Genomic DNA, 40,577 nt, shown 5'->3' on the forward strand with positions numbered 1-40,577 from the left:
GTGGTACAGAAAGTGGCGGATGGTGTGAATAACTTCACCTATACCGCGCAACTGGTCGATACCAACGGTAACCCGATCCGTCAGGCGGATCTGGTGGTGAAATGGACACAGGATAAGGGCAATGATGTCGTGTTGTCTGCTGAGACCAGTAAAACCAATGCGGACGGTAAAGCAACCATCACGCTGACCTCGACCACCAAAGCCGTTGATACCATCACCGTGAGTGCGCAGTATGAAAGCACCGCGAAAGTGGCGGCGGATAAGACGGTCAGCTTTATCTATAACCTGACATCCGCACACGTCAGTACTGTGACGCTGAAAGATGATGTAACAGAGAAAATTGCCGATGGTGTGAATACCTTTACCTACACTGCACAACTGGTGGATGGCAATGGTAACCCTGTCCGTCAGGCAAATCTGGATGTGAAATGGACGCAGGACAAAGGCAGTGATGTCACGCTGTCAGCGGCAACCACTAAAACGGATGTCAACGGTCAGGCGACGGTCACCCTGAAATCAACCACCAAAGCGGTGGATACCATCACGGTGAAAGCGCAGTACAAGGAAACCACCGAAGTTGCGGCGAATAAGACTGTCAGCTTTATCTATAACATGGCGTCAGCCAAAGTCGGTACGGTGAAACTGACCGGTGATGTGGTGCAGAAAATTGCTGATGGGGCAAATAACTATACCTTCACGGCGCAGTTAGTTGATAACAATGGTAACCCGATCCGTCAGGCTGATCTGGTGGTGAAATGGACGCAGGATAAGGGCAATGATGTTGCGCTGTCGGCCACAACCAGTAAAACGGATGCGGACGGTAAGGCTGTTATCACCCTGACCTCCACCAAAAAAGCCGTTGATACCATCACCGTGAGTGCGCAGTACGAAAGCACGCCGGTTGTGGCAGCCGATAAGACGGTCAGCTTTATCTATGACCTGGCGTCAGCGCATGTCAGTACGGTCGCGCTGGGCGGTACAGTGACAGAAAAAGTCGCGGATGGCGTGAGTTACTTCACTTACACCGCACAACTGGTGGATGTGAATAACAACCCGATCCGTAAAGCAGACCTGGATGTGAAATGGACGCAGGATAAAGGCACGGATGTGACGCTGTCGGATGTAACCAGCAAAACGGATGCCACCGGTAAAGCGACGATTACCCTGACTTCCACCACAAAAGCGGTCGATACCATTACCGTGAGTGCGCAGTATGAAAGCACCGCGAAAGTGGCAGCGAATAAAACCGTCAGCTTTATCTATAACCTGACATCCGCACACGTCAGTACTGTGACGCTGAAAGATGGTGTGATTGAGAAAATTGCCGATGGCGTGAATACCTTTACCTACACTGCACAACTGGTGGATGGCAATGGTAACCCTGTCCGTCAGGCAAATCTGGATGTGAAATGGACGCAGGACAAAGGCAGTGATGTCACACTGTCAGCGGCAACCACTAAAACGGATGCTGACGGTCAGGCGACTGTCACCCTGAAGTCAACCAAAAAAGCGGTGGATACTATCACCGTGAAAGCTCAGTATCTGGATACCACCGAAGTTGCGGCAGACAAGACGGTCAGCTTTATCTATGACCTGGCGTCAGCCAAAATCGGTACCGTGAAACTGACTGGTGATGTGGTACAGAAGGTGGCCGATGGTGCGAACAACTTCACCTACACCGCTCAGGTGGTGGATGCTAACAACAACCCGGTACGCAAAGCGGATCTGGTGGTGAAATGGACGCAGGACAAAGGTAACGATGTCGCGTTGTCAGCAGCGACCAGTAAAACGGATGCTGATGGCCGGGCAACCATCACCCTGGTTTCCACCACAACAGCGGTCGATACCATTACGGTGAGTGCACAGTATGAAAGTACGCCGGTTGTGGCAGCCGATAAGACGGTCAGCTTTATCCATGACCTGACGTCAGCACATGTCAGCACAGTGATCCTGGATGGTGATCTGGTTGAGAAAGTGGCAAACGGTACGAACAACTTTACCTATACCGCGCAGTTAACGGACAGTCACGGCAACCCGATACGCCAGGCGAATCTGGATGTGAAATGGACGCAGGATAAAGGTACGGATGTTGTGCTGTCAGCGACAACCAGTAAAACGGATGCTGAGGGCCGGGCAGTTATTACGCTGAAATCGACGACCAAAGTGGTTAAAGATATCACTGTGAAGGCTCAGTATGCTTCGACTGCTGAAGTGGCAGCCAATAAGACGGTCAGCTTTACTTATGACCTGGCATCAGCGCACATCGGTAAGGTAACGCTGGATGGTGATCTGATTGAGAAAGTGGCAAACGGCACCAACATCTTTACCTATACCGCACAGCTGGTGGATGCCAATAACAACCCGGTCACACAGGCGGATCTGGATGTGAAATGGACACAGGATAAAGGCAGTAATGTCATCCTGTCAGCGGCAACCAGTAAAACGGATGCGACCGGTAAAGCGGTTATCACGCTGAAATCGACCACCAAAGCGGCTTATGATATCAGTGTCAGTGCTCAGTACCTTGAGACCGCACAGACTGCGGCTGACAAAACCGTCAGCTTCACAGCGGATCTCGCAACGGCGCACATTGCATCGGTCAATCTGAAAGGGGAAGTCACCCGTAAAGTGGCCAACGGGACAAATACCTTTATATTTGTTGCCACGGTACTTGACGGGAACGATAACCCGGTAAGGGATGTCGCGCTCACCTGGGAGGGCAGTGCACCAACAACCACAACACTGACCGCGGCTGCGCCGAAGACGGGTGTTGACGGAACGGTGGAAGCCACACTGACGAGTTCGATGACACCAACGTATGACATTGTTGTTTCGGCCAAAATGGACGGACAGAACAAGGTTAATGCAAATCTGACCGTGTCTTTTGAAGAGTTGTTCAAGAGTACAATCACCGTTGTGGATGCCGGTAAAACAGGTACCGTGGTTATTCGGGGAGCGAGAATTGAAATCTATTCCGAGAATAAAGGTGAAAAACTGGTTGATGAGCTGACACCGTCCAGCGGTAAGATTCAGGTTGAACTGGTGGCAGGACGGTATGCGATTGTTATTACGAAAGATGGCTTCAGAACCTATGATGATTTCATTGAGATTCGCTCAGGTCTCGATCTTAATTACCAGTACGGTCTGATCCAGATGGGTAATAATGATGCCAAGATTATTGTCCAGTGGCTGGAAAATAATCCGAAGGATCCGGATGCCTATATTAAAGTGCCTGACGGAACGGTGGTCTTCCGTGGTAAGAAAGATTATGACGGGGTACATCTCGACAGGGATAACACATCCGCTCCGGGTCTTGAAACGATTACCATCGAGAAGTTTAAGCCGGGCACCTATACCTATGCTCTGGAATGCTACAATTGTACCTGGTCAAACTTTAATAATACCGATACAAAAGTATCAGTACATATTAATGACCGTGTAACGCTGGCATCGGGAACCGCACCTGATACTTATGTTGAATCTCCGCGGAATGCCTCAGGTACGAGCACCAAATTCTGGCGTGTACTTGAAGTTAATGTGGACAGCAATAACGTGGTCAGTGTGAGACTGTTGCAGACATACTCCTCTGCCATGTAACGCAGAAGATTGGTAATGATAAAATAAGCCGTTCAGACCACAGGATAATACGTGATCTGTATCTCATAATCTGATACGACGGTAATATAAGGAAAAGCTCCGGTATGACAGCCGGAGCTTTTTATTTTGTGTGAACAGAGGAATAACATTGGTATCAGCGAAGCAGGTGTGAGCAATCCCGGTGAGCATATAGTATTTCAGATATTCAGATAGTTTTTCCCGGCAGATATACATTTATTCAGAGCAGCAGATTTATATCAGATGATAATACTGGGTGACGGGATTTAATAAGTGAAATACGCGTTTTTATACTACTAATCCGGAATGGAATACCACGGATAATGATAGTTACCAACGCAATAATTTGTTAATAATTAGTGTGTTACAATGGTGTTTTTGTGAAAAAACATAATGAATGTGTAACAGAGTGCTTCAAACGTAATCGCGAGAGGAGTGGGGGGGATATTTAGGATAAATCGTATTTATTGTGTAAAAACAGTCACTTCAATTTAACTTACTGATGTAATTAGTAAATTTGACTTATTATGCTATTTTTTGGGTATGAATAAATTTTTATTGATAGGTTTAATCTATTGTTCGATTTGAATGGAGAGGTGAATAAAAATTTGCACACACCGCCATAAGTCATTTACTCTTTACATGAAAATAAAATAACTTATATAAAGAAGGTTATTAACGATAACAGGTAAATGGCGACAAAATGATCTTCGCGATCGTCTTGTAATACCAATTTTCCCGGCGATAAGAAAAAGAAATACAGCTGACATATCAGTGACGATAATGTTTATCCGTACACAGGATAGCAGAGAGCATTAATCTCTGCCGCTCTGATATTGTTATCAATAAAATAGTTAACTACTTAACAAAATGAATGCTGAAAATAGCATTTTTACTCTCACGTGGAGTGAAAATGTATTATCATGCTTATCTTTTTTAACTGAAGAAGGAGGTGTCTTAAACAGGCATGCAGTATATTAGTTTATCTTTTCAGTGATTATCATTATTTCACATGGCATATAAAACAGAATGCATATTGTTTTATTTATAATAAATAGTAGTCAGAGTGTAATGTAGTCGTCAGGAGGATTTGTGATTAAAAATATTCATCCTATTTCCAGCGTAATAGGCCAGGCTCTTAAAAATAAACGCCGACAGCTCGGGTTATCCGGTATTGAACTTTCAAAAATCTTAAGTATCAGTCAGCAACAGATCTCCCGTTATGAAAGAGGCGTGAATTGTTTTAACCTGGATATGCTTATGCGCTATTTTGCTGCTCTTCAAATGACACCAAACGATGTTAATAATTTATTCTCGGTATTAGGAAGCTATTACCATCATAAGGTCGGAGAGCATGAAGGAAGAATAGAACAATCGTACTATAATGATTACGGAAAATGATTTAAACAATAATAAAGTATATTTATACAGAAATAATGCATAAAACCATTATGATGGGGATATCGTCGGTACTTATTGATAAATTATTTTATCATCATTAACTCTGAAAATCCGGGACCGGGACATATTTATGTTTATGTCATATAAAAAATTTAATATGAAAAAAATAAGATTATATCTGCTGTTTTCCTTACCGTTTATTTTTCCGGTTTCAGTTGCAGTATCCTCTGCATCAAAACCGGTGGTCAGACAATCTGAGCCGGTAATATCGGAAACAATAGAGGGTATAGGGGCAGTTGTCGCCGTGTCTCCGGATGATCTCAGAAACCGCTTTTTATCCGGCAGACGGGGCATGCCGTTTCCGATGGATCTGACCACACTGCCGGAGCCTGCCGGAAAAGTGCCGCCCGGCAGCCGGATCCCGCACAGTGATGTGTTCAGTACATTACCGGCGGTTCCGGTGCAGCGCGATGAATCCGGTGATCAGTTTTACTCGGATGAGATCGCCGGTGCCTGGCAGGCATTCTTCGATAACAACGGGTACGATGTACAAACCGGATTCGGCGGTGACCTGGAAAAAGATCTGAAAAATAATCAAAAAAATAACTTATTAAATACCAGCAGTTATATGGTTATCTATGATGAGAAACCATAGGTTTATCTTATGCAGTTCTGTTCAGATGTATTTGTTGTCACTTTAAACCTGAACATCAGGAGGAACTATGATTTTTGATGATATGAAAACTGATTTGGCAAATATAATGAAAAAATTTGTTAAACAGGATTGTGATATTAAATATCACTATGACGGTGATAACGTCGTGTTTTATATCGATGAAGAGAATGGTGTGCATATCCAGATCAATATAAATTGTATCAGTGATGTGCCGGTATACCAGTAAGCATAAAGACGCTGAACGAATGAAAATACATTTGTATTTATACAGTCTCTGGTTTCTCTGGGGAGGAGTACTGATAGCGATTATCTCTTCCGGGAGAAAATTGTATTTTCATATGAGCATCTATTTTTTGCTTCTCTTTGTATTATTTTTCATCACAACAGGAAGGCGTTTTTTTATGGCATTATTCAGACAAGACGATAAAAAAGATAAAGCAGAACCCGTAAAAGCGGAACCGGTAAAAGCAGAACCGGTAAAAAATGAACCAGCCGGTAAAAGTATTACCATTGTGGGAACCGGCTGTGAAATAACCGGCGATATGACTCCCGGGGGGAATATTGAAATATACGGGAAAGTGAAAGGGAATATCAATGCCGGTGCTTTTAAAGTTTCTGTTATGGAAAAAGGCGTTATTGAAGGTGATGTGACTTCGGAGCATGTTTCAATCAATGGTCTTATGATGGGCACCTGCTGTGCTAAAAATACGGAAATTTTACAAAAGGGCGAACTTAATGGCGTGTGCCGCGCTGAAGCATTTTCCATTATTACCGGCGGGCGTTTTACCGGCCAGTCCGAACCTTATAAGAGTAATAAAGTAAACCCTGATATCGTTGTTGCCGGTAAAGAAAAGACAATAAATCAAAAATAATCTTTACCCCGGCACACTGTTAACGGATAAAGGAAAAATGAAAATATATTCCCGGATTTTGATAGCGCTGCTTTTTATCCCGTTACTTTGTTCTGCGGGGACGCCGCCGCAAAATGTTGAGCTGCTGAGTATAAAAGCAGGGCAGGGAGAGACAAATGCTCAGTTTTTACTGGGAACGTTGTATCTCACCGGACGTTACGGTGTGAACAAAGATATTGAAAAGGGAAAGTATTATTTGCTTATTGCGGCCGGAAAAGGCGATTCAGATGCAAAACGTTTTTTGGCGCTTCAGTATTATAATGAAAAAAACTATTTTGCATTTCTTAATCTGTTTTCTGAGTATTGCCTGGATATTATTGAACAGAACCCTGACTGATAATAAACAGAGACTAAAAAGGCTTGTATTAACTGCAAGCCTTTTTTATTTATGAACCGGCATTCAGACTGGATTTTTTCTTGATTGAGCGGAATGCGCTCAGTTTGATATCACTGCATACCTTCCCGAGTTTTATCGTCAGGCTGTTTTTCATATAAATTTTAATATCATTGTCCATGATGCTTTCATTTTCCCGCAGGAAATTAAACTCATTCATCACTTCACTGTATTTTCCGGATAATACACGGTAATCATTGGCATTCGTTTTACGCAGCAGATACATATCATCAATACAGCTGTCGCTGGTGGAATTCTGTGCCGGAGCAGGGAGCAGTTTTACCGGCACGGCCGCAGGTTGCGCGGGCTGAGAGGCCATTTGCCGTGATGGGGTGGTACAGCCGGACAATGTGGTCAGTAATCCCGAAATCAGAATTAATGTTTTAAAACGCATGATAACTCCTCTGGCGGGTATATATTGTATCTGATTTTAAAAACAGAGAGGGCTATACATTAAAGTATGTCTGCGGTGTTTGTATATGAATAGAGTGTGACGAAATAAACATAATATTATCGTGTTTTTATTGGGTATTTGGCAATAAATATACCAATGGTTATGTTTTTTATTATTAAATTTGTCGTAACGCAATATAAGCAATTCCTGGTGCAGAGGATATGATTACATACACGTTATAAGAGTGATAATAAGCATCATAGTATATATATAACCGGTATTTCCCTGCAGAGTAAATAAAAATATGTTCCCGCTGTGCTCTGTTATGTCGTGACAGGAAACAGTCTTTTCCAAAACGGAAAACGTCCTTTTACCAATCATCAGTAGGGTAAGGAAAAACAGATAGTTACAATCCCGCAGATGACTTTCTGACGGGGATAGTGTGATGCTTAAATATGTGATTTTCAGCTTCTGGATTGTGCTGATGTACCCGCTAGGGGTGGATTTGCATCTGACCGGTATTCCGCAGATTGCCGTGGATCTGAATGCCCCGGAAAGCTCGCTGCATACAGCATTCTCCATATATCTTGCCGGAATGGCGGCCATGATGCTGATTGCCGGATGGTGTGCTGACCATATCGGGCGCAGACCTGTGGCACTGGCTGGTGCCGTTATTTTTTGTCTGGCTTCGGTAGCTGCCGGGTCCGCTGTCACCACCGGGTTTTTCCTCGGCGCCCGTTTTGCCCAGGGCGCCGGTGCCGGGTTCTGCTATGTGGTGACGTTTGCCCTGCTGCGTGATGTCCTTCCCGGCCCGGCACGGACAAAAGTCCTCTCTATGATGAACGGAATTACCTGTATTGCGCCGGTGCTGGCGCCGGTAATTGGTTTTCTTATCCTGCTGTATTTTCACTGGTCTGTGATGTTTTACTTTTCTGCGGGCTATGCATTGGTGAGCATTATTTTCTGTCTGTTCTTTATTAAAGAGACCCGGCCGGATAAACACACGGCGGAAACAGCGGCAGCAGCCGGAGACGAACAGCCGGAAGGTTTTCTGAATGCTTTTTTCCTGACACGACTGGTGATTTCCTGCCTGGGAATGGGCGTGATCCTGACTTATGTGAATGTATCGCCGATTATTCTGATGGGACAAATGCAATTTACATCCGGTCAGTTTTCAGCGGCGATGGCGTTGCTTGCCATGGTCAGCATGAGTGTCTCTTTTTCCATGCCGAAAATTATCGCTGCCTTCAGCAGTGATGCCATTTTATATACCGCGCTGGGCTTGTTCCTGCTCAATGCCGCGCTGCTGGGAATATTTTTGTCCGGTGCGGAATACACGCTGATACTGATTATTGTGTTTGGCTTGTGCGGTGCCGGCTTTTCACTGATGTTCGGGATTATCATGAGTCAGGCGCTGTCGCCGTTTGCAAAACGTGCCGGTGTGGCCAGTTCTGTGCTGGCCATTGCCCAACTGAGTTTTGCCTCACTCTATATCCGGCTGATGGCCGCCGCGGAAACCGGCGCGGTGGCAATGCTGCTGATTATTCTGCTGACAACCGCGTTGGCGGGTGCGATATTACTGAGACGATATCCTGTCAGCAGCGGAAACCGCCGGGCGCTTTATGAATAAATCACTGCACCGCCTCGATTTAAATCTGCTTATCATCCTCCAGTATCTGCTGGAAGAGCGGAGCGTGAGCCTGGTTGCGGCCCGGCTGGCAGTGACCCCTTCGGCGGTCAGTAAAGCGCTGACCAAACTGCGTACCTGGTTTGATGATCCGCTGTTTATCCGCAGTCCGCAGGGGTTAATACCGACACCGCTGATGCTGCGTCTCGAAGGCGTGCTGCCGGAATTTCTGCATACTGCCAAATCAGTGGCGGAGATCCGCGACAGCGATAACCCGAAAGGGGTTCAGTTCCGTCTGCTGATGGAAGAACCGCTGAACCTGATCATGCTGCATGATCTGGCGGTCACGATCCTGAATCACTATCCGGAGTCGGCGGTCAGTATCCGTGACTGGGATTATAACTCACTCAGTGAGGTGATTGCGGGAGAGGCGGATATCGGGCTGCTCGGGCGTGAAAGCTACCCGAAGTCGCGGGAGAGCATCAGCGCGATCCCGGATATTGTCAATTTTGATCTGCTGTTCACAGACAGGCCGCTGGCGTTTATCCGGCGCGGACATCCGCTGCTCAGTGAGGCGTGGACAATCAGTAATCTGATCAAATACCCGCATATCAGTACGGAATATGCTAACCGGATCCCGTGGGCGCTGGATGATTTGCTGCATGATCTCGGTTATTCGCGGCAGATCCGGCTCTCTTATTCTTCTTTTGAACAATCATTGCAGATGGCCGCGCATCCGGGACATGAACTGATCACCTGTGCACCGGGCTACTGCCGCCACTATGTGACGAAATTTCAGCTGGATCTGGAGTGCCGCCCGCTGCCGTTTGATGAGTCGTTTTACCGGCAGCTGGATATTCCGTTTCTGATGCTCTGGCATAAACGCAACGCGCATAATCAGAAAACCCGCTGGCTGCGGGAACAAATCCGGCAGAGTGTAACGGCGTTTACCGGGGAATAAAAAAAGGCATCCGCCCCCGGATGCCTTTGGGTACAACAACTGAACAGCGGACTATTCAGCGGTTCTGGTACTGGTGCGGATCAGGTAATCAAAGGCACTGAGTGATGCTTTGGCCCCTTCGCCTGCCGCGATAATAATTTGTTTGTACGGCACGGTGGTACAGTCACCGGCACCGAACACCCCTTTAATGCTGGTTTCGTTACGGGCATCGACCACAATCTCACCCATCGGGTTCAGATCCAGTGTTCCTTTCAACCACTGCGTATTCGGCAGCAGGCCAATCTGAACGAAAATCCCGGCCAGTGTCAGTGTGTGAAGCTCACCGGATACGCGATCTTTGTACTGTAAGCCGGTCACTTTGCTGCCGTCGCCGAGCACTTCGGTGGTTTGTGCATTCACAATGATATCCACGTTTGCCAGGCTGCGTAATTTCTGCTGTAACACCGCATCGGCTTTCAGTTCCGGGGCAAATTCCAGCAGGGTGACGTGTTCCACCACACCGGCCAGGTCGATAGCCGCTTCCGCGCCGGAGTTACCGCCGCCGATCACTGCCACAGATTTCCCTTTGAACAGCGGGCCGTCACAGTGCGGGCAGTAAGTTACCCCTTTGGTGCGGTATTCCTGCTCGCCCGGAACGCCCATGTTACGCCAGCGGGCACCGGTACTGATAATGACGCTGCGCGCTTTCAGTGTCGCACCGGACGCAGTCTGTAACTGATGCAGGCCGCCTTGTTCTGTGGCCGGGATCAGTGCGGTGATGCTCTGGTTATCAATCACATCTGCAGTGTAATCTTCCACATGCACTTTCAGTGCCGCCGCCAGTTTTGCGCCTTCGGTTTTCGGCACGGAGATATAGTTTTCAATATCCACGGTATCCAGCACCTGGCCGCCGAAACGCTCACCGATAAGTCCGGTACGGATCCCTTTACGGGCGGCATACACGGCAGCGGATGCCCCGGCAGGGCCGCTGCCGACAATCAGCACTTCATACGGCGCCTGCTGATTCAGCGCATCGGCTGCGCGTTTACCGGCGTTGCTGTCCACTTTATTGACGATTTCCGCCAGTGTCATACGGCCCTGACCGAACTCGTTGCCATTCAGGAAAACCGCCGGCACGCCCATGATATTGCGTTCGGTGATCTCATTCTGAAACAGACCGCCGTCAATGGCCGTGTGTGTGATATCCGGATTAAGCACCGCCATCAGGTTCAGTGCCTGCACCACATCCGGGCAGTTATGGCATGAAAGTGAATAATAGGTCTCAAAATGGAATTCACCTTCCAGATTACGCACCTGATCCAGTAATTCCTGTGCTTCTTTCGACGGATGACCGCCGACTTGTAACAGTGCTAACACCAGTGAGGTGAATTCATGACCCAGCGGGGAACCGGCAAAACGGATACCCTGAGTCTGTCCCGGATTTACAATCAGGAATGAAGGCTTGCGTGCAGACGCGCTGTTATCTTCGCGAACAGTAATCTTCGGCGATAACTCAGCGATTTCCTGTAATAATGTCCTGATTTCACCGGACTTAGCACTGTCGTCAAGGGTTGATACCAGCTCAACCGGACGGGTTAATTTTTCGAGATACGCTTTAAGCTGCGCTTTCATTGTGTTATCGAGCATGATTATTCCCTTAAAAAATCGGGTGCAATGCACCCGATAACAGTAAATAAGAAAGAAGACGGAGAGGGGGTCTTAAATTTTACCGACCAGGTCCAGTGACGGAGACAGAGTCGCTTCACCTTCTTTCCATTTTGCAGGACAGACTTCACCCGGATGGCTGGCAACATACTGAGCCGCTTTTACTTTACGCAGCAGGTCAGATGCGTCACGGCCGATACCTTCAGCGGTGATTTCAATCGCCTGGATGATACCCTGCGGGTCAACAACGAACGTACCGCGGTCAGCCAGACCTTCCAGTTCACGCATATTTTCGAAGTTACGGGTCAGTGCGCCGGTCGGGTCACCGATCATGGCATATTTGATTTTGCCGATGGTTTCTGAGCTGCTGTGCCATGCTTTGTGGGTGAAATGGGTGTCAGTGGAGACAGAGTAGATGTCCACGCCCATTTTCTGGAATTCGTCGTAATGGTCAGCCAGGTCGCCTAACTCAGTCGGGCAGACAAAGGTGAAGTCAGCAGGATAAAAGAAGAAAATGCTCCATTTGCCTTCGGTGTCTTTTTCGGTGACTTCGATGAATTCACCGTTTTTGAATGCCATGTTTTTGAAAGGTTTGATTGGGGTATTAATTAAAGACATAGATGATTCCTCCTGTTTCGTTGAAAATAACAATACGGGAAGCTACGCGGGGAAGCCAATGGCTTGCTGCTATCGATGTGATAGGTTTTATCTAACGATGGGTTTATTTTAATAGTTTACAGCGCCAAAACGGCAGATATTGCGCACGGACAATAAGATCGCATTCCTGTTTGAAAATGCATTCAATCAGGGGGATGATTGTTAAGATATGTATGAATAAAGATGAACAAAAAATTAGTGGCGTGATGACGTTTCAGCTTTCATTTTAAGGTCGCTGTGTTTATTATGCCCTCTTCTTTTTTTGACGGCGTAACTGGTTTTGGGCATTGGCCATAAGTAGACCAATCTGCTTTAACAGTCTTTTTTCAGTTACGGTTCTATCTGCATGACCTCCGGGATAGAGTGAATAGCATAAATGACTGAGACAACCTCTCTGACACCACTTGTCACCCTGAAAGGGCTGAGCAAAAGCTTTGATGACAAGAACATAATTAAGCATTTCGACCTCACAATTAATCATGGTGAGTTCGTCACCATTCTGGGTCCGTCCGGGTGTGGTAAAACCACGGTTTTACGGTTAATCGCCGGGCTTGAGGATGCGGATGAAGGCACTATTATGCTCGGCGACCAGGATATTACCCATATCCCCGCTGAACAGCGCCATATCAACACTGTTTTCCAGAGTTATGCCCTGTTTCCGCACATGACGGTCTTTGAAAACGTCGCGTTCGGGCTGCGCATGCAGAAAACCCCGGAAAATGAAATCACACAGCGCGTGGAAGAAGCCCTGAAAATGGTGCAGCTGGAAGATTTCGCCGGGCGCAAACCGGGTCACCTTTCCGGCGGACAACAGCAGCGTGTTGCCATTGCCCGTGCGGTGGTGAATAAACCGGAAGTGCTGCTGCTGGATGAATCCCTCTCCGCGCTGGATTACAAACTGCGCAAACAGATGCAGAGTGAACTGAAAGCCCTTCAGCGTCAGCTGGGGATCACGTTTGTGTTTGTCACCCATGACCAGGAAGAGGCGCTGACCATGTCTGACCGTATCATTGTGATGCGTGACGGCAGGATCGAGCAGGACGGCACACCGCGTGAAATCTACGAAGAGCCGAAAAACCTGTTTGTGGCGCAGTTTATCGGCGAGATAAATATCTTTGATGCGGATGTTCTGCACCGGATCGATGAACAGCGGATCCGCGCAAATGTCGAGGGGCACGAGTGTGATATTTACACCACCCTGGATGTCACACCGGGGCAGCGGGTGCATGTGCTGCTGCGTCCGGAGGATCTGCGCGTTGAAGAGATCCATGATAATGAGCCGATTGCCGGGCTTATCGGCTATGTCCGCGAGCGCAACTATAAAGGAATGACGCTGGACTCCGAAGTGGAGATGGAAAACGGCAAACGGGTGATGGTCAGTGAGTTCTTTAATGAGGATGATCCGGATGTGGATCACTCACTGAATCAGAAGATTGCGGTGACGTGGGTCGAAAGCTGGGAGGTGGTGCTGGGCGATGAAAATGACGCGTAAACCATTCCAGACTATCGTGATCACGGGGATTGTCGCCTGGTTACTGCTGTTTGTTTTCCTGCCCAATCTGATGATCATCGGCACCAGTTTCCTGACACGCAATGACGCGAATCTGGTCGATATGGTCTTTACCCTCGACAATTACCGCCGCTTGTTTGACCCGATGTACGCACAGGTAATGCTGCACTCGTTCAATATGGCGGTGATTGCCACGGTCTGCTGCCTGCTGATCGGCTATCCTTTTGCGGCGTTTATTGCAAGGATGCCGCAGAAGTACCGGCCACTGATGTTATTCTTGCTGATAGTTCCGTTCTGGACAAACTCGCTTATCCGCATTTACGGGCTGAAAATATTCCTCAGCACGCGCGGCTATATGAATGAGTTTTTATTATGGACCGGACTTATCGATAAACCCTTTAAGCTGATGTATACCTCTGAAGCGGTGGTGCTCGGGCTTATCTATATTCTGCTGCCGTTTATGGTGATGCCGCTTTACTCCAGTATTGAAAAGCTCGACAAATCTTATCTGGAGGCGGCGCGGGATCTGGGGGCAAATAAATGTCAGACCTTCTTCCGCATTATTCTGCCGCTGACCATGCCGGGTATTATCGCCGGTTGTCTGCTGGTACTGTTACCGGCGATGGGGCTGTTCTATGTGGCGGACCTGATGGGCGGGGCGAAAAACCTGCTGATTGGTAACGTGATAAAAAGTCAGTTCCTGAACATCCGTGACTGGCCGTTTGGTGCGGCAACCAGTATTTTCCTGACCGCAGCGATGGGGCTGCTGCTGTATGTCTATTACCGTGCGGCAAAAATGTTAAATAAGAAGGGTGAACTGGAATGATAGGACGCCTGTTACGCGGTGGTTTTATGACCATCATCTATGCTTATTTATACATCCCGATTGTCATTCTGATTGTGAACTCCTTTAACTCATCCCGTTTCGGGATCAACTGGCAGGGGTTCACGACTGACTGGTACAGTACACTGGTCAATAATGACAGCCTGTTGCAGGCGGCGGGTCATTCACTGACGATGGCGATTCTGTCTGCCACATTTGCCACGGTTATCGGTTCACTGACAGCGGTGGCACTGTACCGCTACCGGTTCAAAGGAAAACCGTTTGTCGGCGGCATGCTGTTTGTGGTGATGATGTCACCGGATATCGTGATGGCAATCTCCCTGTTGGTACTGTTTATGATCCTCGGGGTGTCGCTCGGTTTCTGGTCATTGTTGTTCTCGCACATTACCTTCTGCCTGCCGTTTGTGGTGGTCACGGTCTATTCGCGGCTGAAAGATTTTGACGTGAAAATGCTGGAAGCGGCACGGGATCTGGGCGCCGGGGAATTTACCATTCTGCGCAAGATTATTTTACCGCTGGCGTTACCGGCGGTGATTGCGGGCTGGCTGCTGAGCTTTACCCTGTCGATGGATGACGTGGTGGTTTCCTCATTTGTTACCGGGCCGAGCTATGAAATTCTGCCGCTGAAAATCTATTCGATGGTAAAAGTCGGGGTTTCACCGGAAGTGAATGCGCTGGCCACGATTTTAATGGCACTTTCGCTGTTTATGGTCATCATCAGTCAGCTTGTGCTGCGTGACCGCTCACACAAACAGCAGTAACCTTTCTGTTACCGGCGCGGTCTTCAGCGGATCCGCCGGTTTATTTTGTGAATAATCCCGTATTGCCGCAGAATTTTCAATTCTGTTACCGTTTTATGACGTAATCGTTGCTTTACCCCCCGCTTTTCCGCTTTTATAATTGCTCTGCGTAATTAACAAAGGGGGCGTTACCGCCTGTGATATTCACTGATTAACCCGGGTTGAGGGAAACACTGAAATGAAAAAGTGGTCCTTACTGCTTGGTGCCGGCATTCTGGCAGCGGGCTTGAGTTCAGCATCAGCAGATGACAGTAAAACACTCTATTTCTATAACTGGACGGAATATGTTCCGCCGGGGCTATTAGAGCAGTTTACCAAAGAGACCGGAATCAAGGTGATTTACTCCACCTATGAATCCAACGAAAGCATGTACACCAAACTGAAGACCTATAAAGACGGGGCTTATGACCTGGTGGTGCCTTCAACCTATTTTGTCGCCAAAATGCGTCACGAGGGGATGCTGCAGAAGATCGATAAATCAAAGCTGAGTCACTTTGATAATCTGGATCCGAATCTGCTGCACAAACCGTTTGATCCTGAAAATGATTACTCGATCCCGTATATTTGGGGGGCAACTGCTATCGGGATTAACGGTGACGAGATAGATCCGTCATCTGTGACCTCCTGGGCCGATCTGTGGAAACCGGAGTACAAAAACAGCCTGCTGATGACCGATGATGCCCGCGAAGTGTTCCAGATTGCCCTGAGCAAACTGGGTTATTCAGCAAATACCACCGACCCGGCTGAAATTGAGCAGGCGTATAAAGAGCTGCAAAAACTGCGTCCGAATATTTTAGCGTTTAACTCCGATAACCCGGCCAACCCGTTTATGGAAGGGGAGGTGAATGTCGGGATGATCTGGAACGGCTCCGCTTATGTGGCGCGTCAGTCCGGCCTGAATATTGATGTTGTCTGGCCTGAGGAAGGCGGTATCTTCTGGATGGACAGTCTGGCTATCCCGGCTAATGCCAAAAATCCGGAAGGCGCACATAAGCTGATTGATTTCCTGCTGCGTCCGGAAATTGCGGCACAGGTCGCACAGACTATCGGGTATCCGACCCCGAACCTGGCGGCGAAAAAACTGCTCCCGGCTGAGATTGTGAATGACAAATCACTTTATCCGGATGAGGAAACTATCCGCAAAGGGCAGTGGCAGGATGATGTGGGTGACGCCAGCGTGCTTTATGAAAGCTATTATCAGAAGCTGAAAGCCGGTCGTTAATGTTACTGACGATAAAAAAAGCACCTTCGGGTGCTTTTTTTATGCCTGCAATAAAGTGACATAACCAAAATGATTTCATTGTAATGAAATTTTTGTGAAGTATGACATCGATATTAAACTAAATTTAAATATTACGTCATAATTAAAACGAAATTATTCATAACTTTTAGTATTTCGCGAGAAATACTTTGTTTTTATTTGAAATTTTAATATATAAAAAATATATCTTTTAAGTAATTTTACTTAATTGAATTTACGACTTATAGAGAAAATAGGCAGACATTATGGAAACTTCCGACTTTTATGCAGTCTTAGGCCACAGAATCCAATCAAGACGTAAAGAACTCGGGATTGTTACGGTTAAATTAGCGCAAAAACTGAATATCAGTCAGCAGCAATTTAACCGTTACGAACGCGGTGTCAGTAAAATCAGTCTGCATCATCTTATTGAATTATCTGAATTATTATATGCGCCGGTCGAATGGTTCCTCAGTGGTAAAGCTGAAGCATCAGAACATCCGCATGAACCGCATATTCAGATGCGTTCAAATCAGTTCAGAGCAGAAACAGTATTACTGAACGGCAAACAATTTATTTAAATCAAGATATTTTTTCTGTTGTTATCAATTCTGATACGACAGGCATTATCAGCTAAACGCAGTAAGCCAGTCATCTTTGTTATTATTCTGGTCAAAATCAGCGGAAAGTACATCCGGTGCTAATCCCAGCTGTTTTTGATTCACCATCTTAAGAAGGTATTGTTGGTAAAAGGCATAATAGTTCACAGCTTCGCCGCCAACCTGGCTTACTGATTTGCACATTTCCGTATCAGAATATTCCGGATTTTTAATTAACTTATTTTCAACAGTAATTAATAACTTTATTTTTTCTTGTATATTATTTCCGGTATTGTAGCCATCAATACCTACTAACTCCATTCCCCGATAAATATCTTCCTTTTTATTATAATTAGTCATAAGCCAGTCATGCAATCGTTTGGCTTTTTCATTATTTTCGTCAGGGTTAATATCCGCCTTTCCGGCTGTCATTTCTGTTCTCATATTTATTGTCATTTTTTGTATAATTATAAATATTCACCGGAGATATCCGCCGGGCTATCCGGAACAACACGGGCATTTATTTGTGTTATTTTTTCACGGGCAAACGTTTCCGGTGTCAGATAAAGTAATTTTTTTCCGGTACGTAATATGATGTTACGACTGAAATGAAAAGAAACCGGTACAGTGAAATCCGGATATTCAGTCATTTCTTTTTTAAGCTCAGCCGGCAGGATTAATTCACATTCACTCTCCGCGGCAAACTGTTCAAGCAACTGATGAATCAGCTGAAAACGTATTTTTGTATCATCAAAAAATGCAGTCAGCTCTTTTTCCAGACCGGAAACTGCAACGGCGAGGTTTTGGTGAATGACAGATTTATACTCATTCACCACACGCATCAGTTCCGGCATCGTCTGTGCCAGCCCCTGCTGAAAACCGGCATCAAATCCGGTTTTGCGATGTTGTTCTGCAGTATCTTCCGCCTGTTTTATCAGGCGGGCAGCGTGCTGGTTTGCCTGCCGGGTCAGGTTACTGAGGCGGCAGAGGGCAGAGACATGGCGATCTTTAATCAGCACACCGTGTCTGATATGTGACAGCAGGGAATCAGGCAGTGAACGGCACATAATGTAATACCAAAGGTAAAAGTGAATCGGGCAGATGCGGAAGCCGGATGTCTGCCGGTGACAAGGATGCATCCGTCATCAGCTGAAAGCGGGCTGCCAGCGCAGGAGAAAAACCGGATAATAACTGTGTCATGGCAATCTGGCCGGGCAGGACTGCCGGAATATCCGGCTGTTTGTCTGCTTGTGGCCACTCCGGCAGTGGCAGTACGGGGCTCAGAGATAAAAATGCCTGTTGTGATAAATCCGGCACGGTATTATCCGGCAGGCCATAAGCATGGCGGATGAACATATCCAGGTAACAGCTGACGGCCGGAAGCTGCTGCCAGTGGCGCATCAGCGGGATAACCAGCGGGGAGAACAGATCAAAATCCCTCTCACGCGGCAGCCGGTAGTGATCCATAATAGCTGCGTTCTGCATTCTGCGGTAAGACGCCGATTGTGCTGCCGGCGGCAATCCGCTGAATAAGCGGCTGCTGTGCAGATAATCCGCCGGCTGGTACATCACCCGCGTGACCGCGCCCTGTATATCAAACCGGTCATTCATGCTGTTTTACCTTCCGCCGCATCAGAAATGCCCGTAATTGTGCACGGCAGAAATAACCGGCCGCTGCCAGCATTATTCCTGCCGGAAACAGCAGAAAAAGCGGGGACAGTCCGGCTGCTTCCGGCTGAGGCGGCAGATCAATAACCGGTTTCCCGGGATACAGAAGGACAGAAACGGTTTCTTCGGTCAGCCCGTTAAAGGCATTCATCACAAATGTCTGAATATCCCGGGTGAATTGTGTTTCATCTTCAATACCGGAATGGTAGATCAGCACAGAGGCGCGGGGTGTTTCCGGTTTTTTCCGGGAGTTTCCCGGGCCGGACAGCGGATAACTGAGGTGAACACGGGCTCCGGTAACCGCATCAAATGAGAGCAGCGATTGCTCCAGCCGTTGTTCAATGGCCGAAATCAGGCGGGCTTTTTCTGACTGCGGAGAGGCAATCAGTGAATCTGACGGAAAGATCCCGGCAATCTCAATCCGCTCATTACTGGGCAGGTGATATTCCTGCAAAATATGAATGGCCTGACGGCTCTGTTCTTCCGGTACTGAAATGGTAAACAGCCCTTTTCCCTGCGGGACTTTTACTGCCTGAATCTGGTGTTTATGCAGTGCAGCCAGCACTTCATTCGACTGACGCTGATTCAGCGACGACAGAATCGTACCTTCTTTACAGCCGCCGAGCAGCAGACTTATTCCGCTTATTATTAATATAAATATTATCTTGTGCATCACTGACCTTTAATTACGGTATCTGCAGCATTCAGGGTCAGATGCAGCATACGGGAATAAAAACTGATCTCGGTATGCCATTTGGCCATTACGGCCTGGTTTTCCAGCATCATCATGACATCACTGGTGGCCGGGGCTGTTTTTCCCGTGCTCAGTGCTTGTGTTTTCCGGCGCAGGTCTTTTTTTGCGGTTCCCGGTAATATCAAATTCTGATGAGCTGACTGCTCACGGTCATTGAGATCAGCCAGTAATTCAGTGATCCCGGTGATCGTTGTGACAGGTAAAATCCGGTTAAATGATGACATCATACAATCCTTGTTATGGTTAATGGCAGGCGGGTAACCTGCCATTTTTACGTCATAAATCAGCGCATATTGCCGATTGGTGTTGAGAGGTTTTCTTTATGCTGGCGGATCATTGCTGAAAGTGCCGAGCACTTTATATTCAGCGATGAGGAACAGGCCTGCAGCATTGCCATATCGTAGGCATTGGCTGTGTCTTTATTGCCAGACTGTAAATTATTCATCAGCGTATTCAGTTTCACATTATCTTCATGAATCGGTGATTTGAATTGTTTTAGCAGGGTGGTAAATGTTATTGCATCATTTTTATTTGCTATATCAGGCATAAATATCCTTATTTATTAGTCAGAGGTGAATTGTGTATGACTATCAGACAGGTGAATATAATTTACTGAGCCATATACTCCCGGCGGTGTATCACGGTATGGCATTTCCCTGTACTGTACCAGCGTGTTTCCCGGCGCTGAGAATATCGTGGTGTTGATATCCTTTATAATATTGTCTGTTTCCTTATCCCTCCTTTTTTCGCCATAAATGATAATGTTGTCACCTGATTTTTCTACAGAGTATCTGATTAATAGATGGCTGAATCTGTTATTTATTAACTTGATTATATCATTGAGTGAAAAATGTTGTATGGCAATGTCTTTTCTGAATATATCCGGGATGGTTAATAGCGTTTTTTTATCATCACGGTGTATATATGTAATCTCTTTTTTATGATGAAGAACATTAATCAGGATGATATCACCATCATTTATTTTTAATTTTGATTTATTTATTATGTGAATTTTATAGCCAGGCATTTTATTTCTGATGATATTAATTAATTTTTCATCAGAGGATAAAATAAGGATGTCATTTCCGTTAATGATGTAATTATTGTCTTTAATGTACTGACTTATAATATTTTTGCTATCTATAGCAGCCGGATTTCCATTTTTATTGCTATCGTACTGAAAGAGCATAAATCCGGTTACCGGTATGATAAATAACAAAAGTATTACAGACAGAAGATAGCGCGGGACAGCGCGCCTTGTTGTTTTCTCATATAACATGATGTTTTTACACCATTTATCCTGCTGTTTTTTTATGGCGAAAAGGACTTTCCCCTGAAAAATAAAGGGGGCGTTATAATTGATTTCTTGTATTACTAATTCACCATCACAGGTTTTAAAAGAGACGTGATAGTTGTTTTCATATAACTCTGCTTCTGTTTTTTCAGGCAGTGGTTCTGCACCTGTGAGATTCAGGTTAATCAGGTCGTCGTCATGGTTAATTGTACTGTTGATGCAGTATCTTCCGGATGGAATGGTTATTTCTTCCTTTGGTTCCTTATCGGAAATTGTTATCAGGGTATAAAGGTTTTGCATCAGTGTATCCCGGTCATTAAATCATAAGTATAATAATTTAAATTTATAGTGTATTCTTGGTATTCAAATGGTAGTTAGTTTTATAAAAAAATGGTAGTAAAAGATAGTGTAATGTCTTAAATTCATCACTAAATTTTAGTTCGTTCAGTAACAGTTTGCTGTTTTACAGATAGTTATTATCTATGCTGATACAAGGATGGTTTAATTTATATGAAAAAGGAAAGTCAGATATATATTTATAATGATATATATAAAGTGAATGGATGCGGAGAAAACAGTCAGGCTGACTACTGCTTTCCGCTGTCGAAATGTATAAAACTACTGGCATTTATAGATTGCCATTATCATTTATCCCGGGCAGATAATAATGAAGTTGCGGATAACAAGGTTTGTCCTGATTATGAGATTATTTTTCCGGTTCAGGGGGATGCAGACAATCCGGAATACCGGATTGTCTGTGAAATACTGAATGAAAATAGTGTAATAAAAACATTTTTTAATACACTGCGCCACTCTGAGCATTACTGGCTGGTGAAACACCTGATCAGCGCAGCGGATTGCAAAAACAGTAATATCAGGGATATCAGTCAGCGTTACGGGTTATCCGGTACTCACTTCAGACGCCTGTGCCAGCGCTATATCGGCAATCAGAGTAAATACCAGTTACGTCACTGGCGCGGCGTGGCATCAGTGCTGGATATCCTGGTAAAAGAGCATTCACTGACCCGGATCGCGGCAGATAACGGCTACTGCTCGGCATCGCATTTCTCAAATGAAATCAAAATATTATTTGGCATGTCTCCCCGGAAAATAAGGAATTTAAATCATGCGGTTAAAAAATAGCACTGGGGGGGTGTTCTGCCTTTTTTTCTGCCTGTTTTCTTTGCCGGTCATGGCGGAACAAACACTGTTATACGAAAAAAAACCGCCGCAACAGGCGCAGTATGTAGCGAAAGAAACACGGCTGGATCATTTTTTTGATGCGCTGGCAGGAAAGCTGGATGTCATAATTATTTCGTCTGATGCGGTGAAAAAGAAGAAGATCTCCGGCACTTTTGATTTATCCGATCCGCAGGCGGCGCTGTCGCAGATGCTGAAAACCATGGCGCTGGTGTCATACCGGGAAAACCGCACACTCTATATTTACAGCAGCAATGAAGTTGAATCTTCCATGCTGACGCTGAATGCGGTAACCCGCAATGAACTGACGACTTTTCTGAAACAAACCGGGCTGTTTGATGCGCAATACCCGCTGACATCTGACCGGCAGCAGCGGATTTTGTATGTAACGGCTCCCCCGCGCTATCTGGCACTGATCCGTTCTGCGGCGGACGCACTGGAGGCACAGTACAGTGTACAGGAGCAGGGAATTACGCCGGAAGATGAGCATATTCAGCTGGTTAAGCTGGAACATAGTTTTGTGCAGGACCGGGAAATTACCTCACGGGGGAAAAGCCTGATACTCCCGGGAGTGGCGTCCGCATTGCGGGAGTTACTGGATTCCGGACCTGCGGCAAAAACCGGACTGGTACCGCAGGATGCTGGACAGGACGATATTCAGCCGGCTGAAACTGTCTGGCTGGGCGGTGAGCGGGTGCGGATTGTGCCGCTGCAGGGGGAAAACAGCCTGCTGTTAAAAGGGAACCGTAATGCACTGCACTTAATCAATCAGCTGATCAGGCAACTGGATACTGCCAAACCGCAAATCGAGTTATCACTGTGGATTATTGATGTATCAAAAAATGAAGCTGACCAGCTGGGGATCAACTGGCAGGCAGATTACGGTACAGGAAAAATGAAAGTGGCTTTTAATTTCAGTGAGCTTAATCAGTTCACCGGTTTTTCTTTTTTCAGCAAGATCAGAGCATTGTCCGCAAAGGGACAAGCCAATATGGTGTCCCGTCCGATTATTCTGACTCAGGATAACACCCCGGCGATTTTTGATAATAACACCACATTTTACAGCAAGTTACAGGGCGAGAGAACATCATCTCTGGAAAGCATCACTTACGGCACAAAGGTGAGTGTGACACCGCGGATCGCCAATCAGCGGAAATCCGTGGAGATGATTATTGAGCTTGAAGACGGCGCACAGAAAAAGGACGCTGACGGAGCAGGCGGTGAAGATGCCCTGCCGGTGATTAACCGCACGAATATCAGCACAATAGCCAGGGTCGCACAGGGAAATACACTGCTGATTGGCGGCTACACGCGGGAAAATACCCATCGCCATAACGATAAAATTCCGCTGCTGGGTGATATCCCGCTGGCAGGGCGGTTGTTTCAGTTTGAATCAGTGAAGACAGAAAAAATGGTCCGGCTTTTTTTGTTGCAGCCCCGTATTCTGCAACAGGATTTTTTCAGCGATACAGAAATTACCGGACATATTCCGTTTAATTATGAGAATAAACAAGGTATTAAGATGATTCAAAAACTGAAGCAGGACTATTGATATGATAAATGGTTTACCCGGCGCACCGGTGTTCAGTCCGTTTGCGGCACCACAGAAACAGCAGAATAATGCTGCAGCAGAACAGCGCCCGGCGGAAAACCAGACGGAAAACCATGCCGAGCAGATGATGGATGTGATGGATGATATGGCCATGGCACTGTCACAATTTAACCGGCGGCAGTACGGAAAAGAGGATTACATCAGCCAGTTACCGGCATCAGAGCAGAAAAACAGTGCTGAGGGTGCGGAAACAAAACTGGACCGGGTCGTTAAGTGGTTTGCTGCTTCCGGGCGCTCAGTTCGTGAGTTTCTCGATTATGTGCGCAATTTATTTCCGGATCCCAGTGATTATGTCATGGCACTGCGTTCCCTGTTGCGCAAACTGCCGTTTTCTGCGGAGGAAGCCGCCGAAATTGATGCAGAAATTGAGCAGTTACTCCACGGAGAATTTGCACAGGAAACCCGCGCAGGGATCAATATCGCACTGAAAATCCGCCAGTATGTACCGGTAACACTACTGGATTGCGCGCAGCTGAGAATGGTATACCGCAGTTATATCAGCTGGAAATTCGACATACTGTATCTGTGGAAAGTGTGGCTGGAGCAGTACCGGAAAAGCCGGGTCAGAAGCCTGCTGTGTTATGTCCGTGACTCGCTGGTGTGTGACATGGCGGCAGCACTGCCCAGTTGCAGCCATCACAGTGAGTTCGGGGAACTGACAGCCCGTCTGCATACCCTGAATCAGCTGATTTCCCTGAATGATATGTTTCATCAGAAAATTACGTCTCTGAACTGCGCGGAACCGGTACTGGCGGATGAGCAGCGGCTGAACCAGCTGCTGATTTCTGGGCTGGGTGACGCGGAAGCATTTCAGTCAGAAACAGAATCGTTACTGGCGGCGGCAGAAAATGACAAAAACAGACCGCTTATTTTACAGCGCCTGATTGTGATTTTTGGTGAGATACCGGATGTCCTTTTTCTGCAGGAGGCAGGCAAAGAGCAGGTGGTTTCTTTTCTGAAAGCCCTTATGAGCAAAACTATTAATATCTTATAACTTTCACCGGCAATGGATTGCTATGCTGACAACTTTTATTAATGCGATCAAAAGCAGGCCGGAGATCGCGGTACTGCTGATTATGGTGATGGTGATCGCTATGCTGATCATTCCGCTGCCGAAAATGCTGGTCGATTTTCTGATCGGGCTGAACATCGTTATTTCTATCCTGATGTTACTGCTCTCTTTCTATATCACCCGGATTCTGGGGTTTACCTCTTTTCCGGCACTTTTGCTGATCACCACACTGTTCCGGCTGGCGCTGTCCATCAGTACCAGCCGTCTGATCCTGCTGGATGCGGATGCCGGGAATATCATTCAGTCATTCGGTGAATTTGTTATCGGCGAAAATATTGTGGTCGGATTTGTGATTTTTGCCATTGTTACCGTGGTGCAGTTTATTGTCATCACCAAAGGGTCGGAGCGTGTGGCGGAAGTGGCGGCACGTTTCTCTCTCGACGGTATGCCCGGCAAGCAGATGAGTATTGATGCGGATCTGAAATCCGGCCTGATTGATAATGAAGAGGTGCGCAAACGCCGGAAAGAGCTGGAGCAGGAGAGTCAGATGTACGGTGCGTTTGACGGCGCGATGAAGTTTATCAAAGGGGATGCAATCGCCGGAATTGTCATCATTTTTGTGAATTTTGCCGGCGGAATTGGTATCGGTGTTGCGCAGATGTCGATGCCGTTCAGTGAAGCGCTGAGTACTTACACACTGCTGACGATCGGGGATGGCCTGGTGGCACAGATCCCGGCGTTGCTGATTGCCATCAGCGCCGGGTTTATTGTCACCCGGGTCAGCGGCACCAATCAGAATTTAGGGGCCAATATTGTCAGGGAGCTGTTTTCCCATGATTTTACCCTGATAGTGACCGCTGTTCTGGCGCTGTGTATGGGAATGCTGCCGGGGTTTCCGGCTGGTGTTTTCGGTCTGCTGGCTGCCGGGCTGCTGTTGTTTTACGGAATGCGCCTCAGACAAAATAAGCAGAAGCAGGCATCTGATCCGGCAAAAAGCCGCTCTGACAGCCGTTCTCCGGCGGTATCTGCGTCGTCTGCGGGGGATTTTGCGCCGCGCGGACTGACGGCGGAAAATAATGAAACGATTCCGCTGATTATCACCCTCCACACCTGTTATCAGGCTATGTTTGAAAAACAGAAGATGACGGCATGGTTGCAGGAGGAATTTGCCTTCCGTTTCGGTTTCTTTTTACCCGGCATCATTATCAATTACAGCCGTGAGATACCGGAAAATAAATCGGTGATCTTAATTAATGAGATTCAGTCCGGTGTGATTTACAGCTATCCGGATAAATACAAAGTGACAGAAATAAATGATGCCTTTGAGTCACTGGATATTGAACCGTTCGTGATTGAGCCGGAAGGCGGGGAGAAAACCGTCTGGACGGATAAAAAACACGATGAGATATGCCGGGCAGCCGGCATGAGAACAGAACCCGGTGTTATGGTATTTTTCAATGAATTCAGCCGGATAATGACACAAAATATTCAGGAGCTGCTTGGCATCCAGGAAACCAAAACATTGCTGGATAATATTGAGAATAAATATCCGGAGCTGCTGAAAGAGTGTTACCGCTATTTATCTGTTCAGCGTATTGCGGATGTCTTTCAGCGGCTTATCGCTGAGCAGATCTCTGTCCGTAATATCAAAATTATCCTCGGCGCACTGGTACAGTGGGGGCAGAAAGAAAAAGATCCGCTGGTACTGGTTGAGCATGTCCGCAGCCACCTGGCCCGTTACATCTCAGCGCATTTTGCCTGTGATCAGGTCCTGCGGGCGGTGGTGCTGTCAAACCCGCTGGAGGAGATGATCCGTCAGGGGATCCGCCAGTCTGCCGGAGGTACTTTTATCAATCTCGAACCGGCGCAGCTGGATCATTTTTATGATGCGATGTCATTGGTGATGACGCCGCTGCGGCACCGGCGGGATATTGTTTTCCTGACGGCAATGGATGTCCGCCGTTTTGTCCGGAAACTGACTGAAATGCACTATCCGGGTATTGCCGTGCTGTCATTTTCTGAAATTGTTCCGTCGGCGCAGGTGTCGGTGATTGACTCTGTTTAATGTTATAACAAGGAAACTGAAGATGGATCTTGCAACACTGGTTACAGAAGGAATGAAGCTTATCGGACGCGGTGATTTGGTGCCGGAAGGCAGCTCACTCGATAATCATTCAACAATCTCATTATCGCTGGGGGAACAGCAGGTCATTCATATTGCGGTGGTTGATGAATATCCGGTTATCTGGATGCCGTTGCAGACTGATTTACCGGCATTGCTGCCGGAGGTAAAAGGCGGTTTGCTGGATATTCTGACAGAAGAACCCGCCCCTCTGTTTTATCCGGGCTCACCGGCGCTGCGGCAGACAGATAACGGCGCGGAGCTGGTCGGGTGTTTCAGTCACAATGCTGTCAGCGGCGCGGAACCTTTTGTGCAGGCGCTGGATCAGTTTGTCCGCCTCTGTCAGCAGTGTCACACACTGATCCTCAGAGGCTGACGATGCTGAATGCACTGCTCAGTCAGCGGGCATTTCCGGTGCATATCCGCGGGTATTATCTGGAAGCGCCGTTGCCGGATGTCTTTATCGGGGAAATTTGTCTGTTATGGCAGGATGTTACCTGTCGCGTACTGCTCGGCCGGGCTCAGGTGGTGGGCTTTAATGAACACAACACGCTGCTGAGTCTGATCGGACAGGCCGCCGGGCTGACACTGACAACGGTTATCGCACCGACGGGTAGTGCAGTAACACTGACATTCACACCGCAAATTCCGGGCTCGGTGATTGATCCGTCCGGTAATACCCTGGCCCGTCTGAGTGAGATAACAGAGCCGGATAACCGGAGTATCATCCGCCCCGTCAGCGGTGAGGCACCGGATGTGCTCTCCCGGCAGCGTATCACGGAGATTTTGCCGACCGGTGTGAAAGCCATTGATGCTCTGCTGACCTGCGGAAAAGGCCAGCGGCTGGGGATTTTTGCCGGTGCCGGCTGCGGTAAAACCGTGCTGATGAATATGCTGATTGAGCATGCGCAAGCCGATATTTTTGTGATAGCCCTGATTGGCGAACGCGGCCGGGAAGTGACCGAACTGATTGATGAACTGCGCAACAGCCCGCAGGCGGCAAAATGTATCCTGGTCTGCTCGACATCCGATAAACCGGCGGTTGACCGCTGTAATGCGGCGCTGGTGGCAACCTCACTGGCGGAATATTACCGTGATGAGGGGAAAGAGGTGATCCTCTTTGTTGATTCACTGACACGCTACGGGCGGGCGTTAAGGGATGTGGCACTGAGTGCCGGGGAAGTTCCTGTCAGGCTGGGGTATCCGGCATCGGTATTTGAGCAGTTACCGGCACTGCTGGAGCGCCCGGGGGCGACGAAAACCGGCGTGATCACGGCTTTCTATACTGTTTTACTTGATAGCGAGAATGAGCCGGACGGCTTTGGCGATGAAGTCCGTTCCATTCTCGACGGACATATTTATCTCTCCCGGCGACTGGCGATGCAGAATCACTATCCGGCGATTGATATCCCGGCCAGCATCAGCCGTGTCATGTCACAGATTGTTTCACCGCAGCATCTGGCGGCTGCCGGGCATTTCCGGACACTGCTGGCGAAACAGAATGAGCTGAAACTGCTGGTGGAGCTAGGAGAATATAAACCCGGGCTGAATGCGGAGAATGATAAAGCGGTTGAGCTCACTCTGCCGATGCGCCATTTTTTGTGTCAGTCACCGGCGGAATCCGTTGCGGCGGATGAAACAGGCAGATTACTTGAACAGCTCACACAATGAATTACAGCAACTGATCGCGCATTTCAGTCTGAAAGAGCGCTGTGTCCGGGCGGCACTGGCACAGCTGCACCAGCGCTACCGGCAGGAACAGGAAAATAAAGATAAGCTATTGTTGTTAATCAAAGGATTAGAACAGCAGATCCTTGAGTTTGAATGCCGCGGATTATTATCGTACACCGCACTGAATGAACTCAGGCGCAAACAGGCAATCTATCGTAAACAGATCCCGGATGTCCGTGCCAGAGTGGATGAATCATCCCTTCAGCTGGCGCAAATCTCGGATGATATTGCTGAGAGTAATAAAACAATAAATAATCTGAGAAAGAAACTTATTAAGTTTGAACAATATAATAAACAATGAATTTATTTTTTAAATATAAGCAGGACGCTGTAATGAATATTAATCGTTGTTGCCTGGAAGCTGAGCAAGATTTTCCGGAAGGTCATGTTAATCAACGGGTGACTGATTTTTTATCCGGAATGACAAAAAATAAAAAAGAAAATAAACATGACAGTGCTATCCCGGTGATTTATTCACTGTTCTGTCCGTATGATGATAAATGTTATCATGGCGATATATTATATCCCGGGGGGATGATAAAAAATCATAGCAATCATCACCGGAAAGTTCATGATGTTATACTGGTATATCCGGAAAATAATAAAATAAAGAACAGTATATTCAGGGATAATGTCGCCACGGAACCTTCCGGTGATATCTCACATAACATGCTATCAGCGGATAAACCAAAAAACGTTCCGGCAGAGGAGGAAGATTATTCAGGCGCTGATATCTCAGCAGAAGAAAAGATACCGGCGGGCAGTGCAACAACTGAGTTACCGGAAATACCGTTTTTTCTGAACCATCCGCCTCCGGGGATAAAGACGGAAGTAAAAAATCAGCCATTGCGGCATTATGAACAGGGAAGAGGTACTCAGGAAAAAATACCCCTGTTCGTTTACCATACGGAGAAAAATGCGTTATCTCCGGCGTACAGCAGAGCTGATTATTATTGCTCTTATCATTTCAGACAGAAATATCAGCCACCGGAACCGGTTCATATTTACAGAGATAATCCGGGAGGGTTTAAATTAGAAACATATTCAGAATCCCTGAAGCGACGACTGAAATCAGCAGTAAATATAAACGGAATTGATAATATTGATATAATATAAGCGGATGAAATAAATGCATTATGATACCCATCAGATAATGGACTATCTGAGCTGTTATCTGCCGGAAAAAAAAGAAAATACCAAACGCGCGATTAAATGTCATTTAATTAATACTCAAAATATATTGGAGGTTTTAATTGATGTTGAATCCTTTTTTTCTGAACTGATTGGTGAAAATACGATCCCCTGGGAAATCGTTCCTGAAAATTATCTTATTGACCTGATAAATGAAAATAAGAAAGAGATTCGGCTGCCTTTTTTTTCAGCGGAGAGTTATTTTCCTGAGTTCAGGACGGAAAACATCGCTGTTAATCCAACCCGTAAACTTGCTTTCCGTCAGGGAAATATTGATTTCACTCTGATTGGCGCCCGTGGCCGGTTTGATATTAATGGCCCGCCACTGACCCCGGATCTCTCTGTTCCGGTGAATGCCGGGATTTATATCGGTTCAACCCGGGCATTCACGGGTGTGATTCAGCAAATCAATGAAGGCGATATCCTTTTTATTACACAATACCAGCGATTTCTGAGAGCAGGAGGCTATTTTCAGATGACACTGAAACAGGAGCAGGAGGACACGGTTATCACCGGACGCGGAATTATTCCGGAAGTGCCGGCTACCACAGCGGAAACGGCAGTTTTTGACAGCCGCAGAGTGCCGGTTCAGGTGGATTTCCTGCAGTACCGCAGAGTGTTTCCGTTATCGGAACTGATGGCGCTGCAACCGGGCGATACACTGCCGCTGCCGGCGGCGGATAATCACCTGATCACGCTGGAAATCAGCGGGCAGCGTTTTGCACAGGGGGAACTGGTACGTATCGGGGAACAATACGCCGTGGAAATTCATCATATCTTTCATAAGGGTGAATGATGACTGACAGCGCTGTTTCGATGATGCTGATGCTGGCCGCAGCATCTGTTCTGCCCTTTATTCTGGCGGCCGGAACCTGCTACCTCAAATTTTCCATTGTTTTTGTGATGGTGCGCAACGCCCTGGGGGTTCAGCAGGTGCCGTCAAATATGGTACTCAATGCGATTGCGTTTATTCTGGCGATGGTGGTGATGTTTCCGCTGGTCAGTAAAACCTATGCGTATATTAATGAAAATCCGGTGGAATTATCTCAGCCGGAATCACTGTCGCGTTTTACGGATGAGGGGTTACAGGATTACCGGGACTATCTCTTCCGTTATGCCGATAAACCTCTGCTGTATTTTTTTGCGCAAACAGACGTTGATGAGGATGCTGAACCGGAACTGAGTGATGCCCGTGATATCGCATTCTTTCCCCTGCTGGCCGCCTATGCGCTGGGGGAAATCAAATCTGCTTTTCTGATCAGCTTCTATCTCTATCTGCCGTTTATCGTGATTGATCTCGTGGTGTCCAGCGTTTTGCTGGCGCTGGGGATGATGATGATGAGCCCGGTCACACTCTCGGTACCGATCAAACTGATCTTATTTATTGCCCTTGATGGCTGGTCGCTGTTATCCACCAGTCTGGTGTCTCAGTATCTCGAACTTATGGACATATAACATGGATGTGATTTATGCAGCGGATAAAGGAATTTATCTGGTGATTATGTTATCGCTGCTGCCGGTGAGTGTGGCGACCGTCGTGGGTCTGACGGTCGGCCTGCTGCAGACTGTCACGCAGATCCAGGAGCAGACACTGCCCTTCGGGCTGAAATTGATTGCTGTGTTTGTCTGCATCCTGATGCAGCTCAGCTGGCTGGGGGATTCGATGCTCAGTTATGCCCGTGAAATGTTCTCACTGGCGCTCAGCGCAACAGCGGCAGGTTAGTTCCCGGTGTCGTTATTCTCCTGGCTTCATGACCTTTTTCAGAACGCGCTGTTAAGTAGTGTGCGGTTATTTGCGGCGTTCTCTTTTTTGCCGTTTCTGAATGATAAATTTATCCTCAGCCGGACCACGCGGGGCATTATTATTTTTCTCATGGCGCAGTGTCTCAGCGGAAATGGAGACTACCCGGCGGCAGAGTTCTCAGTGGTCAATATACTGAGTGAGATCATTACCGGCATGGTAATGGGGTTGGTTTACAGCACGCCGTTTTTTATTTTTTCCGCCTTCGGTGAATATATTGATAACCAACGGGGGGCGAATATCAGTGATACCGCTGATCCGACAACAGGGACCGATGCATCACCGTTTTCCACCTTTATGAATCTGTTTTCTGTCTCGTTTTTTTTGCTCAATGACGGTTTTGTGTTACTGATGACATCCGTTCAGGATAGTTTCCGGTTGTTACCGCCGGGTACATTGCTGACGGAAATCCATTATGCGGCGGTATTTGACTGGCTGACAAACAGCCTGTCACTCTCTTTGCTGTTTTGTATGCCGGTACTGATTATCTTATTTATTTCTGAAGTCAGCCTGGGCATTCTGGCCCTGTACAATTCACAACTGAATCCGTTTTCCTTATCACTTTCAATAAAAAGTATTATTGCCTTTCTGCTGGCGCTGCTGCTGTTTCGCAGCACAACAATGACGGATGTGACAGTGCTGTTTGATACTTCCCCTCTGACTCACTTTTTGAGGGGGAACGATGGCTGAAAAAACCGAAAAACCCACCAGTAAGAAACTAAAGGACGAATCGAAAAAAGGGAATACGTTCAAATATAAAGAACTGCTCTCCACAACCGGCTATGTGACGGGAATAGTGTATCTGCTTTACGTTGCTGACTGGTCAGCATTCTCCCGTTTTTATCAGACGGTATTGCGTAATGTGAATCACTTGTCACTCTCTGTTTATATACAGATGTTATCGGATATCTTTTTTCAGATGGTGTTACCGCTGATTATATTATGCGGAGTGAGTGTCAGCTTTGTTTCTCTGATGCAGACCCGTTTTGCTGTTGCGACGGAAGCGATTAAATTTGATTTAAAGAAAATTGATCCCATCGCCGGATTCAAACGGATTTTTACCAAAAAATCCCTGAAAAATCTGGTAAAAGCACTGATATCACTCATTGTGTATTTATCTGCCGGTTATACCTTTATTACTCTGTATACCGGCGATATTTATCAGTTAATTACGGCACTTTTCTCTGAAGTGAGTGAGAGCTTTCTCTATTTCACCGGCCGCTATATCTTTATTTTTATCCTGCTGCTGATGCCACTGCTGGTGGTTGATTACATCGTTGAATATTTTTTCTTTTTTAATGACATGAAAATGGAAAAGCATGATGTTAAACAAGAGTATAAAAACAGCGAAGGTAATCAGGAAATAAAATCAGCCCGCAAACAGCAGCACAGAGAATTGCTGAATGCGGAAACCAAAGAATTGATAAAGAATTCGGATATCGTGGTGGTTAACCCGACGCATATTGCCGTTGCTATCTATCTTGATCCGGAAAACGGCGTTATGCCGCTCATTACCGTGAAAGAGAAAGGCGTGTATGCGCTGGCTGTGCGCTGCTATGCCGAAAAGCACAGGGTGCCGGTTGTCCGGGATATCCGCCTGGCCCGGACGTTATTCCGGAAATATCATGTCTTTGACACCATTATTGATGATGATCTGGATAAGTTTCTCGATCTCTTACTGTGGCTGAATGACGCAGAGCAGGCTGCACTTGCCGATAGTGAACCGCACTAATATGTATCAGCAGGATGGTGCTGAGGCGTATTTTATGAAAGTGATTATCAGCCGGGTCAGATAGTATTGCCTGACTTGATAATCCAATATTATTAAGGGGTTTTTGTTATGGATGACAATACAGATTTTGATATTAAATCTCTGATCGGGAATATTTTTTCTCATCTGGAAAGTGGAAACATTTCTGATCTTCTGATGCCAAAGAATAATGAGGATTTTTCGGATGTTTATTCTCTGGCGTGTGATTATTATGATAAAGGGCTTATAGAACAAGCTGAGAATATTTTTCGTTCACTCTGCTTATATGACTTTAGCAATGTGGATTATTTACTTGGATTAGCTGCAGTTAAACAGGTGCAAAAACAATATCAAAAAGCGATTAATCTTTATAGTTTAGCTATTAATTTAGATGAAAACAATGCATCGATATATTTGTATGCAGGACAATGCTATTTATACACAGGTGAGAAAGAATCAGCGATAAGCAGCTTCAATCATTGTCTTTCATTAGCGTGTAATGATAATGAGCGGGAACAAGCAATACATTATATATCAATGCTGGAAGGTGGATTATGCGTTTGGAAAATTGGTTGAAAGTAAATAAAGAAGTTGATGATCTCAGTTATAATTCCTCATTGCATAATGATTTTATGAGACTTGGGATAATATATGATGCGCTCACGGTTACAGAGAGAATTTCGTATGATGAAGCTGTGAAATATATAAGAGGATACTACGATATAGTAAATGATAGTAACTTTAAGAATAATATTAAAAATAAAGTTATAATGCATGAAGAGTGTGCAGAATTGATTAATAAAACGAGGGTGATTGTTGATAGAATTGAACAAGAACAGATTAAATCTATGGCGGGTAGATTTTGGGAACACTTTTATGAAGATAAAGTAAAACAAATTTATAGCGAATTAGATAGGATTAATTATATTCTGTCGGATCCTGACACTACAAGAGAACAAGCATTAAAAGAACTTGAAGCATATGATATATTAATGAAGGATAAAGAAAATATAAAGGCAATTAATAATGCTGGTGATAATATTTCAGAGAAAATAAGATTGATAAATAAAGGTATTCAGGAGTATTTTATCATTAGGGATATGGTCACATTTGGTTACTTTGTTGAGAGAATGGATAATGTCAGTGTGTATGCTTATGATATTTCAGTTAAATATCAGCGCGAAGGTATGAACAAATATGTTGATTATTATAAAAGCGTAGCAACAAAATTAAATACATTTGGTGATTATATTGATGAGCCCATCAATGATGGAAAGCAGAATAAGGTATATAAAAGAAAGTTTTATACTGAATTATACAACACTATGAAACCTTATTTTTATTATGGAGATTCTGTTGGCCATACTTTATATACAGGTAGTATGAAGATAGTTAAGGTCGGTGACGATAAATTTAATGTTCTGGTTGATGATAAAGTAATAGAAGAAAATTTATCATATAAAGATGCATATAGAAAAATGGAATATTTCTTTTCTTGTCATGAGCCGGTTATTAAAGGGACTAAATTATGTAAAATATTTAAACCCGTACTGGATGAATTTAATAATGTTATTGGCTTAGAAGGGAAGGTTGAACAGTTTCTATTTCCTTATGAACTTTATAGTTTTATGGACTTAGCAAGCGATGAAAAAGGACTTAATCGTATAAATGAAAATTTTGATAAATGTTTCAAGGATAAATCACCAGATTTATCAAGGTGGAATAATGTTAATGAAAAATCAATAGCGGCTACCAGTGATGTAAAATATACCAGGGAAATTTTGAAAAAAAACTATGATGCAGGATTCATTAGTTATTATGAAAATGAAGAAGAAAGAAATGAATATTCTAAGTTTTATCAACATGAAATAAATAGTATGAATCAAAAAATAGATGGGGCTAAGAAAGGACTTCAATTAACGTTGGATGAATACACTCAGCGGTATAACACTATAAATAGTAACTATGACAATATGCTGAGAACAATTACAACAATGATTAGCGAATTGGCTCAGGAATTAAAGGGATTTTTAAGATTCTGATATAAAAGGGAATTGTATGACTGTAATTATTGATAAAACATCAGATTTTGGTGTTTTAAATACCACAACGTCAAGTGAAAGTGTAAATAAAAATTCAGGTGCAAATAAACAAAATCGTGTTAACGATCCTATCGGAGAGTTTAGCAAGGTGATGGTTAGTGATGTTAGTAAAAAATCAACATCAGCTAATGATGGAAAGAAAAAATCAGAATTAAATAAACCGAAATTGGATAACCCAAAGTTAAATAAAGATACCGCAGGCAGTGAAAGTACTACGGAAAGTAAAAATACCCCGGAAAGTAAGGATACCACAGACAGTAAAGATACTACGGGTAAGAAAAAAGGTGGATTTTCACTTAATGAATTACATTCATTGCTGACGGTTTTTTATTCTGAAGAGAAATTTAAAATTAATTCAAGAGCTCATGGGTACAATCTTAAATTCATCAAGGAATTATGGTCTGATAATAAAGTAAATCAATTATCAGAGCTTATTTCTGAATCCGGGGATTTGATTAATGACCATATTGAAGCAACGGCAGAGTATTATTTCTCACAAATGGGCAGTGAGCTGTTGGGAAAGATGCCGGATGGTGAGCTGAAAAATAAATTAACCGGTAATGGTGTTGATAAGTTTAAAAGTAAAGATGAAATTTCTTTATATTTAAGAAGTAAAACAAATGCCGATGAAGTTATTAAAAATATCAATTCGGAGTCAGTGCTTTATAAGGATAAAACCAAGTTATTTAAATCATTTTCTGATGAGATGAATAAATTTCCTGTGCTGGGTGATGAACTCGGTTCTCTCATTGCCGGAAATCGTGAGGAGATTACGGCTGAATTAAATTCATTACATGAAATGGCCGCTCTTCAGGATGAAGCGAAAGATATTGTGAAAGATATTTCTGATATATTCGGCTCTCAGCGTAAGTCTGATATGAATTATAGTAAATCATTAACTATTTTGATGGGTAAAATAGCAGATCTGCGGAATAAGCTAGCACAGCGTAAACTTGAAAATGATCGTCTTATAGCCACAATTCAGCAAAAAACATTGCAGGATAAAACCGATGCTGACGGAGCTGAAATGGCAAAAAAAATAAAAAAAGCAGAGCGTTTACAGGCCCTTTTTAAATGGTTAGGGCCATTATTGATCGCATTAATGGTTATATTAACTGCTCTGACTGGTGGTTTACTGGCAAAAGCACTGGCCGCAGTGATTGTGGTTGTCACTATTATTAGTGAAATTGTTAAGGCGGCGGGTGGCCCGGATATTATGGCAACAATAATGACACCGGTGACAAAATTGGTGGAAGTTGTCCAGAAGTTTATTAAAGATATGGCTATGAAAATTGGCCAAAAACTTGGGCTGCCACCGGCTGAGTTAAAAAAACTGGAAGAAAAAATGGAAATTATTGCCATGGTACTTGCAGTTGTTGTTGTGATGGCGGTGTTTGCTGCTGCAGGTGCTGTTGCCGGAAAAGTTATCGGTCAGGTGGTATCAGAATCGGTAAAGGAAATATTGAGACAGGTAATGGTGGAGGTTAAAAGATTATTAATTTCAATGATGCTGACATCTACTGTCGTTAACGGTATAAATTCAGTCACTCAGGCAGAACTTAATAAAGATGTAATGAAATTAAACGCTGATATAGATTTAGATCAGGAATTACTGGATAAGTTGATGGAATTGATGGAAAAAATAATGGCAGCTTTTTCAGAATCACAGCAGGATTTAAATAAAATGAAAGAGCAGTTAGGTAAGATAGGAAAAGACGATTTTCAGCGTAAGAAGGCTATTATACAGTCAGGGCCATTAGCTGTTTAATTTAAAAAGGAATTTATTATGACGACGATAACCACAGCAAATAATACGAAGCAGGTTTATTCACCGGAAATTGATAGTATTATTTCAGTAAAAAAAGATTTACAGGAAATAAATATTGATCCTGAAGTTATAAAAGAGATTACAAAAAATAACAGTATAAAGAGCACAGAAGTTACAGATGAGCAAATTTCTGCTGAGATCCGTACCCGTGCAGGCTCGCTGATGCCCTCTCTGTTATCTGTCAGTGATCAGAAATGGATGAAATTAGCCATAGAATTATGCAAAGTACTGAATGATGATTCACTGAGCCAGCAGGAACGCCAGAATAAGCTGGATGTAGCTGTTATTGAACTGGCAAAAGAATTAAAAAATATGAAATATAAGGAAGCCGAACTTCTGGTCAAAGCAGCCGTCACCGGTGCGTTAGTTTCTATTGGTATTTCTATTGTCGGTGCTGCTATGTCAATAAAGGGGATTGATGTGGCTAATCCGACGGCACCGACACCCGGCGGAATAGCGGGGCAGGCCATGTCCGGACTGTCCCAGCCGGTTAGCCAGGTATTCGTACAATTTATTCAGAAGCAGGTTACTGAGTTACAGGGTGATGCTGAAGTTGTTCGCGCGCAAAAAGATCTGAAGCTGAAAAGCGGTTCCGTTCATGGTAAAGCTTCTAATGACGCGCATGAATTAAATAAAAAAGTAATGGATATGTTTAACCGTTATCTTGATAACAAGCAGGCGACATCTGGTAACTTGCTTAATAATATGCGGACATAATCTCTTCTGTGCTCATAAATCCGGGCCGCTTCTGACAGCGGCTTTTTCATGTTCTTTCTCATCATGAAGAAAATTCATCATGTTTTGCCACTTCGGTTTTGATCCCGGCAGTGAATACCGGTATAACAAAGGAATGTCTAAACGTCTAGACGTCTAAATAAAAATATTCACCTGTGCGGTAAGGAAGAACACATGAAACTTGAAACGCTCTCTGTCCATGCCGGTTATTCGCCGGATCCGACCACCAAATCCGTCGCGGTTCCTATCTATCAGACCACCTCCTATGCCTTTGATGACACACAGCATGGTGCGGATTTGTTTGATCTGAAAGTCTCCGGGAATATCTACACCCGTATCATGAACCCGACCAATGATGTGCTGGAGCAGCGTGTGGCGGCTCTGGAGGGCGGAATTGCCGGGCTGGCGGTGGCATCGGGCATGGCGGCGATCACCTATGCGATCCAGACCCTGGCCGGCGTCGGCGACAATATTATCAGTGTCTCCAAACTCTATGGCGGTACGTATAATTTGTTTGCGCATAATTTTCCGCGCATCGGGATCGACGTCCGTTTTGCTGATCATGATGATTTCGCACAACTGGAATCGCTGATTGATGACAATACCAAAGCCGTTTTCTGCGAAACCATTTCCAACCCGGCGGGGCATATCGCTGATATTGAAAAACTGGCGGAAATCGCTCACCGTCACGGCGTTCCGCTGATTGTCGATAACACCGTTGCCTCTCCGGCGCTGTGCCGCCCGATTGAATTCGGCGCGGATATTGTGGTGCATTCATTGACCAAATATATCGGCGGACACGGTTCATCACTGGGCGGGATTGTTATCGACTCCGGAAAATTCCCGTGGCAGCAGCATGCGGATCGCTTTGCGGTTCTGAATACCCCGGATCCTTCCTACCACGGCGTGAACTACAGCGAACACTTCGGTGCGGCGGCATTTATCGCCCGCTGTCGTGTGGCGCCACTGCGTAATACCGGCGCAGCACTGTCGCCGTTTAACAGCTTTCTGATTCTGCAGGGACTGGAAACACTGGCGCTGCGCATGGAACGTCATACCGGAAATGCCCTGCGTGTTGCGCAATACCTGCAACATCATCCGCAGGTTGCCTGGGTGAAATATGCGGGTCTGGCAGATAGTCCTGAACATGCACTGGCAAAAAAATACGTGAAAGGCACACCGGCATCAATTATGTCTTTCGGCATCAAAGGCGGAGCAGAAGCAGGAGCGAAGTTTATCGATGCCCTGAAACTGATTGTCCGTCTGGTCAATATCGGTGATGCGAAATCCCTGGCCTGCCATCCGGCCACCACCACCCACCGTCAGCTGAATGAAGCCGAACTGGCCCGTGCCGGGGTATCACAGGATATGATCCGGTTGTCCATCGGTATTGAGCACATTGATGACATCCTGGCGGATATCAGTGCGGCACTGGACAGTGCGAAATAATATTAACAATCAATAAAATATAACCATAACAATATGTTCCGGAGATAGTATGAGAAAAATTATTGTATCGGCACTGCTCGCCTGCACCACATTACTGGCCGTGTCCTGCTCGCAGAATGACGATGAAAAACCACTGAAAGTGGCGATTAACACCGGGCCGGATCAGGCTATCTGGGAAGAAGTGGTCAAAGTCGCTAAGGAGAAGCAGGGGCTGGATGTTGATGTTATCGCCTTTAATGACTATGTCCTGCCGAATGAAGCGCTGCGCAACAATGATGTGGATGCCAATGCATTCCAGACCGTGCCGTACTATGAGGCGCAAAGCAAAGAACGCGGTTATCAGTTTGAAGTTATTGGTAAAACTTTTATCTTCCCGATAGCGGCATACTCAAAGAAAATCAAATCCGCAGCCGAACTGCCGGACGGTGCAACAGTGGCTATCTCTAACGAAGCCACCACGCTCGGCCGCAGCCTGCTGTTGTTACAGGCTCAGGGGCTGATTAAACTGAAAGACGGCGTCGGTTATCTGCCGACCACCCTGGATATCATTGAAAATCCGAAGAAACTGAAGTTTGCGGAGATCGATACCCCGCAACTGACCCGCACACTCGATGACCCGGATGTGTATCTCTCCATTATCAACAATAACTTTTCATCTCAGGTCGGATTATCCGCCGCCCGTGACGGTCTGTTTATGGAAGGGGCTGATTCCCCGTATGTGAACCTGATTGTGGTCAGAGCAGCAGATAAAGATAATGAGAAGCTGAAAAAACTGGTCGCGGCATTCCAGAGTGATGAGGTGCTGAAAAAGGCCGATGAGGTGTATAAAGGCGATGCTGTCCGGGCCTGGTAAATACGCGTCATCCTTCCGTCCATAGCTGCGTTGGCTTCGTTCGTCCATCCGGGTCACATACTGATGTATGCTCCCCGGATGTCCTCACTTTGCCGCCTGGCTCTGAACGGAATGATTTAACGTATACGCGTCATCCTTTCGTCCATAGCCGCGTTGGCCGCATTCAGGGGCACGGGTCACATACTGGTGTATGCTCCCCGTG

42 protein-coding genes are annotated in these 40,577 nt (G+C 45.6%); 32 read left to right on the forward strand and 10 right to left on the reverse strand.

Annotation, left to right across the window (positions count from 1 at the left end; translation table 11 throughout):
* The 6 genes from HMPREF3119_RS02225 to HMPREF3119_RS02250 form a co-directional block, all read left to right on the forward strand.
* Window positions 1-3,597: Ig-like domain-containing protein (locus HMPREF3119_RS02225; RefSeq protein ID WP_210388492.1), on the forward strand; the 3,597-nt coding region annotated here is incomplete at its 5' end.
* A gap of 1,110 nt (window positions 3,598-4,707) precedes the next feature.
* Window positions 4,708-5,016 (forward strand): helix-turn-helix domain-containing protein, encoded by a 309-nt coding sequence (locus tag HMPREF3119_RS02230; RefSeq protein WP_004241177.1) that lies wholly within the window; start codon window positions 4,708-4,710, stop codon window positions 5,014-5,016.
* 352 nt (window positions 5,017-5,368) lie between these two features.
* Window positions 5,369-5,671 (forward strand): hypothetical protein, encoded by a 303-nt coding sequence (locus HMPREF3119_RS19615; protein ID WP_225310128.1) that lies wholly within the window; start codon window positions 5,369-5,371, stop codon window positions 5,669-5,671.
* Between the two features lie 67 nt (window positions 5,672-5,738).
* Window positions 5,739-5,918, forward strand: a complete 180-nt coding sequence (locus HMPREF3119_RS02240) for a hypothetical protein (RefSeq protein ID WP_004241178.1) — start codon at window positions 5,739-5,741, stop codon at window positions 5,916-5,918.
* A gap of 175 nt (window positions 5,919-6,093) precedes the next feature.
* Window positions 6,094-6,564, forward strand: a complete 471-nt coding sequence (locus HMPREF3119_RS02245; protein WP_062772050.1) for a bactofilin family protein — start codon at window positions 6,094-6,096, stop codon at window positions 6,562-6,564.
* A gap of 37 nt (window positions 6,565-6,601) precedes the next feature.
* Window positions 6,602-6,940 (forward strand): tetratricopeptide repeat protein, encoded by a 339-nt coding sequence (locus tag HMPREF3119_RS02250; protein ID WP_004234764.1) that lies wholly within the window; start codon window positions 6,602-6,604, stop codon window positions 6,938-6,940.
* Between the two features lie 49 nt (window positions 6,941-6,989).
* Here the strand turns inward: HMPREF3119_RS02250 and HMPREF3119_RS02255 are convergent, their stop codons facing one another.
* Window positions 6,990-7,391 carry a hypothetical protein gene (locus HMPREF3119_RS02255; RefSeq protein ID WP_004234767.1) on the reverse strand — a complete coding sequence of 134 codons (402 nt, stop codon included), beginning with the start codon at window positions 7,389-7,391 and terminating at the stop codon, window positions 6,990-6,992.
* A gap of 445 nt (window positions 7,392-7,836) precedes the next feature.
* On the opposite strand from HMPREF3119_RS02255, the gene HMPREF3119_RS02260 reads away from it, so the two are divergent.
* The gene (locus tag HMPREF3119_RS02260) at window positions 7,837-9,021 is read left to right on the forward strand and encodes an MdtL family multidrug efflux MFS transporter (RefSeq protein WP_062772047.1); all 1,185 of its coding nucleotides are present in this window, start codon (window positions 7,837-7,839) and stop codon (window positions 9,019-9,021) included.
* Window positions 9,014-9,979 (forward strand): HTH-type transcriptional regulator YidZ, encoded by a 966-nt coding sequence (gene yidZ, locus HMPREF3119_RS02265; protein ID WP_032099010.1) that lies wholly within the window; start codon window positions 9,014-9,016, stop codon window positions 9,977-9,979. The genes HMPREF3119_RS02260 and yidZ overlap by 8 nt, the downstream gene beginning before the upstream one ends.
* Before the next feature lie 51 nt (window positions 9,980-10,030).
* On the opposite strand, the gene ahpF is transcribed toward yidZ, so the two are convergent.
* Window positions 10,031-11,605, reverse strand: a complete 1,575-nt coding sequence (ahpF, locus tag HMPREF3119_RS02270; RefSeq protein ID WP_024474354.1) for an alkyl hydroperoxide reductase subunit F — start codon at window positions 11,603-11,605, stop codon at window positions 10,031-10,033.
* A 72-nt stretch (window positions 11,606-11,677) separates the two neighbouring features.
* Window positions 11,678-12,241 (reverse strand): alkyl hydroperoxide reductase subunit C, encoded by a 564-nt coding sequence (gene ahpC, locus HMPREF3119_RS02275; protein WP_004234783.1) that lies wholly within the window; start codon window positions 12,239-12,241, stop codon window positions 11,678-11,680.
* Window positions 12,242-12,656: 415 nt separating this feature from the next.
* On the opposite strand from ahpC, the gene potA reads away from it, so the two are divergent.
* From potA to HMPREF3119_RS02300, 5 genes are all read left to right on the forward strand, one after another.
* Window positions 12,657-13,772 carry a spermidine/putrescine ABC transporter ATP-binding protein PotA gene (gene potA, locus HMPREF3119_RS02280; protein WP_004234784.1) on the forward strand — a complete coding sequence of 372 codons (1,116 nt, stop codon included), beginning with the start codon at window positions 12,657-12,659 and terminating at the stop codon, window positions 13,770-13,772.
* Entirely contained in the window at window positions 13,756-14,616 is an 861-nt protein-coding gene (potB, locus tag HMPREF3119_RS02285) for a spermidine/putrescine ABC transporter permease PotB (protein ID WP_004241187.1), read from the forward strand. The genes potA and potB overlap by 17 nt, the downstream gene beginning before the upstream one ends.
* Window positions 14,613-15,395, forward strand: coding sequence for a spermidine/putrescine ABC transporter permease PotC (potC, locus tag HMPREF3119_RS02290; RefSeq protein ID WP_004234794.1), 783 nt, complete (start codon window positions 14,613-14,615; stop codon window positions 15,393-15,395). Before potB ends, potC begins: the two co-directional genes overlap by 4 nt.
* Window positions 15,396-15,612: 217 nt before the next feature.
* Complete coding sequence (gene potD / locus HMPREF3119_RS02295; protein WP_004234795.1) at window positions 15,613-16,656, forward strand: spermidine/putrescine ABC transporter substrate-binding protein PotD; 1,044 nt, start codon at window positions 15,613-15,615, stop codon at window positions 16,654-16,656.
* A 284-nt stretch (window positions 16,657-16,940) separates the two neighbouring features.
* Window positions 16,941-17,255: a helix-turn-helix domain-containing protein gene (locus HMPREF3119_RS02300; protein WP_032099012.1), complete on the forward strand. Its 315-nt coding sequence runs from the start codon at window positions 16,941-16,943 to the stop codon at window positions 17,253-17,255.
* A gap of 48 nt (window positions 17,256-17,303) precedes the next feature.
* Here HMPREF3119_RS02300 and HMPREF3119_RS02305 read toward each other — a convergent pair whose 3' ends face one another.
* Genes HMPREF3119_RS02305 through HMPREF3119_RS02335 form a run of 7 tightly spaced genes read right to left on the reverse strand, consistent with a single transcriptional unit; the run spans window position 17,304 to window position 21,289 of the window.
* The gene (locus HMPREF3119_RS02305; RefSeq protein ID WP_004234797.1) at window positions 17,304-17,717 is read right to left on the reverse strand and encodes a hypothetical protein; all 414 of its coding nucleotides are present in this window, start codon (window positions 17,715-17,717) and stop codon (window positions 17,304-17,306) included.
* Window positions 17,718-17,740: 23 nt separating this feature from the next.
* Entirely contained in the window at window positions 17,741-18,340 is a 600-nt protein-coding gene (locus HMPREF3119_RS02310; RefSeq protein ID WP_004234798.1) for a hypothetical protein, read from the reverse strand.
* A complete protein-coding gene (locus tag HMPREF3119_RS02315) occupies window positions 18,321-18,884 on the reverse strand; it encodes a hypothetical protein (protein WP_004234800.1) in 564 nt (187 codons plus the stop codon). Before HMPREF3119_RS02315 ends, HMPREF3119_RS02310 begins: the two co-directional genes overlap by 20 nt.
* On the reverse strand, window positions 18,877-19,614 hold the full coding sequence (gene sctJ, locus HMPREF3119_RS02320) for a type III secretion system inner membrane ring lipoprotein SctJ (protein WP_004234802.1): 738 nt from the start codon (window positions 19,612-19,614) through the stop codon (window positions 18,877-18,879). Before sctJ ends, HMPREF3119_RS02315 begins: the two co-directional genes overlap by 8 nt.
* Complete coding sequence (locus HMPREF3119_RS02325; protein WP_123805108.1) at window positions 19,614-19,922, reverse strand: hypothetical protein; 309 nt, start codon at window positions 19,920-19,922, stop codon at window positions 19,614-19,616. The genes sctJ and HMPREF3119_RS02325 overlap by 1 nt, the downstream gene beginning before the upstream one ends.
* Before the next feature lie 56 nt (window positions 19,923-19,978).
* The gene (locus tag HMPREF3119_RS02330; protein ID WP_004234804.1) at window positions 19,979-20,242 is read right to left on the reverse strand and encodes a hypothetical protein; all 264 of its coding nucleotides are present in this window, start codon (window positions 20,240-20,242) and stop codon (window positions 19,979-19,981) included.
* 15 nt (window positions 20,243-20,257) lie between these two features.
* Window positions 20,258-21,289: a hypothetical protein gene (locus HMPREF3119_RS02335; RefSeq protein WP_070578265.1), complete on the reverse strand. Its 1,032-nt coding sequence runs from the start codon at window positions 21,287-21,289 to the stop codon at window positions 20,258-20,260.
* A gap of 255 nt (window positions 21,290-21,544) precedes the next feature.
* Between HMPREF3119_RS02335 and HMPREF3119_RS02340 the strand changes: the two genes are divergently transcribed.
* From HMPREF3119_RS02340 to HMPREF3119_RS02430, 19 genes are all read left to right on the forward strand, one after another.
* A complete protein-coding gene (locus tag HMPREF3119_RS02340) occupies window positions 21,545-22,132 on the forward strand; it encodes a helix-turn-helix domain-containing protein (RefSeq protein ID WP_223302421.1) in 588 nt (195 codons plus the stop codon).
* 49 nt (window positions 22,133-22,181) lie between these two features.
* On the forward strand, window positions 22,182-23,741 hold the full coding sequence (gene sctC, locus HMPREF3119_RS02345; protein ID WP_241006586.1) for a type III secretion system outer membrane ring subunit SctC: 1,560 nt from the start codon (window positions 22,182-22,184) through the stop codon (window positions 23,739-23,741).
* A gap of 1 nt (window position 23,742) precedes the next feature.
* Window positions 23,743-24,795, forward strand: a complete 1,053-nt coding sequence (locus HMPREF3119_RS02350; protein ID WP_070578268.1) for an HrpJ domain-containing protein — start codon at window positions 23,743-23,745, stop codon at window positions 24,793-24,795.
* Between the two features lie 22 nt (window positions 24,796-24,817).
* A complete protein-coding gene (locus HMPREF3119_RS02355; protein WP_070578271.1) occupies window positions 24,818-26,878 on the forward strand; it encodes an EscV/YscV/HrcV family type III secretion system export apparatus protein in 2,061 nt (686 codons plus the stop codon).
* Window positions 26,879-26,900: 22 nt separating this feature from the next.
* Window positions 26,901-27,311 carry an InvB/SpaK family type III secretion system chaperone gene (locus tag HMPREF3119_RS02360; RefSeq protein ID WP_049242822.1) on the forward strand — a complete coding sequence of 137 codons (411 nt, stop codon included), beginning with the start codon at window positions 26,901-26,903 and terminating at the stop codon, window positions 27,309-27,311.
* Window positions 27,312-27,313: 2 nt separating this feature from the next.
* Window positions 27,314-28,606 (forward strand): type III secretion system ATPase SctN, encoded by a 1,293-nt coding sequence (gene sctN, locus HMPREF3119_RS02365; protein WP_036418100.1) that lies wholly within the window; start codon window positions 27,314-27,316, stop codon window positions 28,604-28,606.
* Window positions 28,587-28,967, forward strand: a complete 381-nt coding sequence (locus HMPREF3119_RS02370) for a hypothetical protein (RefSeq protein ID WP_004234815.1) — start codon at window positions 28,587-28,589, stop codon at window positions 28,965-28,967. Before sctN ends, HMPREF3119_RS02370 begins: the two co-directional genes overlap by 20 nt.
* A 32-nt stretch (window positions 28,968-28,999) precedes the next feature.
* The gene (locus HMPREF3119_RS02375; RefSeq protein ID WP_049246627.1) at window positions 29,000-29,782 is read left to right on the forward strand and encodes a hypothetical protein; all 783 of its coding nucleotides are present in this window, start codon (window positions 29,000-29,002) and stop codon (window positions 29,780-29,782) included.
* Window positions 29,783-29,795: 13 nt separating this feature from the next.
* Window positions 29,796-30,653, forward strand: a complete 858-nt coding sequence (locus tag HMPREF3119_RS02380) for a FliM/FliN family flagellar motor switch protein (protein WP_036418102.1) — start codon at window positions 29,796-29,798, stop codon at window positions 30,651-30,653.
* Between the two features lie 20 nt (window positions 30,654-30,673).
* A complete protein-coding gene (locus HMPREF3119_RS02385) occupies window positions 30,674-31,312 on the forward strand; it encodes an EscR/YscR/HrcR family type III secretion system export apparatus protein (RefSeq protein ID WP_371257984.1) in 639 nt (212 codons plus the stop codon).
* Window position 31,313: 1 nt separating this feature from the next.
* Complete coding sequence (gene sctS / locus HMPREF3119_RS02390) at window positions 31,314-31,580, forward strand: type III secretion system export apparatus subunit SctS (protein ID WP_004234819.1); 267 nt, start codon at window positions 31,314-31,316, stop codon at window positions 31,578-31,580.
* A 6-nt stretch (window positions 31,581-31,586) separates the two neighbouring features.
* Entirely contained in the window at window positions 31,587-32,348 is a 762-nt protein-coding gene (gene sctT / locus HMPREF3119_RS02395) for a type III secretion system export apparatus subunit SctT (protein WP_015422275.1), read from the forward strand.
* Window positions 32,341-33,390, forward strand: coding sequence for an EscU/YscU/HrcU family type III secretion system export apparatus switch protein (locus HMPREF3119_RS02400; RefSeq protein WP_070578274.1), 1,050 nt, complete (start codon window positions 32,341-32,343; stop codon window positions 33,388-33,390). Before sctT ends, HMPREF3119_RS02400 begins: the two co-directional genes overlap by 8 nt.
* 108 nt (window positions 33,391-33,498) lie before the next feature.
* Window positions 33,499-33,984, forward strand: coding sequence for a tetratricopeptide repeat protein (locus HMPREF3119_RS02405; protein ID WP_036418103.1), 486 nt, complete (start codon window positions 33,499-33,501; stop codon window positions 33,982-33,984).
* Window positions 33,963-35,450 carry a hypothetical protein gene (locus HMPREF3119_RS02410; RefSeq protein ID WP_070578278.1) on the forward strand — a complete coding sequence of 496 codons (1,488 nt, stop codon included), beginning with the start codon at window positions 33,963-33,965 and terminating at the stop codon, window positions 35,448-35,450. Before HMPREF3119_RS02405 ends, HMPREF3119_RS02410 begins: the two co-directional genes overlap by 22 nt.
* A gap of 16 nt (window positions 35,451-35,466) precedes the next feature.
* Window positions 35,467-37,278, forward strand: a complete 1,812-nt coding sequence (locus tag HMPREF3119_RS02415) for a YopB/SseC family type III secretion system translocon subunit (RefSeq protein ID WP_004234827.1) — start codon at window positions 35,467-35,469, stop codon at window positions 37,276-37,278.
* 18 nt (window positions 37,279-37,296) lie between these two features.
* Window positions 37,297-38,055: a hypothetical protein gene (locus HMPREF3119_RS02420; protein WP_070578281.1), complete on the forward strand. Its 759-nt coding sequence runs from the start codon at window positions 37,297-37,299 to the stop codon at window positions 38,053-38,055.
* Window positions 38,056-38,247: 192 nt separating this feature from the next.
* Complete coding sequence (locus HMPREF3119_RS02425; RefSeq protein WP_070578284.1) at window positions 38,248-39,522, forward strand: bifunctional O-acetylhomoserine aminocarboxypropyltransferase/cysteine synthase; 1,275 nt, start codon at window positions 38,248-38,250, stop codon at window positions 39,520-39,522.
* A gap of 49 nt (window positions 39,523-39,571) precedes the next feature.
* On the forward strand, window positions 39,572-40,375 hold the full coding sequence (locus tag HMPREF3119_RS02430) for a MetQ/NlpA family ABC transporter substrate-binding protein (protein ID WP_004234831.1): 804 nt from the start codon (window positions 39,572-39,574) through the stop codon (window positions 40,373-40,375).
* Window positions 40,376-40,577: the final 202 nt, after the last annotated feature.

The sequence above is a fragment of the Morganella sp. HMSC11D09 genome (genome assembly GCF_001807955.1).
Classification (GTDB): Bacteria; Pseudomonadota; Gammaproteobacteria; order Enterobacterales; family Enterobacteriaceae; genus Morganella; species Morganella morganii.

Bases quoted from the DNA above. Each gene is read 5' to 3' on its own strand.
- HMPREF3119_RS19615 (WP_225310128.1), top strand. From the start codon at position 5,369: ATGCCGTTTCCGATGGATCTGACCACACTGCCGGAGCCTGCCGGAAAA.
- HMPREF3119_RS02240 (WP_004241178.1), top strand. From the start codon at position 5,739: ATGATTTTTGATGATATGAAAACTGATTTGGCAAATATAATGAAAAAA.
- HMPREF3119_RS02245 (WP_062772050.1), top strand. From the start codon at position 6,094: ATGGCATTATTCAGACAAGACGATAAAAAAGATAAAGCAGAACCCGTA.
- HMPREF3119_RS02250 (WP_004234764.1), top strand. From the start codon at position 6,602: ATGAAAATATATTCCCGGATTTTGATAGCGCTGCTTTTTATCCCGTTA.
- HMPREF3119_RS02255 (WP_004234767.1), bottom strand. From the start codon at position 7,391: ATGCGTTTTAAAACATTAATTCTGATTTCGGGATTACTGACCACATTG.
- HMPREF3119_RS02260 (WP_062772047.1), top strand. From the start codon at position 7,837: ATGCTTAAATATGTGATTTTCAGCTTCTGGATTGTGCTGATGTACCCG.
- yidZ (WP_032099010.1), top strand. From the start codon at position 9,014: ATGAATAAATCACTGCACCGCCTCGATTTAAATCTGCTTATCATCCTC.
- ahpF (WP_024474354.1), bottom strand. From the start codon at position 11,605: ATGCTCGATAACACAATGAAAGCGCAGCTTAAAGCGTATCTCGAAAAA.
- ahpC (WP_004234783.1), bottom strand. From the start codon at position 12,241: ATGTCTTTAATTAATACCCCAATCAAACCTTTCAAAAACATGGCATTC.
- potA (WP_004234784.1), top strand. From the start codon at position 12,657: ATGACTGAGACAACCTCTCTGACACCACTTGTCACCCTGAAAGGGCTG.
- potB (WP_004241187.1), top strand. From the start codon at position 13,756: ATGAAAATGACGCGTAAACCATTCCAGACTATCGTGATCACGGGGATT.
- potC (WP_004234794.1), top strand. From the start codon at position 14,613: ATGATAGGACGCCTGTTACGCGGTGGTTTTATGACCATCATCTATGCT.
- potD (WP_004234795.1), top strand. From the start codon at position 15,613: ATGAAAAAGTGGTCCTTACTGCTTGGTGCCGGCATTCTGGCAGCGGGC.
- HMPREF3119_RS02300 (WP_032099012.1), top strand. From the start codon at position 16,941: ATGGAAACTTCCGACTTTTATGCAGTCTTAGGCCACAGAATCCAATCA.
- HMPREF3119_RS02305 (WP_004234797.1), bottom strand. From the start codon at position 17,717: ATGAGAACAGAAATGACAGCCGGAAAGGCGGATATTAACCCTGACGAA.
- HMPREF3119_RS02310 (WP_004234798.1), bottom strand. From the start codon at position 18,340: ATGTGCCGTTCACTGCCTGATTCCCTGCTGTCACATATCAGACACGGT.
- HMPREF3119_RS02315 (WP_004234800.1), bottom strand. From the start codon at position 18,884: ATGAATGACCGGTTTGATATACAGGGCGCGGTCACGCGGGTGATGTAC.
- sctJ (WP_004234802.1), bottom strand. From the start codon at position 19,614: ATGCACAAGATAATATTTATATTAATAATAAGCGGAATAAGTCTGCTG.
- HMPREF3119_RS02325 (WP_123805108.1), bottom strand. From the start codon at position 19,922: ATGATGTCATCATTTAACCGGATTTTACCTGTCACAACGATCACCGGG.
- HMPREF3119_RS02330 (WP_004234804.1), bottom strand. From the start codon at position 20,242: ATGCCTGATATAGCAAATAAAAATGATGCAATAACATTTACCACCCTG.
- HMPREF3119_RS02335 (WP_070578265.1), bottom strand. From the start codon at position 21,289: ATGCAAAACCTTTATACCCTGATAACAATTTCCGATAAGGAACCAAAG.
- sctC (WP_241006586.1), top strand. From the start codon at position 22,182: ATGGCGGAACAAACACTGTTATACGAAAAAAAACCGCCGCAACAGGCG.
- HMPREF3119_RS02350 (WP_070578268.1), top strand. From the start codon at position 23,743: ATGATAAATGGTTTACCCGGCGCACCGGTGTTCAGTCCGTTTGCGGCA.
- HMPREF3119_RS02355 (WP_070578271.1), top strand. From the start codon at position 24,818: ATGCTGACAACTTTTATTAATGCGATCAAAAGCAGGCCGGAGATCGCG.
- HMPREF3119_RS02360 (WP_049242822.1), top strand. From the start codon at position 26,901: ATGGATCTTGCAACACTGGTTACAGAAGGAATGAAGCTTATCGGACGC.
- sctN (WP_036418100.1), top strand. From the start codon at position 27,314: ATGCTGAATGCACTGCTCAGTCAGCGGGCATTTCCGGTGCATATCCGC.
- HMPREF3119_RS02375 (WP_049246627.1), top strand. From the start codon at position 29,000: ATGAATATTAATCGTTGTTGCCTGGAAGCTGAGCAAGATTTTCCGGAA.
- HMPREF3119_RS02380 (WP_036418102.1), top strand. From the start codon at position 29,796: ATGCATTATGATACCCATCAGATAATGGACTATCTGAGCTGTTATCTG.
- HMPREF3119_RS02385 (WP_371257984.1), top strand. From the start codon at position 30,674: ATGATGCTGATGCTGGCCGCAGCATCTGTTCTGCCCTTTATTCTGGCG.
- sctS (WP_004234819.1), top strand. From the start codon at position 31,314: ATGGATGTGATTTATGCAGCGGATAAAGGAATTTATCTGGTGATTATG.
- HMPREF3119_RS02400 (WP_070578274.1), top strand. From the start codon at position 32,341: ATGGCTGAAAAAACCGAAAAACCCACCAGTAAGAAACTAAAGGACGAA.
- HMPREF3119_RS02405 (WP_036418103.1), top strand. From the start codon at position 33,499: ATGGATGACAATACAGATTTTGATATTAAATCTCTGATCGGGAATATT.
- HMPREF3119_RS02410 (WP_070578278.1), top strand. From the start codon at position 33,963: ATGCGTTTGGAAAATTGGTTGAAAGTAAATAAAGAAGTTGATGATCTC.
- HMPREF3119_RS02415 (WP_004234827.1), top strand. From the start codon at position 35,467: ATGACTGTAATTATTGATAAAACATCAGATTTTGGTGTTTTAAATACC.
- HMPREF3119_RS02420 (WP_070578281.1), top strand. From the start codon at position 37,297: ATGACGACGATAACCACAGCAAATAATACGAAGCAGGTTTATTCACCG.
- HMPREF3119_RS02425 (WP_070578284.1), top strand. From the start codon at position 38,248: ATGAAACTTGAAACGCTCTCTGTCCATGCCGGTTATTCGCCGGATCCG.
- HMPREF3119_RS02430 (WP_004234831.1), top strand. From the start codon at position 39,572: ATGAGAAAAATTATTGTATCGGCACTGCTCGCCTGCACCACATTACTG.